Genomic DNA, 57,671 nt, shown 5'->3' on the forward strand with positions numbered 1-57,671 from the left:
ATTGGACGGGTAGAGCGATACGTGATGACAAGAAAGGCTCTGTACCAGAGGAATTAGTACCCATTCTTGAACGATTGGAGTTGAACCCAAATTCCTGGGTAAAAAGTATAAAGCACTATAGTAGGGACTATTTTACAGCAGTTGGAGCAATTGATCGGATAAAGGCTTATGCACAATCCCTGGAGAAATGTTGGTTTCAGGGCCAAAGTGCAGCGAAAAGCAATTATCATTTTGTATAGTTTGAGAGGGTATTGTGCAATTATGGTATCGTTTTTCAGTAGAATTTTAGGATCAAAGTTTGGGTGTCCCAGAATAGAATATGGATTACGACATAATTTTAAATGCACTTTAAATGGATAAAAATATAAGGATTTTCATGATAACAACAACGGTATGTTTTTGGAAAAACTGTTTTAACTTGGCTTTGGTATGCGCACTGGTATTAACCGGCTGTCATGATGACAAGAGTGCTAACAATGAAGATCCTACTACCTTTGATGAAGATGGTTTTCTTGAGGTCAGTATCATTCGCACAGAATTTGGTGTTCCCCATGTTACTGCGGATAATCTCGAGAGCCTGGCATTCGGTTTAGGGTATGCCTTTGCAGAGGATAATCTCTGTCTGTTGGCCGATCAGGTAGTTAAGTACAGTAGCCAGAGATCGAAATATTTTGGACCGGATCAGGAATTGGGTAGCGGCGATTCACTCAACCTTATTAATGATTTCTCTTACAAGGCGCTGGATATCCGTGCACAGGCTGAGGCTGGCTTTCCTCTAATGAGTGAGAGATTGCGTGCCATGTTGTCTGGATATACGCAAGGATACAACCACTATCTTGAGGTCACTCCTGTCAGTCAGCAGGATCCACGTTGTGCCGGTCAACCCTGGCTCCAACCTATCAGTGAAGTTGATATGGTGACCTTTGCAGTGGGGATTGCTCTACTACCCGGTGCCGGTCAGTTTCTGGCACCTCTATTCGTTGCTGCACCTCCTGGCGAGTCTTACCTGCCTGAGTCTGTAGTGGAAGGTGCGGCCGCGCAGGTCTATCAACCAGAGAGATTGGATCTACGACAGGTCAAGTTACCGGAGAGTAAACCAAAAGGATTGGGTTCGAATGGCTGGGCTCTGGGTATGGATAAGAGTGAAAATCAGGGAGGTATGTTGTTGGCCAATCCCCATTTTCCCCATACAGGTAATCTACGGTTCTGGCAATTCCAGGGGACGATTCCCGGAGCTATGGATACGATGGGGGCTAGTCTTGCCGGTATGCCAGGTATTGTAAATATTGGCTTTAATCGTGAGGTAGCGTGGACTCACACAGTATCTACCGCGCAGCACTTTATCGTCTACCGCTTAAGTCTGGACGAGACGGATACCTCTGGCATGACCTATCTGGTCGATGGTCAAAGCAAACAGATAGAGAGTCGTTTATTGACTATAGATGTCAATGTTAATGGTATGAATGTACCGCTTACTAAAGAGGTCTATTATAGTGATTTTGGTCCCATGATAGTGGTACCTGATCAACTTGGGTGGGGTATAGATGCATCAACAGGTCTTTTCTCTGCTTACAGTATCAAAGACGTCAATGAGGATAATCTCGACCTGATGGAGTTCTGGATGGCGCTCAATCTAGCTGGTGATATGAGTCAATTCCAACAGGCGTTCCAGGATTATGATGGTGTCATATTCAATAATACGATGGCAGTTGATCGAAAAGGAAATGCCTTTTATATCGATGATTCCACCGTGCCCAATTTATCCGATGTGGCAGAAGCTGCCTTGACCACAGATCCAACACTTATCGCAATGCGTGAGATGGCGGGATTTGTTATCCTGCCGGGAGATAGCTCAGTGTTTGATTTCGAAGGTCCGGTTCCCTATCAAGAGGCGCCCAAGCTGGCGCGAAGTGATTTTGTGCAGAACTCCAATGACAGCTATTGGCTGACCAATCCACATCAACCATTGAGTGGCTATTCCACACTCTATGGACCTGTCGATTACCAGCAGACACTACGTTCACGGATGGGGCAAAGGTTGTTGCAGGATGCTGCCGGTGAGGATAATCTCTTCTCATTGGACGAACTAGAACAAGTCTTGATTAACAATCGTAACTATCTTGGCGAAGAGGTGCAGGATGACTTACTGGGACTATGTGACTCTCTAGAGAATACACAAGTGACGATTGGTGATGAAGCGGTAGATGTAGCAGCTGGTTGTCAGGCACTCTACCAGTGGGACGGCTTGATGAATCTGGATAGTCGTGGTGCGCATCTTTTCAGAGAGTTCGCACAAGTTTTTGCAACGAATCCACAGTGGCTAAATAGTTTCGATCCAGCTGATCCATTGAGCACCCCGAATACCCTCGCTACCAATCAAACAGTGATGGAGCAATTTGCTACAGCTATAGCAACCGTTCGATCCGCTGGGTTATCACTGGATGCTTCATTGGGTGAAGTGCAGTATGTTGAACGAAGCCTACTGGATGGAACTGCCTCCGGTGAAAAGCTTTCATGGGCTGGCGCGAACGAAATTGAGGGAGGGTTTAATATATTCTCCTCCAATCTAAATAATGACGGGACCCTCTTGCCTCGTCATCTCTATGCCTCATTGCCAGAATCTCAGTTGAGTGCTGAGGCAGCGGGGTATCCGATTTCCTATGGTTCCAGTTGGATGATGGTGGTCGAATTTCTGCCCACTGGCCCAAACGCCAGAGGTCTGTTGAGCTATTCGCAGGCATCGAATCCAGCATCACCTTATTATGATGATCAAACGAAAATTTATTCTGAGCAGCCACGATTACGTCCAATATGGTTTGATGAGCGAGACATTCAGACTCATGCACAGAGCAGTCTGCAGTTAGAGAAGCGTGTACGTTAGATAATGGATGCTAAACTAGAACTTGAATTGGCAAGTGAGTCGTATGAGCTGGCGATAAAATCCACTTACACGTTTTATCTATTACTCGCTATTATTACCTATTTGTTCTGGGGTAAGTTATCCACAACGGTGTTACTTAGTTGGGTAGGTATAAACTACTTTACCGCAACACTTTTTCTGTTGACTGCTCGTTGGTTTAAACGGCACGGTACAGAAGAAAATGCAGCTCAATGGTTACGAATCTATACCATTCTAGTCGTAATCCATGACACCCCATGGGGGTTTCTTGGTCCAATCAGTAACTTGATAAACGATATAGAATACGTTCTACTCAGCATGTTTTATTTGGTTTTTATGGCCTCTGCAGGCTTCATTGCCCGTGCCCCCATATTCAGAAATTACGTTATCTCTCTGCTCTGCGTTATGTTGCCAACCACTATTCTGCTTGTTTACCAGGATACAGCGCTAACATATATAATGTCGGTGATGCTTATGGTCTTTATGCTGTTTATGTTTTGGGCAGCACAAGGTTACAGTCAGACGATTAAGCGCAAGACGCAGCTCTGGCTTGATAATGAGAAGCTCATTAAAGAGCTTAGGGAATACCATGCAGAAGTTGATGAGGCGAACAGGGGTTTGACCCTGGAAATTGACCATAGAAAACTGGTAGAAAGTAAACTTCTTAAAGCAAATAATGCAAAAAGTCAGTTTCTGGCAACGGTCAGTCATGAACTGCGCACCCCTTTGAATGGGATTATCGGCTTTACTGAGTTACTGCAAAGTGAAGTGCAAGAAGTAAAGCATAAGCATTATCTTGATCAGATCAGTAAGGCAGGTAAAACGCTATTAAACATAATCAATGACATTTTAGATATCAACGCCATTGAAGCAGGTAAAATTCGTCTCTATGAAGAGTCCTTTTCTATTCGTTCAGAACTAAATGACCTGGTAATCATGCTTCAACCTATGGTTAGCAAGAAAGGATTATATCTTGAATTACAGATAGATGAAGAGGTAAAGGATGATCTATGTGGTGATATTAAACGTCTTCGTCAGATAGTGGCAAATATTCTCTCTAATGCACTCAAGTATACTAACGTTGGAGGTGTGGTCTTTCATGTTAGTTGTGTCGATAATTCGGGGAGTAAAATTAAGCTGCGTTTTGATATAGAGGATACCGGTATTGGTATTTCAGTAGATAAATTGGATACAATATTTAATAATTTCACCCGTGTCGAAGGTTTTGAAACACGACGAACAGAAGGAACAGGGCTAGGTCTGGCTATAGTAAAAAACCTTGTGCATATGTTAGATGGCAGTTTAGATGTTAAAAGTGAACCTGGTCAGGGTTCTTGCTTTAGTTTCGAACTGGCTTTTGAGCCTGGTAAAGTAGTAGAAGCAGAATTAGAACTTCAAGCCAAACCAGGTCTAACAGCAGAGCAATGGGTTAATCTAAAGGCATTAATCGTAGATGATAATGGAATTAACCGTATGCTGCTCAGTGCATTTCTAGCCAAGCTTGGCATCCAATTTGTTGAAGCTGCCAATGGACAAGAGGCGTTGGAGTATATGAGAGCCGACCATTTTGATGTTGTATTACTTGACATTCAAATGCCGGATTTCAGCGGTTTAGAAGTTGCTGATCAAGCATTAAAGGAGCTTAAATCACCTCCGATACTGATAGCTGTTACAGCCCATGCATTTCCTGAGCAACGAAAAGCTATTCTTGATGCTGGCTTCACAGATTTTTTAATAAAACCAATCTCGTTTAACGTTCTGACTACAATGCTGGCGCAAGTATATAGGGCTTTAAACTGTGAAGAAAAACGAGTAATTAATTAGTCAATATATAAAATTCATTTATCTCTTTACGTAGATTCTGCAAATAAGTGCATAATAGTTATGCGGCTTGTATTGCTGAAAAATAGCTTCAGATAATTTGTGGTTTATTGCAAATTCCATCACATAAGATGACAAAAGGCTGATATTACTCGAAATATGAAAGATATAGATACAGATCAATTAAAGAAAAATCTTGAAAAGACATTTGATGATGTTTCAACAAGATATGATGAGAACAAGTTCTTCGCTATATCGGCAAATCGAATGGCAGAATTAGTGCCCTATTCTGAAAGTATGAATATTCTTGATGTTTCTACTGGAACAGGCTTAGTTGCCATTGAGGTAGCAAGAAAGCACCCTCATGCAAGAATAGAGGCTATTGATCTATCTCAAGGCATGCTAAAGCAGGCAGAGAAGAAGGCACACAAAGAGGGTATTGATAACATCACATTTAGACAGTGCGATGTGGAGAGCATCACTTATGATAAAGAGATGTTCGATGCAGTAACTTGTGGTTACGCCTTGTTCTTCTACCCAGATATGAATGGCTCATATTTATCAATAAGCAAAACAATAAAACCTGGCGGAACCTTTGCCTTTTCCTCGTTTACAGAAGAAGCATTTAATCCATATGCAGAAAGTTTTCTGAAGAGGTTAGAAATAGATTACAAAGTCGTAGCTCCATCACGACTTAGAGAGAGACTTAAGACAGAGCAGCATATCAATGAGTTGATCGCAATTGGTAATTATCAAAACTTCTTTGTAGAACTCTATCCGATTCGTTACTCCTTAACAATAAATGAGTGGTGGTCTTTACTGAATAATGCAGGATACAAATCCTTAATAGATCAATTGAGTCCTGAACAACTTGTCCAGTTTAAACAAGAGCATCTTAAAGAAATTGAAAAGAGCTTAAATAGAGGTGTTATAGAATTAAATGCTGATACACTGTTTGGAATAGTCAACATATAGACATCTTTTCATCAACGTGGACTACTCCACTAGATATCTTGGTCTATATTTAATACAAAGTGCAATAGGATGGAGCATGGCCCAAACCATCCAAGATATTACTTGTTTTAAAGCCATCTTAAGGGCACCTCTATTAATTGCTTGTGCCCTCTGGCTTTACGACCCGTTCACAATCAAGGCGTGCTTTTGAAGCCATGCTTATTGCCTGTCGAAAAAGCGCAACGCAGAGTCTGGAGGGCTCGTAAAGCCCCGTAGAGCGCGACCTGAAGCATGCATCTGCTGCGTTGTGATGCTTGAGAATCGAACAACCATTTTGCTTTGGATCACGCCTTGCAGCCACACGCTTCAGGTCACGCAGAGCGCATAAGCAGTTATTAGAGGTGCCCTTAACTATAGCGCAGTGACTTTTGCCTAATCCGCTTCCGAGCTCTTTTACCCTTTAGTTGCAGTGATAGATTCAGATCAGTCCAAGCTGCAATTTTGTGCCGCTGCTATAGCATAAAACACTGTTTGTACCATCTGTGAGGCATCCTTGTGCCAGCCGTAACCGCTATCACGAAGATGATTAGCTACTGTTGAGCTGTTGAGATTAGTGTTAAATCCTTGTCTTACCTGACTGCAGCGCTCGTTACTCACCAGTCCAGGGTCTAGTGTGTTGCCAAGCATCACTGTTCCAAGTGTATTGAGGTGAGCGTTATCGTAGGTAGGATCAGTGGGGCAACTACCTCCGCTTGGGTCAACCATCCCTGTACAGTTATATTTGATGCACTGTTCAACGATGTCACTTCCGCTACTGAAGTCACACACGTAGCTGTCACCCCAGGCTGTAGGTGAGAAATCTGTAATCTCATCACTACTGTCACGTGGGATGCCGGAATCAATCAGACGTGCCGTCTTGGCCAGAGCATTGATAATTGCTTCGCGCTCACTGTTCCCCGGTGGCAGATCGAGAGCACGGTTGTAAAAGAGTTCCTGCCATAGAGCAACGTAATGGAATACGCCGCTTGGTGCGAAGGCGCAGTCGATCTGGTTTGTATCGGCATCATCACTATAACAAAAGAGACCATTGGGAAGGTTGTCTGTGGTGTACTCTTCTGTCATTGCATTGAACTTGCTACGTAGAGCTGTGTCATTCACTGGTGAATATTCGGCGGCAAAACGTAGAGCATTGAGATGTTGTATCACCTGACGGGTCATCACTCGTGATGAAACTGTCTCCTCGCGGCTGTTAGTTGCATCAACATAACGGTTGATCACTGATTCACCCGCTGCCTGGAATCGCTCTGCCAGTGAGCGATGTGGACGGATCACATAGGCCTTGCCTGAACCCTGGTTATAAAACTTGTCATCGGAACCATAACCTGACCGATAACGGGCACCGTCACCAATACTCCCTGACGCAATTACCAGTCCACTACGGATTCCGACTACACCGCGACTGCCTGTATTGTAGGCATTGCTTTTCCACAGGTTCCACTCGGCAGGTAGAGCATAGTCCCATACCCACTTCGGATCACCAGTGATAAACCACAGTAAAAGTTCGCTATTTGTTGGACTCCAGATATTGCTGCTGGGTGAGTATTCATCGAGGCTGGTGTTGATCACATCCTTGATCCCCTCCTGCATTGAGTCTATCCAGCCGACCAGAGAGTAGCCCTTCATACGATCACGTTGTGCGCCGCCGAGAATACTATCGATGATAGTGTTCTCGTGAGCACCCTCAATCAACGGCACCAGGATATCCATCTCTGCGGCGGATATCTCCGGCAGTTGCGGAAATACTTTGGCTTGGTTCAGATACCATAGCGGTGTGCGCCATAACAGACCTCGTTCCATGGCGGCATTGTTGCGAGCAGCACGGAGAGAGAATTCATCATCACTCAACCTGGCCGTGTCGATGGATAGGCGTCCTTGTCCCCAGATTCCCTGAGCCTCACCGAGGACAAACGGGTCGGATAGATCTGACATGACAGGATAGATATTGACAGATACGCTGTCAGAGCCATAACTGCTTTGTGCTGCAAGCCCTTGTGGTTCGCGGAAACGCATCCAGGGTTGCTGCACCAGTAATGTCAGGTTGCTATCACTCACTCCTGCAACTGGCAGTGAGAAAAATTCAGCGTCGATGATTACAGAGGAGTCAGGTTGTAAGGCTGTTCTGGTCTCCCGTGCCCAACGCCAATCGCTACCTGAAGGGTTACCCACAGCACCTTTGTTCTGTCTCAATACAATCGTTGTGTCACTAAGATTGCTGACAGAACTGATATCGCTGCTTGAACGGGTAGTAACCGTCTCGCCGTCAATGCCGCTGAAATCAAATGTTAGGGTTAGGTTGCTGATGTTGAGGGTGCGACTCCACCAGTCGGAACCATTGATCGCACCGCCCGGTGAAGCGGCGAACATACCATCACCGCACTCGTTGACGAAGTCACTCTCCACGCCCAGGTCTGCGCTTCCACGCACCAACGTCCAACGCAGGGTGTAGCCGGGAGGATTGGTGCAGCCTGGGCCGGTCAAACCGCTAACATGACCTCGGGCTCTTATTACTGTCTTAACAGGGCCGCTCTCCTCCAGCAGAAATTGTGTGCTGTCAGCAGCAGGTGAGCCTGATTGAGATGTGTCACCGTCAATCAGCAAGCTGCTGCTAAAGGTAGTCGTCCCCACCTGACCGCTACTGATGCCTGTCGCTGCTGTTGGGTCGAAGGTTACCTGACTGATGCCGGTGTCCACGATCAATGTACCGTCGGGGTTGGTAGTGACTTGTAGAGCATTTGTGTCGGTGACTGACGGTAGTGTTGCGCAGTACCGAAGAGAGTAGTTAGATAAAGTGGATGGTTCAGTGGCTACTACCGCTGCCACCTCCAGCCATTTGAGCGGTGCATTGCTGTCGGATAGTGCTGCATTCCAGCGTGCAAGCGGGCGAAACTGGGCAGCAACAAGGGTCTCACCTGGGCCTACCAGTACAAGATTTTCAGTGTCAGTGAGTGAGACTTCGCGAGGTATGGCAATTCCGCTCCAAGCCAGTTCTGAGGTTCGATTCACAGTCTGATCATTGGACAGCTCAAGTGTGGTAAGTGCCTCGCACTGGGTGGTTAATCTCCCGAGACTTGAAATAGTTGGGACGCTGGTCCCCATGTTGTAGAAAGGGCTAGTGTCGGATGCGACTGCAGAGATCTCATCGAGATACTCCCAGCGCCAACTGGCAGGACGGCTATCGACTAAACCGTTGACATTGGCCCGTACCTGAAAAAGATGCTCTCCGGCCGTTATATCAGTAACAGCGTGTGGGCTGCTACAGCTGCTCCACCCAGAGTTGTCCTGATTGCACTCAAAAGTAGCGCCAGTGGGACCAGCAAAACTGAATGACGCGGTAGCACTGAGGGTTCCGGGAAAAGGTGCTGAGAATATCCAGGTTCTACCTGCAATACCCGGTGTGGTGTTAGAGGTGTCGCTGTCATCAGAGGGGCTATCATCCCCTGGAGGTCCGCTATCTTCCGAAGGTGAGTCTTCCCCCGATGATCCATCGTCATTCGGTGAGTCATCATCACTTGATGAGCCGCCACCACAGGCGGGCAATAGCAGCAGAATGGTGGTCAGTAGTAGAAGTTTAGGAAACAACTTAGGTGAGATGGGGAAAAACGACAGGAACGGCATAGGGTGGCCCTCAATTATTTGAGTACATTATCCCACTTGATACCTCACATGGGGATCACATGCCGAACCACTAATCCAGTAATCTGCACCGGTAGTCTGAAGTGATAGTGTCATGTTTAGGCCGAAATCTAACATTTAAGGGAGTTTGTAGTCATTTCAGACGGTTGGTAGCAGATGCAATCAGTAAAATTAGTCAAATCGATAGAGTGCATTGAGACCAAATGTAAATATAAGACCATATTTATGAATGCGCCAGGAAAGAACAATCGTGATATTCCTGAAAAGCCATCCTATTCACAACGAGTTACGGTATGAGTGGAAATGAAAAATACCAGTCATCTATAATTATGTTTAACAAATTGTTTTTATGTTGAATCTGACTGAATAAATTGAAAGCCAACAGCTATTCATACGCTTGAGGATTTTAGTCGAACAGCAATTCAAATGATGCTAATAAGTGCTGAAAGGAGTATCTAAGATTAAGTACTTTTGGATAATTATCTATTTAGCCGTTCTGGTGTGGTCTGGTGTGGATCCGAAAGATCACTTCACCTGGTTTCTTGAGGTTGCTCCCGCACTGGTTGGTGGGGTGTTGCTGGCATTAACCTATAATTCCTTCAGGTTAACTCCGATACTATATTATTTTATATTAATACATTGCATCGTGTTGATGATCGGTGGCCATTACACTTATGCTGAAGTACCATTTTTTGATGGACTTTTTGGCGCAGAGAGGAATAACTACGACAAGGTGGGTCATTTTTTTCAGGGTTTTGTACCAGCACTTCTCGCAAGGGAAATACTCATACGAAAAAACATAGTCAATGGTAAAGTCTGGTTGGTTGTAATAATTATCTCAATCTGCTTAGCCTTTAGTGCATTCTACGAGTTAATAGAGTGGTGGGTAGCCCTGGCTACAGGCGAAAATGCTGAAGCATTTCTTGGAACCCAGGGCTATGTTTGGGATACACAATCAGATATGGGCTTGGCTTTACTAGGATCAATATGTTCCATAATAGTGTTGTCTAATATTCATAATAGACAGTTAAAGCATGTAGCTGATCATCCAGTTGGTTGTGCTGATAATTTAAGAGCAGATATGCCGGTTAATGAAAGGAAGCGAAGCGGATGATCCGGCGTCAGCGTCTATTGTAAATGAAGCAGTGCTGAGCCGTTAACTATTGCAGCATGCATTCTGATTAAACAAGTTGGATCATGCATGGTTGATCGCCTGTAGGCCTTACCATAAAATCCCGTTTTTTATAAGATTGAGCTATTATTATCTTAGGGCCTGTTAACAGGCCCTAAGATTTGTTGTGTGCTTTTCTGCAACTGAGAGTGGATTTGGAGAAAGTGAGAAGCAACAATAGGGGTGATTTCGATGCCTGTTTTTAAACCTTATGTGACAAGATTTCTGCTTGTCTTTCCTGTAATTATTCTGGTCACTTCATGCACTGCAGGTGATGCTCAATTTTCAAATGAGACCCCCGCTGGGTTCTTTTGGGGCCTCTGGCACGGTGTGATTTCAGTTATCAGTCTGATTATACATCTGTTTAATGACGCTGTTGCTGTATATGAAGTAGATAATAGCGGCGGTTGGTACGATTTTGGTTTCTTGCTGGGTGTTATTATGGTTTGGGGAGGAGGGTGCCATGCAAGCTGTAAAACTAAAAAAGAGAAGCAGTGTGATAAAGAGTGGGATGAAATTGGTGAAAAAGTAGAAAAGAAAGTTATGCGGAAATTGAAAGCGTGGGCAGAAGAGGATGAGTTGCCTGAAACAGGTGAGGAGTGGGGGGGGATTAGTGACAAAGTGGAGGTGAAGCTTAAGCGTAAGATACGGGAGTGGGCTGAGAAAGATTAGACCAATTTGTTGCTATCTCTTTAACACTCAATCATCCAGAAACAAGCATATAACCACTCTATCTTGATAGGGAAGGGATTGAGGAGAGGTTGGACATCAAGTGTTTGATGCAGTTGATGAATACTCCCCCCCATCTCCCCCGGCCCCTCTCCCACAAGGTGAGAGGGGAGCTACCCTTCCTCATATCAGACACGCTGCTATTTATAATCTTTACCTCCCTAATGCGTTATGCTTTCACATCTCGATTTAGGATTACGCCTTAATAAGCATGTCAGGCAAAGGATGAGGGAGTGAAAAAAGGCACTATTGTCATCAGGATAGCAATTGTTATGAGTGAGTATTACCGCTAACCCCTTAATTTAAGAGGGTACACTTTGCCTAAGTTTAAAACTATTCATGACCTCATGAGCAATCTTCCACAGACAGGCTGTGTCGAATGGATTGGTGTTAGACCTGCACGTGGGAAACCTATGGATAGTCTCAATTCAGTTCAGGTGGATCTTGATAAAGGATTGCTCGGTGATCGATTCAGTGGTCGTCCCGGAGGTGCCAGGCAGGTGACTTTGATTCAATATGAACATCTACAAGTAATAGCTGCATATCTTCATAGAGACTCTGTTTTACCGGAGGAGTTACGTAGAAATATAGTCGTTTCAGGAATCAATCTATTGGCGCTTAAGAATAAGAACTTTCAAATCGGTGAAGCTATTTTGAAATACAGGGGGCAATGTCATCCCTGTAGTAAAATGGAATTAGTTTTAGGTGAAGGTGGCTACAATGCAATGCGTGGGCATGGGGGGATTACTGCAAGCGTTGTCAGACCCGGTATGATCAGCCTAAAAGACAAGGTCATCGCAAGCTATTGATTTCCATCTGAGTGGCACTTAAAGTGATGCAAAGTGGCGTGCCATCCTCTCTCTAGTCTTTGCATCGGGTAGAGATCCATACCCAGCTCCCATGTTATCAACCATATGGTGCGTCTTACTGGTTGCTGGAATGGCACAAGTAACTGCTGGGTGGGATACAGCATACTTCAGAAAAAACTGTCCCCAACTGTGGCAACCGAATGCTTCAGTCCAGTCCGGTAGTGATTTGCCCTTTGTCAATTTAAATAAACTACCCCGTGCAAAAGGTCGGTTGACAATAACTGCAATGCCCTTTTCCTGGGCCAATGGTAGCAGGCGATGTTCCACTTCCGGGTTCGCGATGTTATAACTCAATTGAACAAAGTCGAATGGATGTTTCTCAAGTGCCTGGTATAGCTCATCATGATCCCGACCATGAGAGGTTGTGATGCCGATGTAACGAAGTTGTCCCTCGGCTTTCATTGTTTGCAAGGTCTCTAAATGAACCTGCCAGTCCCTTAAGTTGTGAATCTGCATCAAATCAAAGCGCGTAATACCCCAGAGCTTCTTAGACATAGCCATCTGGTGGATGCCTGATGCCTTACCGTCGGTCCAGACCTTGGTTGCTGAGAACAGCGCTTCCCGTTTTGATATTGACTTCAGTAAGCTGCCGAGCACCTGCTCAGAACTGCCGTACATTGGCGAGGAGTCGATCAGTTTTCCCCCTTGTTCAAAGAATAGCTCCAACACTTTGCCCAGGTTTTGTAACTGTGACTGGTTACCTCCTGAGTCAAATGTGCGGGAGGTACCCATGCCGATCACCGGCAGCTTTTCGCCACTGACGGGTATGGTTTTCTCGATGAGACGACGTGGAGAAGCAAGCAATACGCCTGGAGTAAGGAGTAAACTGCCACCAACACCAGCAATTGTTTTCAGAAGAGTCCGTCTTGCTGTTTGGAAATTATCTTTATTCATCTCACTCATCTCCTTTTGGCGCGTTGAATTGAGTTGCGATTCGATCCTGTCTCTCACCCAGTCTGAAGGCGACCCATGCCCAGATGAGGGATATGGGGGCGGCTATCCAGGCGATTGCGGGCAGGCTTATGCCGATACTTCGGAAACCGGTATAGATCCACGAGCTGACTGTATCGCCTCCTCTATAGACAACTGTATCGATAAAATTCTTCGCTTTATACTTCTCTTCCCGGTTGAGTACCACATAGAGCATCTCCCTCGCAGGGCGCATCACTGCGTAGTTACCAGCACGTCGCATAACCTGTAGACCTATCAGTACCGGTAGTGTAGGGAACAGGGCCAGCACTATAAACCCAATACTGAGTAGCAGGGGAATCAGTGCCAGAACCCAACGAAGCCCCAGTCCCTTGATCAGGCGGGCTGTGATAAGCGTTTGTATAATCAGAGTCAGGCTATTGACAGCGAAATCAATCGTTGCGAAGAGTGCTGTACGCGCCTCAGAATCTGCTACTGCCTCTTTGACTATCTGTGCCTGCTGAAAATAGAGAAAGGTGGAGAGGAGGGTGAATAGCAGCATTAACAGGCAGATTCCCAGTAAGTAGGATGAACGCATTACCAGCAAAACACCATCCCATATATCGCCACCAAGGGGACGTTCTCTCTCTTGGGTTACTGCTACCTCGCTCTCTTCTTCTCTCTGCCATTTTATTAATTTTTGAATACAAAGGATTGAAAGTCCAAGCAATCCAGCAGAGATCAACAGCATCTGACTGGTTCCAAGCCGCTGTACCAGCGTTGCTGTCAGTAGAGGGCCGGTGAGGGCGCCTATAGTACCCCCAGCAGCAATAAAGCTGAATAGTCGTTTCGCCTGGTCGTTTCGATATAGATCTGTCATGAAGCTCCAGAAAACTGAAACAACGAACAGATTGAATACGCTTAGCCAGATAAAGAAGGCACGGGCAGCGTAAGTCAATGAGAAGGCGGTTTCGAAAATCAGATAGAACAGTAGCAGGTTAATGATAAAGAAGAGGTAGACGTATGGTAGAAACTGCTTACGCTGTAGTTTGGAAGTGATCAATCCAAATAGAGGTACAACCAGTAACATAGCAATAAAGGTACCGGTAAATAACCACTGCATCTGTTCAATTCCAGCAATGATACCCATCTCATCCCGGATAGGGCGAAGAATATAGTAGCTGCTGAGAAGCGAGAAGAAGTACAGAAAGGACCAGAACAGAGCGGGGCCCTCTCCAGGCTTAATCGAGACCAGGCGATGCAGTAGTATCTGCCATGTTGGATAGGCTGTTTGGTTCTCTTTACTCATTTGGTTATCGGTATTCAGTCCCCAATATTATTTACGATGAATAGCAAGAGTTGGTTATTGGATATCCAAGGCATTCGATGAACCTTGAACAAAAAGAATTTAGGGCTACTCTGCTGTAACAAATTCAGACGCTATGCAACGGTTTCTTCCTTCTGCCTTGGCTTGGTAGAGTGCCTCATCCGCCTGGCGCAGTAAGCTCTGTGACTTCATTTCATAGCTAGGCATAATGGTTGCAACCCCTATGCTGATTGTTACCCAGTCATTAACGTTTGAATGTTCGTGTTTGATTTGAAGAGTTTCCACTGCTTTTCGGAGACGCTCTGCCACAAGCATTGCACCGTGAGAGTTGGTATTGGTCAGCACCAGTACGAATTCCTCGCCGCCGTAACGGGCCAGGCGATCGTTTCGACGAAATAGGCTTTCGCTCAGGGCTCGTGTTACTTGCTTGATACACTCATCCCCAGCCTGATGTCCGTAAGAATCGTTATAGTATTTAAAATGGTCGATATCCACCATCATTAAGGAGAGCTCTTCCCCGGAACGGGTATGATCGTACCAACTGTTTTCCAGCAGCTCGTCGAAGGAACGTCGGTTGGCGATTCCTGTCAACCCATCTATACGAGCCAGCTCTTGCAGTTTTTTATTGGCCTCCTGCAATGCCCGATCAGATGCCAGGCGACTGGTTATGTCCCGAAATATCACCACTGCACCGGAAGCTTCTCCGTCATCCAGTTGCGGTGCGGCGGTCATTTCCACAGGAAAACTTGAGTTGTCTTCGCGCCAGAATATCTCTTTTTCGCTGTGGATTGTCTTCAGCTCAGTGAATGCTTTGCGAACCGGACACTCTTCTGGTGGATTTGGCTCGCCGTTGGCTTTAGTGTGGTGCACCAGGGCGTGGTGATTACTATCTAGCAATGTCTCCTTTGGCCAACCCATCATGGATATTGCAGCTGGGTTAGCGAAAAGCATGTTGCCATGAAGATCGACACCAAAGATTCCTTCACCTGCCGTGGTCAATATCATCTCATTCTGGCGATTCAATTCTCGCAGTTTCTCCTCTGTTCTTCGTCGCTGCTGAGAAGCGCTACTGGCGCGGAACAGCAACATTATCAATATCCCCAGTAGAATAATGCCACCTGTTATGCTGGAGAGTGTGAGGTAGTTGGTGAGTTTATCGATATAGGTGATTCTCGGAGTGACATCGTAATAGGTCTCGAAGGCACCATCGAATTCCCCTTTTTGAGACATTATCGGTACATAGGTTTCAACTACGTCTGCCTGGTAGATTTGCCCTTCCGCAGACAATTGATTTTTCTCTACCATCTTCGTATATGGCTGCCCTCTTGATACCTGATTATGGAAATAGTTGTGCTCATTGCGTATACCGATATCGCGAGGCTCAGTAGAAAAGAGGGTTGTACCATCGGCTGAGAACAGCTTGAGTTTGACCAGTCCCAGGTAAGTTATTGCGTCCTTGCCATGTTTCTCTAGATCCTTGGGTAGATTCTGCTTAGTTAAACGAGTCTCTATTAAATTCATATGGACTGCCAAGAAACGTCCTGCTCGAACAGCCTCGCGCTCGGTATTTTTTATGAGTGCAAGTTCGAACAGTGGATAGACAAAGAAGTGTCCGGCGGCAGGTAGAATTAAGATTACTATCGTAGATAGCACTAAGATGCGGCGAAGAAACCGGTCGCGAAGTACCAGCTTCAGGTTGCTGTATAAAGCCATTGCCGGTCTCTTTTGTTTTTATTGAGTTGACCTACTGGAAGACTCTGAAAATATCCCTTGAATATCTATTAGCAAATCTCCAATCACTTCTTAAAGAGTATGGTCTTGATTGCTACCTTTGCAACAATGCTTTTTGCCCAATAGCAAAATGCACTTTTGCTGTTTTTTAAATACAACTTATCGAACCGATAAAAAACACTATTCAAGTTATAAATTATTGAAGGTTGAGTACCCCCTTGTATACCTGGAAAACAATTATGAGATCTATTGTGATAAAACTAATTTATAAAGATTTGTCTGTTATTGAGGGGGAGGATCAACACTCTATTCGAAAGTTATCAGATAGGAAATGCAGAAGATTTCATCTGGTAAGTAACACCGATTTTACTATCTCTCTCTATATATATATTTTCTACATAACTTTAAAATCCTAAGAGCTTTACTGGTCACTGAATCGTGAGAATCCCGCTCTAAAAAAATTGTGACCAAATTCCCAAAATCAACATTCACTAGATACTAATACACTAATGGGGTGACCGGCTCACAGATTTTTACTGCGGCTTTAATTAGCATTTTCCTTAACGTTGTTGGGGTTGACCTTTCCCTTCAATTGAGTGCTAAGCAATCATAAAAAAGGCGATATAGTGCTTGGCGCCACAGGACAACAGCTGTTGCCTTGTTTAATACCTAAAGACGATAGGATGTGGAATATGAGCAGATTATCTTACTGGTTTTTGTCTATTGTGATTTTCTTTTTTCTCTTTAATGGGTCAGCAGTTGGTGGTGACTTTAAGATTGAGAGGGCGCTATGGAAGGCGGAAAGATCTGTTCTCATCGTTGAAGCCAGAGCCGAGAAGGGACAAAGGCTCCTTATAGATAATGCTTATGACCCTACCCAGGTGCTTGCAGACAGTAAATTGCGAAAAGAGACCCTGAAAGCCAGGTTACGGTCGCCAGCACAGCTTCCTTGTCGGATTCGGGTGGTCAATAAAGATACCGCTCAAACACTGGAACAGAATGTAATCAGTAGTGAGACTGGAAATATCCCGCAAGGCTGTTCACCAACAAGCTCATCCGAACCACCTCCTATACCTGAAAATCAAGCGCCTGTTGCAGATGCAGGTATCGATCAGCTTCATCAGTTAGCAGTAGGACAAACAAGCCTTACTGTGACTCTGGATGCCAGTGGCTCATCCGATCCTGACGGTTCGATTGTCAATTACATTTGGGAAGGTACACCTAAGCCAGCTGGCAATGCTATCTCAAGCATTAGCCTGGGTGAAGGTACTCACATGTACAGCTTGGTTGTTGTAGATGATCAAGGTAAATTGAGTCAGTCAGACAGTGTAAGGATTACTGTCGAAGCGGCGCCAGTCGAACCACCTCCTCCAGCTGTAAATGAGGCACCTGTAGCAGATGCAGGCATAGATCAGGTTTATACCCTGGAAGCTGGGCAAACAAGCCTGCAGGTGATTTTGGATGGTAGCGGCTCTACAGACGCTGACGGCTCTGTCTTCGACTACATTTGGTCTGGTTCACCTGATCCTGCTGATGAGGTTTCTCCCACTGTGAGCCTTATTGAGGGCACATACGAGTATTCACTGGTGGTGGTTGATGCCGAAGGCGAATCAAGTATCGCCGATAGTGTGCTGATTACTGTTGCTTCAACACTATCAGGACCTTTCACTACAGCGGAAGAGGCGCATGCCAGCATCACATCCTATGAAGGCCCTGCAACCTGCATCAGTTGTCATGAAGATGAAGCGGTTGCAATGCATGGTTCAGTGCACTATCAGCAGTCGGGAGATGCCATAAATCTTATCAATGACGTCACACCGTTCAGCAGTAATGGCTTGCCCCGTGCCGGTGAACGTGGTGATGGTGCCATTGGTATCAATACCTACTGCGGTTCTCATGAAAACTCCCCACGTTTTACCTGTGCGGGTTGTCATGTGGGTAATGGAAGATTCCCCAATTCGGAACTGCCTCTGGCTGAGGCTGAGAGATCGGCGGAACTGAGTAATATAGACTGCCTGATGTGCCATCAGGATAGCTATAAAAGATTCCCAACGGGTGACTTCGAGCCACTTGAAATCGTCTCGATTGGCGCGGATGGAAAACCTGATCCAAGCCTGGATCCAATTGTTAGAACCGGCTCGCAGGGTATACCTGTAGTAGATCAAAATAGCCTTGATTTCCTTTTTGAGCCGGCAGATGCCAACAGTACTCTGGTTGGTCTTGGAGGCACGCCTTTGATGCAAGACAGAGTAAGTGCAGCACAATCTGTACATGCGACTACCAGGAAGGCATGCCTCAACTGCCACGCCAAGGCTGGTGGTGGTGATGGTACCAAGCGAGGTGACATGTCATCAGCTTTAATTGATCCTGATCCACAAATCGACATCCACATGAGTGCTGGTGGTGAGAATCTTACCTGCTCTGATTGTCATGATGCGGGTGGACATCGGTTGCAAGGGCGTGGGCTCGATCTCAGGCCTAATGATGTAGCGGATCATTTTACCTGTGAGAGCTGCCACGATCAGCCTCATGGTGATTACAGTAACCGCGTCGGAAGCAGTCGTGATAAACATGCCACACGGGTTGCATGCCAAACCTGCCACATTCCAACCTATGCCAAGGGTATGCCAACAGAGACCAATCGTGATTGGGAAGATCCTCACTTCTCTGCTGCGGCATGTAATGGTCGAGGTGGTTGGTTGCCAAGAGAGGACAAGGCGTCAGATCTCACTCCGACATATCAATGGTTTGATGGTACCAGCCAAGTCTATGTACTCGGAGAAAACCTGGCTGATTACCCATCAACTACTCTGGACGACGGTAGTGAGGCGATTACACTGGGTCTGCCCAATGGTTGGGTGGATATGCAAAATGCGAAGATCTATCCTATGAAGGAGCATACTTCCAAATCTGCAGTGCATGATGCAACAAACAGCTTGATCGCACATTCGACCTTTGAATTTTTCCGCACAGGCAGTTTCGACGCGGCGGTACAGAGTGCACTCGAACAGACCGGAAGGGTTGGAGATAGCTATACCGTTAAGCAGGTTCACACTTTTCAAACCCTTAACCATGGAGTGGAAGACTCATCTGCAGCGCTTGAGTGTGGATCATGTCATGAAAGTCTCAGCGGTGGTCCGTTACGAATGGATCTGGCGAATGATCTGGGCTATGGCCTGAAAGGGAGTGAGTCTGAGGTCTGCACTCAGTGTCACGAAAACAAGGGTGGTATGAGTTTCTCCAAAGTGCACGAAAAGCATGTCAAGGATAAGGGTGTGGATTGTTCAACATGTCATGACTTCACAAGACCCGAACGTGGTTTGAATGCGAATATATCTCACTTTATTGATGATTAAGAGGGAATGTACATAGAGCAAGGAAGCGGAATTTGTTAAATCATAAAACCCATCCAGTTTTCTGGATGGGTTTATTTTTTTCTCCGAGTATATTAAATTTATAAAATATCCAATAATAAATTGTTTTAGAGTTACTATTGTTACTGATTCGTCTATATTTACGGATGTTCCGCGTTTTATTGTCTGATTTAGTGAGAGCGATGGCTGATAATTAGCTGTGCCAAAATTATTTTATTTATGTTATAAGTATTTGTTATAAAAGAGAGTGAGTTAATTTCGTTTGTTGTTTGATAGAAGTCCATTTATCAACACTAAATGCAAGTTTTACATGCCACATTTATATGGAATGTATCATTGCAGTAATGATCCGGATCAAAAAATTAGGAATTTATTTTAGAGTTAGAATTGTCTATCTCACGCATTTTTAAAAAATAGTACTGCCAAGGAAGTAAATGTATCTTGCAGCTGTTATTCTATTACTCTGTATATCATTGGTATATATAGGATGGAAATTAATAATTCATTAATTTAATTCTGTTAGTTATACCGATAAGGATGACTTGGAAAGAGTTACCAAGGAACAAATAAATGATTAAAGTAAAGAGATCAAATCGCCTTGCTATACTGTTATCATTGCTTTTGTGTTTGCTGGTTATATTGATAGTTACTGATTCCAGTAGAGAGCAGATATATTCTCCGTTAGTAACAAATCAAGTTACAAAAAAGATAATTAAATCTGACTCAACACCTAATGATCACAATAAGGTTATATCAGAAAAACAGATAAATTCAGAAAATGTAGTAGTTCAGAAAGAGTATGACTATAGATCGTCCGTTCTCAAAAAGCTTCTAGAATTTGATGATGTTGCCAAGCTTGATGAAGAGTTTTTTAAATCAGAATTACTGACCTCTAGAAAAGGTCTAAGTGATAAACTATCTGAGTGGGAAGTTGAAGAGAGCAAGAATCATCTCTCTCAACTGGGCGGAAGTCAATATGATGTTATTGTGTTGCCGTTACAGCAAAAATTACCGTATTACGATAGAGTGGGTCGAGTTATGTCGGCTCGGTGGGTTGCAAATGAGATAGAAATGCGGGCGGGGATGAGGGTTATGTCCCCTGAGTTGGCGCTGCGAGCTCTTGGAGAGAGAAGAAGAAGGTTTGATATTGATGCAGTTAATGGTCTGGCACAAAAAATAGATGCTAGTGTCATCTATCTCTATCTTGATAATTCAAGTAGTAGTATGGGTAAAAAAGAGATTGACTTACTCGTTGTTAAGTCGAATAAACAGGGAAAAATAACTAATAAGTTCATTCTTGATTTGCAACAGACATCACTGGAGAATCCTTTAGAAAATGTGGTCAAAAATAGATCGCAAAAGATTGTATCAGAGCTATTTGTAAAAGATTTGAATAAGGTTGTTAACAATAAACCGAATCATCAGTTTGTAGATAATAAACAGTTATTATCTAAATCACTCCCTGAAAGCCTAGATGAATTAGTAGAGAAATTAATATCGCCAATGGATCATGCTGCTTATATGCAGTTGTTTGCGTTGATGACACCCTCAGTATTAAGGTACGAGAGAGATCGGTTATTTGAAAGATCTCTAATGGCGCTTTCAGAAGTAGATCCATCATCAGAGGGATACAACCTACTTAAATCAAGAGCATTATTTCACTTGACTCGTAAACCTGTAGCGTTGGGTGGTCTTAGTGATGCCGTTAAACCTGAAGAAATGGCTCTTAAGGCCTATCTTGATGGTAATTATCTGGACTTGAAGCAGTATACGCAAGATATAGATTCACCATTGCTTCAGTTAATGAGTTATTTTGAGTTAAAAGAAATTCAATATGCCTATTCAATCGAAGAAGATCAAGATGTAGTAGTCAAAAATAGCCCTAAGCCTTGGAGTGGTCTAATTTCAGGTGTGGCGAGAGACAATGATGTTTGGTATGCGCCGGATAACACCCTGTTTCTCTCTGATTTGAAAGGGCTCTATCGGAAATTCGATATCTATTATGAGCGACAGTTGAACGCTCAGGTCATGAGTGGTGAATTAAATATTGACCAAATAAGTAACGATGTTGTTGGTAAGATTCTCCATAAACGACTTGAGAATACAGTAAAAGATGAATGTTGTTTGAACTATAATGAAAAGCTACAAAATAGTGATCTTTGGAATTTTTACAGAAATCATTTGCTGGCAAATATATTGCGAAGGTTGAATAGATCTGTAAATGTACACGGTAATTTTGATACTGCACATGATTATGCTCTTAATCTTGAATCAAAATTAGAAGGACATCCAACTTATACGAGACTCTATGCTGAAGCTTCTGCTGGTTTGGCATCCAAAAAGTCTGAGAATGAAAAAAGTTTCTACTATAAAAAGGCACTTGAGCTTAGTGATAAGGTTTTGACTTACTCTGGGGCAAATGATTTGGACCTGTTATATTCAGAGTTGGTCCGAAATAATGTTTTGAAATCCTCTAGAGATTTAATTAAAAATAACCCGCCACGTTTTTATAGTATGAGGAAAAGAGATATTCCTAGGAGTTATGTGGTTGTTGCATCAAGAGTGCTATCTGAAGATTCTCAAGAAGCGCTCCCTTACGATAATAAAAATTTTAATATACTTAAATTCACTGCTAATAGTCAAAAATGGAGTGACGAAAAGCTCATCAAGTATCTTGAGAGTCGATATATAGGGCATCCGGAAAGAGAAGTCTATCTTGCAAACAGAATGATTGCTGATAATCAGGATGAAAAAGCAATAGATATACTACAAAAAGCCATTAAAAACGATCGATCTAATTGGAAAGCTTACATTCAACTTGGGGACCTCTTGATTGGTCAAAGTAAATATACCGAAGCGGATGAGATGTATTCTACTTATGAAGGATTTTCCGGTAAGATTGATGCTAATAGAGTTCACCTGGCTAATAGGGCTTATCATGCGGGTAATGAATTTTATTGGCATGGGAGGCATGAAGAGACAAAAAAATATTATAAATTGGCTGGGAATCTTAATACTGGGTCTGCAAGTGGATATGCATCACTGCAGCGTATTGCGATGATGGATCAGGATTACGATAGTGCAATGGAGTATGCCTTAAGAAGAGGTAAAAGATATAACGATAAATACGGCTACCGTGATTATTTGGTGATGATGCATCTCTTAGGCGCTCACTCTGAAGCTTACTCAGGTTTTTCAAATCTTGTTGAAAGATATAAATCCCCTCAATTATGGACTTCTTTATTTGTCGGTCAGCGGATACAGGCAAAAGAGAAAGTTAACAATGAGCAGTTTGTAAATAAATATTTTACAAGTTCAACAACAGATATACTCAAGACTCAAGCTGCTCGTTTTGTTTTTTTAAATAAATCTATTGATCGAGTTCCATTAAAAAAAGATCTGTCTAATTTTCCCGCAGTAGACAATATACCAGATATACCTTATATGCCTCTCGCGTATATAGATAATATGTTAAAAAAGATAGCTGTTGAGTCAGGTGTTGCTAGCTATGGTGATTGTAAAAATAATACGAATAATTGCATAGAGTACAAAAATACTGAATTTAAAAAGAGTGTTTCGCAACACACATATAATAAATATGAAAACTACCTTGATTCATATATTAAATTCAGATCGGGCTTGTATAAGGAGGCATTTGTTAGCTATTTAGAAAATGATTTACAAGACTTAGTGTTAAAGGATGAGGTTAGCTACGATAGTAATGGTGCATTAAAGAAACGACTATCTGCAAATTCTACACTGCCGTATATTGCGATGTCAGCGTTAAAAAATAATTACGCAAAGTTTCTGCAAAAATTAGATAAGACAATTGCTGAGTATGAAATTAGCGATGATAGCAAGTTCGATATTTTACTCACTCAATCAATTATATTCGCTCAATCAGGAGATATAGATAAAAGTCTTGAGTTGTTGATGAGTGCCTTTAGTAGAAGGCCACATACAAAATGGAGGCCGCTATTTAGTTGGTATCAAATAACTGAGATCTCTGAATCGTTATACCACTATACCAATGATAAGCGTTTTCTTGACTTGGCTCTTAACTGGGCAAAACGTTACCAGGTTATACAACCTCAATTTTCATGGGCTTATGCATTTGAAGCACTATATAGCGAAAATCAGCAGGATAGAATTCGTGCTTCTGGATTTGCTCTATATTTGGATCGTGACTCATATTGGCTGTCAATGGTGCCAGACGAAATAAAAAAGCTAGGTAAAGAATGGTGGAAAAAGAATAACCCGTTTGTCATAAATGAACAAAAAGATAACGTAACAATCTAGTGATGTTTATAGGGAAGCTATGAATAATCCTGTGCCGTGATTTTGCGGGCAAATGACAATAAAATTTACAATTCACAATTGGTTTGGCATTGGTATGTGTATGGGGTATAAAATATTAATACATTATTAAATTCTAGGAATTATAAATACAAGTATTAGGCCCCAATGATTCCTTTAAAGTGTATGGTGTTGGTTTCTAAAGTTCCTTTTCTGCAACGTAACCCATGTGAAAGAAGTTATCATCCCGGTACAAGAGTATGCACTATTAAGGATCTGGACTTTAGTATCAGGCCATGGTTGGTCGTTCGGCCTTTTTAGGAACTGGTGGTAGAGACAATCCCACCCCAAGTTGACGGGGGTCCATGTTTCTGTCTACTTTTCCTTTGTGCTGGAGGCCGATGAAAACAGCTTGTGCTCTGGACCATATTCCCAGTTTAAGTTTGAAATCTTTCCACATCTCAGCAGGACTGATCTTGAAGATATCATCATAGGTATGGTCTGTAGCTGTCGCAAGTGTTCCGTTAGGCCAGATAGCTGCATAGAGTACTGCATTAACAAAGTGGGAACAGATAACCGTTTGCTGTAAGACATTACTCATGCCTCCGCCTCGATATGAGTCATCCAAACGTTTGAGTAGGAATTGATTGGCGACCAGAAGACGTGCCCCTGGATGTGGCTTAAAACTTAAAGTGGCCAGATCCCAAACCGGATATTTCGGCCTGCCTATATAGGCCAGTCCGCAACGGGCAGACTTTGCAACGGCATTAATCATATGACCAAACAGTCTGCTACGTACGACCAGGTCGAAGTTAACTCGTTCTGATACGGGATTCTTCTTTAATCCAGTTTCACCAATTTCGATAACTTCACCGTCAGAGTAAATGCCAACATGTTGTATGACCAGTACTGAAACACCCAGATTAATGCTGTCTCCATAAGCCTTGTACTGTGTCTGATCTTGACGATCCTGACCTGCAGCGATAATACCCTGCAGAGGTTTACGTTGATCAATTCCTCGAGGGACCCAACGAAAAAGAATATCGCCATTTACCAGATTGAGATGCTCCGCACTACTCGAAGTAAGCTCAACCATTACCTCATGAGCTAAATTAGGACCCAGGCGGGCAGCGAACTCTTTTGGCTGTTTTTGTGACCACTTTGTGATGGAATCTTTCAGGTCGGTCAGAATGTGATTATGCAGATAACCATTCACTGCCGCATTATTGTGATAGAGGCGAAGTTTCTTGATGACATCCTTTAATTCAGGACTTTTAACATGCCCGATTCCCCTCTGGGCTTCCCTTTCAAATTGTTCCGCACGCCTAATGTGACTTGGCATATCAGCATCTCCTGTGCTTGAAACACCATTTACTCTCCCTCTACTACCTATCAGTTAAGTATAGGCAATCTTAATTATCAATACATTTCTTTGTGCGTCCCGGGGTTTTAGCTACAATCTTCCAGCGAATATGCATGACATACGTCATTATTAACCCGGCACCTTCTCTGCGCGCGCAGCTGATTTTTTAATAGTCATCACTATGATCGCGAATGCAAACCATATTAACCGCATCCCAATCGCCTCAGATAAGATATCCGGGCTAGGTTAGCCCATCATAACGTGGTAATCTTGCCTGCTTTTATCCATTTTTCTTGAGTCCAATGGCAAAGCAGATCCAAGCCATCCGCGGGATGAAGGACATCCTGCCCCAACAGACCCCTGTCTGGCAGTTTTTTGAAGACCGGGTACGTTCGGTTTTGAGTCGATACGGCTATGCGGAAATCCGTATGCCGATTGTCGAGATGACCGACCTTTTCAAGCGCTCTATCGGCGAGGTTACCGATATTGTTGAGAAGGAGATGTACACCTTCGAGGATCGCAATGGGGATAGCCTTACCCTGCGTCCTGAGGGTACTGCGGGTTGTGTCCGCGCCGGGCTTGAGCATGGTCTGCTCTTCAATCAGACCCAGCGGCTCTGGTATCAGGGGCCGATGTTCCGCCATGAGCGTCCTCAGAAAGGGCGCTATCGGCAATTTCATCAGATTGGTGTCGAGAGCTTTGGCATGAGCGGGCCGGATATCGATCTTGAGCTGATTTTAATCACTGCCAGAATCTGGCGGGAACTGGGCCTGAATGATCTGGAGCTGCAGATCAACACCCTTGGAACAACCGAGGAACGGGCGAGTTATCGCGATCAGTTGGTCGACTACTTCAAACAGCATATTGACCTGCTGGATGAGGACAGTAAAAGAAGACTTGAGAGTAACCCGCTGCGGATTCTAGACAGCAAGAATCCTGAGATGGCCGAATTGATTGCTGAGGCGCCAACTCTGATGGCACATCTTGGTGACACCTCACGTGCCCACTATGAGGCGATCTGTCAGGGTCTCGATCTGGCTGGGGTGGCCTATGTGCAAAATCCCCGACTGGTGCGCGGTCTCGACTACTACAGTCGTACCGTGTTCGAATGGGTCACTGACAGCCTGGGTGCCCAGGGTACTGTCTGTGCTGGTGGTCGCTACGATGGCCTGGTGAAACAGCTGGGTGGCAGAGAGACCTCTGCGGTTGGCTTCGCCATGGGGATTGAGCGACTGATCTCTCTGCTGGAAGAGATTGATTTGACGGAACGTCTGCCGGTTCCTGACGTCTATCTGGTGACTTTGGGTGAAGAACCGGAAAGGGTCGGTCTGAAACTGGCTGAGCAGCTTAGGGATGCACTGCCTGAACTGCGTCTCATCAACCATTGTGGTGGTGGTGGATTCAAGAGCCAATTGAAGAAGGCAGATAAAAGCCAGGCCCGATTTGCACTGATCCTGGGTGAGGATGAACTTAATAATGGGGAGATCGCCCTTAAGCCTTTGCGGGGCGGTGAACAACGACAAATCAAATTGTCAGAACTCGAAGTAAAATTGGCAGAAATGCTGGTTGAGCAGGGGTGACTTCGGGTTGAAATCAAATAATCAACTGAGTTGAATGGGTTAGAGACTTATGAGCACATATCAGACCGAAGAAGAACAGGTCGAAGCCATCAAGCGCTGGTGGAAAGAGAACGGTACCTCAGTGATCGCCGGATTGGTGATCGGGTTGGGTGGCGTTTTTGGCTGGCAGACTTGGGGTAACTATCAGGATCGTGTTGGCGGTGAGGCCTCGGTAGCCTTCAGCCAGTTGGTCAGTGCGGTGCAGCGTGGTGATAACGAATCTGCCGCTAAACAGGCCGAGTTGTTGAAACAAAACTTTGATGGTAGCAGCTATGCACTGTTCGCCGGATTGTCAGAAGCCCGTCTGCTGATGGAGGCGGGTGACAGCGCTGCAGCCAAATCGAAACTGGAGTTGGTCATCAAGGAGAGTAAAGTTCCTGCACTGACCCAGATGGCACAACTCAACCTCGCCAGAATCCTGCTTGATGAAGGTGATCTTGACGCTGCTGAGCAGCAGACTGCTATCGAAACTGGCGGTTTTGCAGGTGAATTTGCGGTGCTTCGTGGAGATATTGCCCATGCGAAGGGCGATCTTGTGGCGGCTGCTGCAGCTTATACCGAGGCTATGACAAAAGATATCAGTGACCGGGCTCTGCTGCAGATGAAGCTCGATGATCTGGCCGTTGCCACACCCTGAGGCCAAGATGATTCGTCACCTGATCTGGTTACCCATGCTGCTAGTGACTGGCTGCAGTATATTCACAGGTAAAGATAATGCTGATCCGCCATCTGAACTGGTGGAGTTACAGCAAGAGCTTCGAATTGAATCCATTTGGGATGAGGATTTTGAAGGGGGTGATGGGGCGCAATTGAAATTGCCCCCTGCCCATGAATATGATCAGCTTTATCTGGCCGAGCCTTCTGGTGAAATCTATGCTATCGACATGAAAACCGGGGATACACTCTGGTCAGTGGATATAGATAGCCCATTGAGTGGCGGGCCTGGGATTGGAGAAGGTTTTCTAGCCGTTGGCACAATGGAGGCAGAGCTGATTGTGCTCAACAGTGCTGACGGTACGGAACGTTGGCGTAAGCGGGTAGGCAGTGAAGTTTTGTCTGTCCCTGCAATCGGTGGCGGCTATATTGTCTGCCGGACTGGCGATGGCGGTGTGGCTGCCTATGCAGCGGATAGCGGAGAGCGCCGTTGGCTCTATGACCGTAGTGTCCCGGTATTGTCGCTTCGTGGTGACAGTTCACCTGCAATCAGTAACTCATTGGTGGTATCCGGATTTGCAGGGGGCAAGCTGATTGGCTTGACTCTTGACGCGGGTGTGGTGGCCTGGGAGGCTTCGATTTCCACACCTAAAGGTCGTACTGAACTGGAACGTGTGGTCGATATCGATGCTGATCCCAAACTGGTGGAGGGCACGGTATATGTCACTGCCTTCCAGGGTGAAGTTGCTGCTGTATCGGAGTCCAGCGGGGTTGTGCTGTGGCGACGGAGCATCTCCTCACATGCCGGTCTTGATGCTTCCTGGCGGCAGCTATTCGTCACAGATGAAGAAGACCATGTCTGGTCACTTGATGCCACCAATGGTGCTACTTTGTGGCAGCAGAAAGCACTGCATGCCCGACGTCTGACGGCACCTGCCATGATTGATCAATATCTGGTTGTGGGTGATCTCGATGGTTATGTTCATTGGCTCTCTCAGGAAGATGGCCATCAAATGGCGCGGGTGAAAGTTGGCAGTGATGCGATACGTTATCAACCTCTGGTGATCGACGACCAGGTCTATGTCCTGGATGAGGGTGGAACCCTGACAGCTCTGAAGGCTCACCCAATCGAAGCTGAGAACCCCTGATGCTACCTGTTATTGCGCTGGTTGGACGCCCAAATGTGGGTAAATCCACCCTCTTCAATCGTTTGACCCGCAGTCGTGATGCCCTGGTTGCAGATCAACCAGGGCTGACCCGCGATCGAAAATATGGCACTGGCAAGCTTGGTAAGCACCCCTATGTGGTGGTTGATACCGGTGGCATCAGTGGTGATCAGGTGGGAATTGACGTGCTGATGGAGCAACAGGTTCGTCAGGCGATTGGTGAGGCTGATCATATTCTGTTTCTCCTCGATGGTCGGGAGGGGTGTACCGGAGGTGATGAAACCATCGCCCAGGAGTTGCGCCGTACCGGAAAGCCGGTAACTCTCGCAGTCAACAAGAGTGAAGGGTTGGATGAAGATCTGGTGGCCAGTGATTTCTATCGCTTGGGATTGGGTGATCCACAAGCCATTGCAGCTGTTCATGGCCGGGGCGTGCGTTCACTTATCGACAGCGTTCTGGAGCAGATGCCGTCGCCTGAAGAGAAGATTGCTGACGAGGAAAAAGGCATCCAGATTGCCGTGGTTGGTCGTCCCAATGTAGGAAAATCTACTTTGGTTAATCGACTGCTGGGGGAGGATCGGGTGGTGGCTTATGATCAACCCGGTACTACCAGAGACAGTATCTACATCCCCTTCACCCGTAACGACAAACACTACACCTTGATCGATACCGCAGGGGTCAGACGTCGGGCACGAATCAAAGAAGCCATAGAGAAGTTCAGCATCATTAAGACACTGCAATCGATGCAAGAGGCGAATGTAGTGCTGCTGGTGCTTGACGCACAACAGGAGATCGGTGAGCAGGATGCTACCTTGGCTGGTCATGTACTGGAGAGCGGCAGGGCGTTGATCCTGGTGATCAACAAGTGGGATGGTCTCTCCCAGGATCAGCGGGAGTGGATCAAAACTGAAATTGAACGAAAACTCCCTTTCCTCAGTTTTGCTCGCCACCACTATATCTCTGCACTGCATGGTTCTGGGGTAGGGGATCTGTTCAGACTTGTAGATAATGTCTACGCCAGTGCCATGAGTGATCTGGCTACTCCTGAATTGACTCGATTGCTCGAGGCCCTGGTGCAGGAGCACCAACCACCACTGGTTCATGGGCGCCGTATTAAATTGCGTTATGCGCATCAGGGAGGAAAGAATCCACCCCTGATCGTTATCCACGGTAATCAGACGGATAAAGTGCCCGACGGCTATAAACGCTATCTGATCTCACGCTTTCGTACTGCGCTGAAACTCAAAGGCACACCGGTTCGTCTTGAGTTCCGTTCCGGCGACAACCCTTATGAAGGGAAGAAAAACAAGCTAACCAAGCACCAGATTCAAAAACGGCAGCGTCTGAAAAAGTTTGTATCGCGCAAGCGCTGAGGCCTTCCAGTATGTCCCAGTCGTTATCCCATGACGAAAGAGTTACCGGTCTGCTTCAACAGGCAGGTGTAGATCGGCTGCAACCTGAACAGCAGCGATTCATCCAGCAACAGGCAGTCACACACCGTTTTACTCAGCAGGAGTTGAGACAACTCTGCGACATGGCCGCAGACCTGGCGATGTGGGGTGAAGGATCTCTGCAGCGCTATTGGGCGAATGACTATCCAGCTGGCATGGCACCCAAGCAACATCGAAAATGGTTACTTGATCATCTGCGGGGGCAATGGCAGCAGTTACGGGAAGCGCCGAATCACTATCCAGACATCCCTGTAGTTCCCGCCAGAGCAGAACAGAGAATCCGCCGAGTAAATACAGAAAAAGAGAGGCTGGGATTGGGGCCTTGTCCTGTCGCCTCTCCTCGCACCCGCTGCTGCAATCTGCTGACACTGGATGCTGTGGAAAACTGCGGTTTTGATTGCAGCTATTGCAGTATCCAATCCTTCTATCATGGTGATGAAGTAAAGTTTGACAGTCGTTTTCCGGAAAAACTTGCCCAGCTGGAGATCGATCCACAGCGTTTCTACCATATCGGTACAGGTCAATCCTCTGACTCCCTGATGTGGGGTAACCAGGCTGGTATTTTAGATGCGTTACTCGAGTTTGCAGATAGACATCCCAATGTCATTCTTGAGTTGAAAACCAAGTCTAAGAATATCCAATATCTGCTAAAGAGGGATCTACCGAGTAATATTCTCTGTACCTGGTCACTGAATACACCGACCCTGATCGCCCATGAGGAGCATTTGACCGCCTCACTTGATGAACGTCTGAATGCAGCGCGACGTATGGCCGACAAAGGGGTGTTAGTCGGCTTTCATCTTCATCCGATGATTCACTACGATGCCTGGCAACAGGATTATGGTGAACTCTTCCAGCGTCTTGAAGAGACTTTTACTGCGGATGAAGTGGTGTTGGTGTCGCTTGGTACTCTGACCTACATTAAGCCGGTAATAAAGCAGCTCCGCGCTCGCAAAGGTTTTCAGAGTAAGATTCTGCAAATGCCCTGGGTAGAGAGTGATGGTAAGCTCTCATATCCAAAAGAGATCAAACAGCAGATGTTCAGTTTCGCTTACCAGGCGTTGCGCTCCTGGCATGAGCGGGTTTTTTTCTATCTCTGCATGGAGAACCACGATCTCTGGCAGCCGGTGTTTGGTTTTGAATACCCGACCAATCAGGATTTTGAAGCGGCCATGAAATCTGCCTATCTGAATAAAATAGAAAAACTGAGCTAGGGCCTGTTAACACTAATCGAATTGACCCTGCTGAAGCTATTTTTCCGCCCAGCGGCGTTATCATTCGCTCATGTAGATTGACTACATCACATTAGAAGGGGAAATAATGAATCAACAGCTTCTGGTCGGCTTAAGCTTCTTTCTCTACATGGTGGTGGTTTTAGGGATTGGTGTTATCGCCTGGCGACGTACCCGCAATCTATCTGACTTTGTGCTGGGTGGCAGGCGGCTTGGCAGTTGGGTAGCAGCACTAAGCGCCAGTGCCTCAGACATGAGTGGATGGTTACTGTTGGGTTTGCCTGGATACGCCTATCTGGCCGGAGTTGAAGTGATCTGGATAGCCTTGGGTCTGATGTTGGGAACCTGGCTCAACTGGCGACTGGTTGCTGCGAGATTGAGGACGGCTTCTGAAGAGGTGGGAAATGCCCTGACCCTGCCTGAGTACCTTGCCAATAAATTTCAAGACAACAGTGGCATCATCAGAGTGGTCTCCTCTGCTTTTGTATTGCTGTTTTTTCTCTTCTATACCAGTTCTGGTCTGGTGGCTGGGGGTAAGCTTTTTGAAGCTGTGTTTGGTCTGCCCTATCTCTGGGCGGTAGCTACAGGTGCATTGGTGATCATTCTATACACTGCATTTGGTGGATTTCTTGCGGTCTCATGGACCGACCTCTTTCAAGGTCTTTTGATGTTGATTGCCCTGGTTGCGATACCTCTGTTTGCTTTGGGGGATATAGGCACTGTTAGCCAAATAGCTGCAATGATAGGTGAACAGAATAGTGAACTACTCAACCCCTTCACCGACAGCAAAGGTGAACCCCTGGGTTTGATTGCCATTGTTTCATTGATGGCCTGGGGACTGGGTTACTTTGGCCAACCGCACATCCTTGCCAGGTTCAAGGCCATTCAAGAGGTCGGGTTTGTGCCCAAGGCCAGACGCATTGCTGTAAGCTGGGTGTTTGTCGCGCTTATAGCCTCCTGCCTGACAGGCATGATCGGTATCACTTTTTTTGAAGCTCCACTGGATGATGCGGAAAAAGTATTTATCCGTCTGGTGGAAGTGATGTTTCATCCGCTGGTGGCTGGCATCTGTCTTGCTGCAATACTGGCAGCCATCATGAGTACCGCAGATTCCCAACTTCTGGTCTCGTCGAGCACCTTTACCCAAGACCTGTATCGACTGGTTCGTAGAGAGGCCTCAGAATCAGAGTTGGTGATCGTTGGTCGTCTGGCTGTAGTCACCATAGCTGGGATTGCATTTTTACTGGCCATGGACCGTGATAACAAAGTACTTGATCTGGTCTCCTACGCATGGGCCGGTTTCGGTGCGGCTTTCGGGCCTGCGGTAGTGCTCTCTCTCTATTGGCGTGGTATGAACCGCTGGGGTGCATTGGGCGGTATTCTTACCGGTGGCTTTACCGTTATTGTGTGGAAGCAGTTAGAAGGTGGTTTGTTCGATCTCTATGAGATTGTTCCCGGTTTTCTGTTGTCACTGGTAATGATTGTCATCATCAGCAGTCTGACTGCTGATAAACAGTCGAACCCAGGATAACTTAAAAACCGGAAGGTACTCGCCGACTTGATCAGTTAAACCGTTGGGTGGAATAGACCCCAGCTCTCATGACTGCTTTTGAATAAAATCCAAACAGGTTTGCAGAACCGCTTTATCTCTTAGTATCTTCTTATGTCCCAGGCCTGATGTGGTGACAAGCTGAGCATCTGCACTCACTGCTATTAAATTTTCAGCATGTTGATAGGGCACTTCCTGATCCTGTTGGTCATGCAACATGAGTATCTCTGTCTTGATACGCTGAATAGTATTGATAGGAGAGAGTTGGTGCCACTCCCAGGGTTTATCGAATCGATTCAGGTATTGGCGGTGCGCCTCATCTCGCATCGCAGCTGTAACTTTCTCGTTCATAGCAAATGCTTCTCCGAATTGATTGGTTATCCAGTAGATATCTTCAAAGCAACTAAATAGTATGAGTTTTTCTACTTTGATTTCGAATCTGTCGATGGCCAACAACGCAGTGCCGCAACCGAATGAATGACCAATCAGCACTTTGATAGAGTCAAGTGATCCAGCAACCGCAACCAGCGCACTGGTTACGTCAAGTGCGTTAGTTCTCTTGCCTGAAGATTCTCCATGTGCAGGTGCGTCGAAGGCCACTACCTGATAGCCCGCGCTTACAAGTAGTTCGATGAGTGCATAGAAATGGGTGCTACGTCCTCCCCAGCCATGACTTAGAAGTACTGCCGGACCCTCACCCCAGGTGTAGATGGCAATACGGTTTCCATCGATGGTTTTGTAATGCTGCTTGCCCTTCTCCTTTATTGCCATCTCTCTACGGGGAGAAGGAAATCTAGGTGGGGTCATGAATAGCGGTAGTGCGAGTTTGCCGGCGAGGGTAGGTGCAATGCTACCCAAGGCGCTGAAAAAAAATCGGGTTACAGCAAAAAACAGGCGTACTTTGAGTGGGAATTTATGACTACTAAAGGGGTTACCGGTGGGCTGTTTTTGTTGATTACTTTTCATTGTGGCGCCTGGATCATCTGTCTATAACCCATGAGATGAACAATACCGATTACTGAACTGATTATCGAAGTCACGACCAGGAAGGTATCAACTAAATCAGGAGAAAAAAACAGTAGTGGTAATATGCCAAGACCTCTTACAAGGTAGATCAAAGTTATGACTACCAAGGCAGGCTTAACCCAAGGAAGGTCTCTAACTAGGCCTGCTCCTGAAAAGGCATAGATTGCCCAAGTAAAAAAGATAATTGTAATAGCCATTGTGATTGCTGCTGGTAAGAGTGAGCCCTGTTCTGAAAGTAGAGCCAACTCCTCTCCTGCACCAAAGAATCGATACCAATCAGCACCACCGATAATAATTGTAATATGCAGGAGTGCAGCAAGCAGACTGAAAATTCCAGCAAAGATAAGCGATTTATTTAAATTAGCCATTTATGCTCCATGTTGACCTGGGCCTCCATACGTTCAAAGATCTGATAGAGGCCAAATAATGTACGATCAAAGTAGATAAACTCATTGGCAATATCATCAACTTTACTGACCCGGCTCAGTTGTTTGAAAATATTCATACCCTCTTTCGTGTAAGGTGAAGATCGTGAACCAAAGTCAAATCTCCCAGCTCTGAATGGTTCGCTTAACCAGGCTCCAAATGGTTCCAGGGTTTCACTGTAGAAAGTCTCTAATTCAGAGGCTCTCAAATCACTCACTTCCAGTCCTAGCTTCTGGTAGGTATGAAGGATTACTTCTGCATCATTCTGCATATAGGCATTGATCAGGATTGGTATCAGTGCGACAAAGTTTTTTGAGAAATGTCTTACACAGCCGAAGTCGATCAAGCCCAACGAACCGTCACCAGCAAACAGATAGTTACCTGGGTTCGGGTCTGCATGCAGAGCATTAAGCCCATAAAATGAGTTAACGAAGAGATCGTATAGGCGTTGTGCGAAATGGTTACGTTGATCTTGATCAGGGGTGTTAGAGAGCCACTGATCAAGGTGTTCACCAGGTAACAGGGTTGTTGTTAATATTCGCTTTGTTGAAAAGTCTGAGTGAACGGCAGGAATAACAATATCCTCGAGTTGTAACCTTTCACGAAACCAGTTTGTATTGTCTGCCTCCTGTCTATAATCGATCTCTTCATGTAAACGATGGCCTATCTCATCCAAAGAGGAGAGTAGAAGTTTTGCATGTGGGGTACGTTTAATCAGCATCCTCATTATTTGTAGATCGTTATTAATGGTGATGTCGATGCCTGGGTATTGAAGCTTTACGGCAAGCACGTGGTGGTTATCGGCTGTTGCCTTATGCACCTGACCGAGACTGGCGGCAGCAAAAGCCTGCTGCTCAAAAGTAGAAAAGATGTTCTCTGCTGGTGTGCCAAATTCCTGTAGGAAAATTTTCCGTATCAGGGGGCGACCCAAAGGGGTCACTTGATGATATGACTTCTCAAGTTGCTTGCGTATCGATTCAGGTAATAGATGGCTATCCATGCTCAACATTTGGGCCAGCTTTAGGGCGGTACCTTTGAGTTGTGAGAGGGCGTTAAACAGTATCTGAGCCGTCTTCTCATCTAAACTCTCTTTCTCTATGCTACGTGCCTCAGAATTGAGGAACGGGCGTCGGGCAATATGCGTTAGGTGATGTCCTCCCGTCTTCAGTATCGCGCCACCTGCCATGCGGGTGCGCCTGAACTTCCCTGTTGGCACCGACTTAGTCATCGTGGTTGGCCATGAATTGTCGTTTGGCTTTTATCCAGGGGCGAGTGTAGTCTCCAAAGGCATCCAAGGTTCGACTGAGGTGCGTGCGAAACAGGAATGAGACCAGATCCAGGGCTTTTCCAACCATTCCGGTTTGTAGAACAAGCGCAAATATCTCAACACTTTGGTCCACTAAGCGGGTGGTATTGGCGAACCCCTCAGTATCATCACGTAACCAGTAAGCGAGGATGCCGGTTGTATAATCCCAATAGAGTGGTGCCATGAGTTCCTGGTAAGGCTGTTCAGGGATCTCTCCTGCCTCGACGGAATTGCTTATTATCTCATCCACCATACGATTGAAACGACGGCGTGTTTCCGCCAGGTTTACCAGGCTGGCTGCAGGAGAGTAGAAGGTCAATTCAAATACTTCTGCGAGGAATTCCCGGTCAGGTTTCCACAGTGCCAGTTCTGTCTCGATCAGCTGCTGCAGCTGTTCCTGCAGTGTGTACTCATTGAAAGTCTCAATCTGTCGCAGTTCCTGAGCCACCTCATCCTGACGATTCTCGCAGTAGCCATACAAAAGCTTTTCTTTGCTTGGAAAGTAGTTGTAAATCGTTGCGTCGGCAACTTCCGCCCTGCGTGCAATTTCCCGCATTGATGCCGACTTAAATCCCTTTTCAGTTATCACTTCTGATGCAGCCATAAGGATTCTTTTACGTGTGCTTCTCTTCTCCTGCTCACTAATTCTCATAGCCGTTTCCTGAAAATGAAAATACAATACAATAATTAGATAATATAGCGCATTATAGTATAGTAAATATATTTATCAAATGGTGACAAATTGATATTTACTGCTATTCTCAATACTTGAATAAAAATCTTCATTCAGTCGTTCATCGTGTGCGACAGATCACTGTGTGAAGATAAAAAATGGTGTGATATTGCCATTGCCCTTGTTTGATAGGGAAGGTCGAAGTTCTAAAAATCTGTAAAACACATTGATAGTGTTAAATTAGGAGATAACATGGGAAGACGGGGAGAACACAGCAAGTCTGAAATCGAAGATATGGCACTGGTGGCGGCTGAGGAGTTGATTGAAACTCAGGGCTATGAAGGGCTTTCAGCCCGCAAGGTAGCTTCAGCCATTGGATATACAGTCGGTAGCCTCTATTTCGTTTTTAAAAATCTCGATGAGTTGGTGCAACGGGTAAATGGGAGAACCCTGGATCAGCTCTACATGAAACTCAGTGAGTCATTGACCGAATGCCGGCACCCTCAGGATTGTTTGTACACCCTGGGGTTGACCTATCTCGACTATGCCTCAAAACATGCCCATCGCTGGCGTATGGTTTTTGAACACCAGCCGCAAACTGAAGGTTTGCTGATGGAGATCCATGAAGACAAAGTGGATCGCGTCTACGAGCTGGTTGAGCGACAGATCGCCGCATTGACCATGAATAATCTGCCTCAAGGAGAGATAGCACTGGCTGCCCGAGCTATCTGGAGTGGTATTCACGGCATTGCCATATTGCGTACTACATATCAGCTGCAGTCAGATGTTCAAGATTCAGTAGCACCTCTGATCAAACACTTGATTGAGCGCTATCTGGCTGGTCTCGATGTAATGCAGACAATGGATAGCGTGGCTCAACATAAGGAAGTTGTCTGATCTGGATCACCTAGAACTGATCAATCTTAATTTGTTGATAAAACGTCGTAAAACACACCTTTGGGAGACTGAAGGTGTGTTTTCTGCTGCCTGTAAAAACAAAACCCAGGAAAGAGCTTGGTATATTTACCTGGTTTTCGTGTAGAATCCCCCGCCATGTAGTTTTCAGTAATATTGACGGGCCCACGTGTAGGCCTGCTTGCAGGAGTAACTGACGATGTCTGAACTGACACAAGATTCCGTAAAAGAAGCGATCAAAGCTTATATCGAACCTAATCTGGAGAAAGACCTGGTTACAGCCAAGGCTGTCAAAGGTGTAGAACTGGATGGTGGCAAGGTGAAAGTTGCGATTGAACTTGGCTTTCCTGCCAAAGGCTGTTTCGATGCTATCGAATCAGCGGTCACTGATCAGGTCAAGACACTCTCTGGTGTTGAGTCAGTTGAGGTCACTGTGAGCAGCAAGGTCGTGGCTCATTCGGTGCAAAAGGCTTTGAAACCGATTGATAACATAAAAAACATTATCGCTGTCGCCTCAGGTAAGGGCGGTGTCGGTAAATCCACAACGGCAGTCAATATCGCGCTGGCTTTGGCGGAAGAGGGTGCAAAAGTGGGTGTTCTGGATGCGGACATCTATGGCCCATCTCAACCGCGTATGCTTGGGATTACTGGCAAGCCAGACTCTAAGGATGGAAAAACACTCGAGCCGATGGAAGGTTATGGTCTTCAGGCGATGTCGATCGGCTTCCTGATTGACGAAGAGACACCGATGATCTGGCGTGGCCCTATGGTTACCCAGGCCCTGGAACAGTTGCTGAACGATACCAATTGGGACAGCCTCGATTACCTGGTTGTGGATCTACCCCCGGGTACGGGTGATACCCAGTTGACCCTGGCGCAAAAAGTTCCTGTTTCCGGTGCTGTGATCGTAACCACGCCACAGGACATTGCCCTGTTGGATGCTCGAAAAGGCTTGAAAATGTTCGAGAAGGTTGAAGTGCCGGTTTTGGGTATCGTGGAGAATATGAGTACCCATATCTGTTCGAGCTGTGGACATGAAGAGCACATTTTTGGTGAAGGCGGTGGTTCGTCCATGGCAAATCAGTACCATGTTGACCTGTTGGGTGCCCTGCCACTGGATATTCGTATTCGTGAAGAGACCGACGGTGGTAAGCCTACTGTGGTTGCTGAGCCAGAGGCGAGAATTTCTCAGATCTATCGTGAAATCGCCCGTAAGACTGCTGCCAAACTCTCTCTACAGGCAAAAGACTATGCCGCAAAATTCCCCAATATTGTTATCCAGAATAACTGATCAGTACCCATCTATATAGATCATAAGCCCGCATTATTGCGGGCTTTTTTATTTGTTTTGGATTTAGCCTGTCACGCATATTTCACCAGCTACACACCACCTATCAGCTATGTCTCAGTGATCAGCAGGACTACAAGTTCGGTTGGACCATGCACCCCATAGGCCAATGTCTGCTCAATATCTGCGCTTTTGGATGGGCCGGATATGAGCAACAGGTTGGTCGGCATCAGTTTATGCCAGCCACCCGCTTCCATGGCCTCGGAAAAAGTAGCATAGAGATTTTCGGCATCCAATATTGCAATATGTACAGGTGGAACCAAAGACCAGGTGCGTGGTTCTTCTGCTGTCGGCCAGACAATAAGGCTTCCGGTTTCTGCAATACCGGCTTTAGTCGAGGTGATAGCGGCATCAACGTCGAAAAACAGCTCCTCTTTCCATTCTGCGACACTATTTGTACGGGATACCAGTCTGCTGAGTTCATCGTCGCTGCAACTATTGTGCAGGGTTTTACCGAGTTCGGTCTCGGGAGCATAGAGAACTTTTGTCAGACCTTTCTCTTTGAGTAAGGCCGAGGCTTTGGTTGGCCACTGGTCTCTGCTTACTAAGTGAACCTCTGCTCGAACCGACGCCATCCGGGATCGAAAATGTTCGATGAGGTTCGATGCGGGTGGGAGTTCAGTTTTAAGCGCGGTATAACGCTCTGTTTCGTTTATTACAGGTTGCTGCCCCCGGAGTCGAGACAATATCTTGTTGCGGGCGTCACTCATTGTCGAATCCATTGGTTTTAGCAAGTTCATGCAGTGACCGACTGGCGGGTCGGGGCGCTTTGCGCGCCTCGGTCCAGGCACCGAGCCTATTGGGCGTCAATGCACGGAGACGGGTTACTAGAAGGCTGGCGATGCGATATATGGTTGGTTGCCGATGTGCCAGGCTCCATGCTTTCCAGATGTTACTTTCCCGGCTGCTGCGTTGGCTGCCCTGGCCTCTGGTCAGAGCAGTACCGTCGTTGCGAACCCTTTCGTAGCGCAGTCGGTTCAATAGTTGAGGTATTGGAATGCGAACGGGGCAGACCTCCGCACAGGCGCCACATAAAGTGGATGCTGTGGGCAGTTCACCTATATTGTCGAGTCCAAGTTTCTGCGGTTCAAGTATGGAACCGATGGGGCCAGGAATGGTGGTGCCGTAGGCGTGGCCACCGATACGGGCATAGACCGGGCAATGGTTCATGCAGGCACCGCAACGGATGCAGCGTAGGGTATTGATCAGTTGATCGTCTTCGTAAATGTGTGAGCGACCATTGTCGAGCAGCACCAGATGGACTTCTTCGGGACCATCTTTTTCACCAGGTTTGCGGGGTGAACTGATCATATTGAAGTAGGTGGTGATAGCTTGTCCGGTTGCAGAGCGGGTCAATAGGCTGAGCAGGGGAGGCACATCGGAAAGTTTCTCGACGACTTTTTCGATACCCGTAACAGCGATATGTACCTGAGGTGCGGTGGTGCACATGCGGCCGTTGCCTTCATTTTCTACCAGGCATAACGTGCCGGTTTCCGCTACTGCGAAATTGACCCCGGAGAGTCCGACTTTTGCTTCGTAGAAACGGCGACGCAGTATTCGGCGAGCACTTCTGGTCAGGGTGTCGACGTCTTCACTGTAGGGGATGTCTGGAAACTTCTCCTTGAACAGCCTGGCGATATCCTTCCCGGTCTTGTGTATGGCTGGCATCACGATATGAGATGGTGGCTCGCCGGCAAGTTGCAGAATAAATTCGCCCAGATCAGACTCCAGACATTCGATGCCCTGTTGTTCGAGGAAATGGTTCAGTGCCATCTCTTCAGAGACCATGGATTTGCCCTTAATCAACAGCCTGGCATCGTGTTGTCGCATTATATCGAGAATGATGTTGTTACCGTCTTCAACGGTTTCGGCCCAATGAACTTGTATGCCGTTAGCCTGGCATTGCCGCTCCAAGCGTTCCAGCAGCTCCGGTAGTTTGCTTAATGCATTAACTCTGATTTCTGCGCCACGTAAGCGTAATCTTTCCAAGGCCTCTGCATCAGGGAAGGCATCGAGACGCTTACTCATAAAGCCATCCATGGCTTTGCGGAAGCTGACGCGTAAATTACTGTCTGCTACTGCAGTCCGCACACGAGCATGGAAATCGCCACTACTCTGCATGATGTGTGCGCTCCCAGATGAAATTCGCAATATGCTGGCTCTGCAGCTCTTGCTCTTGATGGGCCAGGTGTCCTGATATATTCATAAGACAGCCGCAATCGCCGCTGACTAAAGTTGTGGCGCCGGTAGCAGTAATCGCTGCTGCTTTTTCGCGCACCATGGCGGTGGAAATTTCGCCATGTTTTATAGCAAAGGTGCCGCCGAAGCCACAGCACTCCTTTTTGTGCGATTGTTGCAGAACCTGCACATTGTCGAGTTGTTCCAGTAAGGCTTCGTGCTCTCCTGCGACCCCCATTTCACGGCGGGCGGAGCAGGAGGTGTGCAGTGCAACTTGGGTCGGTTCGCCCAGATCAACGAGTTTTATATCGAGAACACGCACTAGAAACTCGGTAAGTTCGTAGACACGTTTTGAGAGTTCAACCGCAGCTTCGTAGTCTGCAGTATCCTTGAACAAGGCAGGGTAGTGATGCTTGATCATAGCGGCGCATGAGCCGGAGGGTACTACCACTGGATAGGGTTTGGCGAAACAACGCAATTGAGCGGCAGCAACCTTCCTCGCTTCATCCCGGTATCCGGAATTCCAGGCCGGCTGTCCGCAGCAGGTTTGATCATTCGGGAAGATAACGCGAACACCCTCTCTGCGAATCAGCTCCATGCCAGCCAGTCCGGCTTCCGGGTAGAGCAGGTCGATCAAACAGGTACCGTAGAAATAGATCTCTTCGGGTTTATTTTTTTGTGGGAGATTTGACATCTTGGTTTGCTCTGGAGAAGAGGGGTTATGAAGCCAGTCCACGTAGAGATCGTTGTTTACTGGCTGTGGCCCGGTCAATTTGCTGCAGGGATTCCTCTACGAAAACCATATGTGCCTGGGCTGCTTGCCTGGCTCTTTCCGGATCACTGTCAAGGATCGCCTGTAACAGACGTTGATGCTGGGTGCTTAAGGGTTCAAAGACCTTGGGAAGAGTATATAGCTTGTCCAGGTTGTGGCTGATGCTGTTTTGCAACAAGGTGAATAATCCACGCATGACATGTAGCAGAACAAGATTGTGTGAGGCTTCGACAATGGCTAGATGGAATTCAGCATCAGCTCGGGCTTCATCCATCGGATCGGTATATCTGCCGTGCTGTTCGATCATCTCTCTGAATCTGGCCTTGATGTTCTCTTTATCTTCCTGGGTGCCACGTAAAGCCGCGTAGTATGCGGCCGTACCTTCCAGAGCATGACGAATTTCGAGTACATCATATCGAGACTCAGGTAGATCCCTTAGCAGAGCGAGCAATGGATCGACAAAAGAGGGTTCCAATCCCTCGCAGACATAGGTACCTCCACCTCGCCGGGTAGAGAGCAATCCCTTGCTGTTGAGTTTCTGGATGGCTTCCCTCAGAGAGGGGCGGGATACCTCTAACTGCGCTGCGAGATCGCGTTCAGCAGGTAATCTTTCACCAGCTTTAAGGTCTCTTTCTGCAATCATTGTTTCCAGGGTTTCCGCTATTTGATCGGATAGCCGTTGCTGTTTCATAGGCCTCTATTTCTTATTTGGCATGACCAATTAAAGAGGAGTCTAGTTGTTTTTTAGAAAAACGGAAGAGATATTGTATCTATATGAATAAACATAAAAAAATAGGAATATGACTATTAAAACAGAGTTTAATAGGTAAATAATGTTTTTCGGCATTGTGATATTTTCAAAAATATTAGCCGATTTATTAATTGGTAAGACCAATTAAATCGACTCTGCTGCGCTTTTTATCCACACAATTGATCGAGAATCAAAAGGGGGAGATCGGCTGGGTCACTTACTGGCTGTAAAACAGCCATCCCTGACATATTGAGGCAAGGTGGTCGCTGCAGGGCCTGATGCTCCCCCTTAGCTGGGACGAGCCTCTAAGTCTGATCAGTTGGTACTGTGTTAGCAGGCAGGCCGTTGTTGCCGGATATCTGCTGCCAATGATTGATGATGGTGCAGAAGAGTTTTGCTGTCTGTTCCGTATCATAGATCGCTGAATGGGCCTGAGCACCATCCCACTCGATGCCAGCAGCCTTGGCCGCCTTAGCCAACACTGTCTGGCCATAAACCATGCCAGCAAGGGAGACAGTGTCGAAAGTGCTGAACGGGTGGAAAGGATTGCGTTTGACTGCAGCGCGTTGCACCGCGGCATTCAGGAAACTGAGGTCAAAAAAGGCGTTATGCCCAACAAGAATGGCCCTTTTGCAACCACTTGCTTTGATCGCTTTGCGGATTGGTGTAAAAAGTTGTTTCAGGCCTTGCGCTTCAGAGAGTGCCTCACGGAATGGATGGTCAGGATCAATACCATTGAACTCCAGCGCTTTAGGATCAATATTCGCGCCTTCAAATGGTTCAATATGGCAGGAATATGTCTCTACAGAATAGAGTAGACCTTGTTCATCCATAGCCAGGATGGTTGCTGCGATCTCAAGCAGGGCGTCTTTGGTGGGGTCAAAACCACCCGTCTCTACATCGACTACGACTGGCAGATAGCCTCGGAAACGTTGTGCGATGGCAATATTATAGGTAGTTTCATTCATCGGCCAAGGATAATGAAAACCCACCACTATTTCGAGAATATTTAGTTTTTTTTCCCAACTGAGGAACGAAGGTTTACAATCGCCCTGTCAGCGCGGCTTCTTCTTGCTTAAGATGGGCTGTATGTTTCCAATATATTCTTACCATTAGTCACTGAGTCTGTATGTCGTGTTAAAAAGGATTCTAGCTCTCTTTATCCCTCTGCTTTTTCTATCTGGATGCGCCAGCTTCCAGAGTCAGCATCCTGCCGATCCTATTGAGTCGTTCAATCGGAAATCAGATCAGTTCAACCAGGACCTCGATCGTGCTGTCGCTAAACCTATTGCTCAGGGTTACCGATATGTCACGCCAACAGTTATCGATTTAGGCGTCACCAATTTTTTCAGAAATCTCGCCGATATTCCTTCAGCAGCCAACAATCTGCTGCAATTAAAACCCGGTCGTGCCCTTTCAGACCTTGGGCGGGTGTGCATCAACTCAACCCTTGGTATTTTTGGGTTATTCGATGTGGCCAGTGATATGGGGATGCCGAGCTACAAAGAGGATATGGGGCAGACATTAGGCTACTGGGGTATGGGGGATGCACCCTATTTGGTTGTTCCTTTTCTTGGTCCAACAACCTTACGCGATCTCCTGGGTAGAGTGGGTGACACATTAATCAATCCGATCAGCTATCCCTCACAATCAGCTTATCTTGCCTTGAGTACACTGCAGCTCGTTGATATTCGCGCTGATCTGTTGGAAGCGGGTAATGTCTTGGATGAAGCGGCCGTGGACAGATATGCCTTTCTCCGGGAATTCTATCTGCAGCAACGACGGTCGATGATCATGGATGGGCCTAATCATATGGACGATGACGAGTTGTTCGATGAGTCTCTCTTCGAAGATGAGCAGATGTTCGATGATTCCCAGTAATTGATGTCAGGAGTAGCTTGCTGAGCTGTATGAGACCATCAGTCTCAGCTCGTACTATTCTGAGACTATTTGCCAGTGAATCGGTTGACCTGCTCTCAATGGAACTACCCGATCTTCACCAAAACGGTAACTTTCTGGTGCTTCCCAGTCAGCTTTTTCTAATGTGACCTGTTGCTGATTACGTGGTAGACCATAAAAGTCGGGGCCATGCAGACTGGCGAATCCTTCCAATTTATCGAGCGCGTTCTCTGCGTCAAATATCTCAGCGTAAAGTTCAATTGCTGCATGGGCTGTATAGCAGCCGGCGCATCCACAGCCACACTCTTTGGCATGCTGGGGATGGGGGGCGCTGTCAGTGCCAAGAAAGAAGCGGGGATCTCCACTGGTTGCGGCTTTGATGAGTGATTCCTGGTGTATTTCCCGCTTCAGTATGGGTAGACAGTAGTAGTGGGGTCTGATACCCCCTGCCAGCATGTGGTTTCTGTTGAACATCAAATGCTGCACAGTGATCGTGGCACCAATCGATCCGCCGCTTGCCATAACAAAATCGACAGCATCACGGGTGGTGACATGTTCAAACACCATCGACAGCTCCGGGAAGTCCTTTCTGAGTGGGGTCATGTGACGGTCGATGAAGACCTTTTCACGATCAAAGATATCGACCTGTTGATCCGTTACCTCAGCGTGAACCAATAGTGGAATGCCTTCCTTTTGCATGGTCTCCAACACAGGATAGAGTGCACGAATGTTGGTGACACCTGCATCAGAGTTTGTTGTTGCTCCAGCCGGGTAGAGCTTGATTCCATGAATATATCCACTCTGCTTTGCCTTTATCACCTCTGCGGATGTCAGTCGGTCAGTCAGATAGAGCGTCATCAGCGGTGTGAACCCGGTATCGTCAGGCAGTGCATCAAGAATACGTTGACGATACTCGATAGCCATTTTGGTATTGGTAACCGGGGGTTTTAAGTTTGGCATTACAATCGCTCTGGCAAACCGCTCTGCGGAGTGTGCTACGACTGAGGCCATGCCCCCATCATCGCGTAAATGAAGGTGCCAATCGTCAGGTTTCGTCAGTGTTATGCGCATTTCTCGATATCAGTTCTGTTGAGTGGTGCTATTTGCTTCAGGTCGGAGTCAAGGGAGTGTGTTGGACTATTGTCTCACATAATAAGGTGTGGGTTGGTGCTGATCCATACCCTATAGAAGGATAGAAGGTGTCTATTTCATTCCTGGAAACGGGTAGGGGCTTTTGATCGTCGTTTACTTAGATATTGACTATTTAAAACAAATTCACAATTGAAAATTGTTATTTGTTAATTTTAGTATTTTCTAATATTCTATGTCTTGAAAGCTACGCGGTATCTGCTTTCTCAGAAAATTCTAAGATGACATTCTATCTCGAGGAGAGTGAAAAATGAAAAAGACCGTTCAAGTTGCCGCTGCTGCTGCTCTTATCGTTGCTTCTGCTACTGCTTCTGCATGGTGGGGTGGTCCTGGCTACAACCGTGGTTACGGTAATGATGGTTGGGGTGACGGCTGGGGCGATGGCTCTGGTGACTTCAGCTTTGGTATGAGTGGTAGTGCCCGTGGTTCTGGTTATGGTCGTGGTTACAACAACTACCGCGATTACTATGGCTATGGCCCATATGGTTATGGTGCACCTTATGGCTACGGATATGCGCCTTACGGCTATCCTGCTGCTCCTGCAGCGCCAGCTGCACCTGCTGCACCTGCTAAATAAAGCGGTTTACTAAAGGATATCTCGCACAAGGATGTGCCTAGATGACACGCGTAGTTTTTAAAAACACAGATTTTTGGGTATAAAAAAATGAAAAAGATTTCTATCATTGCTGCAGCAATCACTATGGCAGCCAGTTCCGCAACCGTTAATGCCTGGTGGGGCGATAACTGGAGTGACGATTTTTTTGGTGATGGTTTCGGTGCCGGAGATTTTGACTTCTCATTCAACATGCGCGCCCGTGGTAACGGTTCTGCCCGTGGCTATGGTAATGGTTATGGCTATGATGCACCTTACTATGGCTATGCACCATACTATCAGGCACCTGCCCTGACTGAAGAGCAGAAGAGTGCTATGGCCGATCAGCAGAAAGCATTTGCAGAACAGCAAAAGGCTTTCGCTGAACAGCAGCAGAAAGCTTTCGAACAGGCTGTTGCTGCACAACGTCAGTATGCTGAGCAGTTCAACAACGATCCTTTTGCCTCCAGAGAAGCTGAAATGAAAGCTATCAAGGAGCGTCAGGAAGCCCAGCGCCAGCAGATGATGGCTCATTTCGATAACATGCCTAACCGTCCTGAAATGCCTGAAGCAATCGCTAAACGCATGGAAGAGTCTAAAGTCCGTCACGACGAAATGATTAAAGAGATGGAGACTCGTCGTGCAGAATCCATGAAGCAGATGGAAGAGCGTCGTAAGGTTGCTATGGAGCGTAAGCCTTTCGAAATGCCTTCATTTGGCGCACGTAAAGAGATCTGATCTAGATATCACTTCTATCAAAGAGCGCATCCAGGGGGTTCCTGGATGCGCTTTTTTTTTGTCTGCAGGAAACAGATGACGGTCATCTATGTCGCACTCTGTTGCAAACCTGATATTTTGTAATTCAATTGTAAAAACAATGTATTAGGTCATTAAAAATAATCATCACATAACGCTGAAATCGTCTTCGTCTTGCTGTATATTACGCGGATCAATCCAAATTATTGGTTATCTAAATAGTTTTCTTTCGTACTCCGTTTGCTGATTTTGGAGATACATAGGATATTGCGGTGGGGTACCCGATTCCCTGACGCCAAACTGAACAGCTAGAGAATAACAATGCCGAGTAGACCAGATATCGACCCTATTGAGACACAAGAGTGGTTGGACGCCCTTGAAGCCGTCCTTGAAAACGAGGGCGTGGAACGCGCGCACTTTTTGATCGAACGTTTGGTCGATAAGGCCCGTCGATCTGGGGCTCATCTCCCCTTCAGTGCCAATACCGCTTATGTCAATACTATTCCAGTAACCAAGCAGCAGCGATTTCCCGGTGATCGAGCCATGGAGCGCCGTATTCGTTCCTTTATACGCTGGAATGCAATGGCGATGGTGGTTCAGGCGAACCGAATCTCGACAGAGCTTGGAGGACATATCTCAAGCTTCGCCTCAAGTGCGACTCTGTTTGATGTTGGCTTTAACCATTTTTTCCATGCCCCTACCAAAGAGCGGGATGGAGATCTGATCTTTTTTCAAGGCCACTCTGCTCCGGGGGTCTATGCCAGAGCATACCTCGAAGGCAGGATTAGTGAAGAGCAGCTCTATAGTTTTCGTCAAGAGGTGGATGGCCACGGGCTCTCCTCCTATCCACACCCCTGGTTGATGCCTAATTTCTGGCAGTTTCCTACAGTTTCCATGGGACTTGGGCCATTAATGGCCATCTATCAGGCGCGATTTATGCGTTACCTTCATGACCGGGGAATGGTCAATAGCAAGGAGCGTAAGGTGTGGGCCTTCTGTGGAGATGGAGAGATGGATGAGCCTGAAGCGTTGGGTGCAATTTCTCTTGCTGGCAGAGAGCGTCTTGATAATCTTGTATTCGTCATTAACTGCAACCTGCAACGTCTTGATGGTCCGGTTAGAGGTAACGGTAAGATTATTCAGGAGCTGGAAGCTGTATTCCGTGGAGCGGGCTGGAATGTGCTGAAGGTTATTTGGGGTGGATATTGGGATCCTCTCTTTGCCCGGGATAAAAACGGCATACTACTAAAGCGTATGGAAGAGTGTGTCGACGGTGATTATCAAGCCTACAAAGCGAAGGGCGGCGCTTATACCCGAGAGCATTTTTTCGGTAAATATCCCGAGCTTGAAGAGATGGTTGCCAATATGACTGAGGAGGACATCTGGCGTCTCAACAGAGGAGGACATGATCCTCACAAGGTGTTTGCTGCTTATGCAGAGGCGACTGCACACACAGGCCAGCCGACAGTAATTCTTGCAAAAACCGTCAAAGGCTACGGTATGGGAGTGGCAGGAGAGGGTCAGAACATAACCCATTCACAGAAGAAGATGGGGGAGGCTGCTCTAAAAGCGTTTCGAGACAGATTTAATATCCCGATTTCAGATGATCAGATTGGTGCGGCGCCATTCTATAAGCCTCCGGCAGATAGCCCGGAGATGAAATATATGCATGAGCAGCGTAGCAAACTGGGTGGTTTTCTACCTCAACGACGTACCAAAGTAGAACCTTTGACCGTTCCGCCTATGGAGAATTTCAAGGCGCTGTTGGAAGGTAGTGGTGATCGTGAGCAATCAACCACAATGGCATTTGTACGTCTGCTGAATATGCTCGTCAGAGATAAAAAACTGGGTAAGCAGATAGTACCTATAGTGCCGGATGAAGCGCGAACATTCGGAATGGAGGGTATGTTCCGGCAACTGGGTATCTACTCCTCGGTTGGCCAGCTCTATGAACCGGTGGACGCCGACCAGGTGATGTTCTATCGAGAGGATAAGAAAGGTCAAATACTACAGGAGGGTATCAATGAAGCCGGTGCCATGTCCTCCTGGATAGCGGCTGCTACCTCCTATAGTAATCATGGGGTCACTATGATCCCCTTCTATATTTACTACTCCATGTTTGGTTTTCAGCGTATCGGAGATCTGGCCTGGGCAGCGGGCGATATGCAAGCGCGCGGGTTTTTAATTGGGGGCACAGCAGGTAGGACGACACTGGCAGGTGAGGGTTTGCAGCATCAGGATGGGCATAGCCATCTTATGGCAGCAACCATTCCCAATTGTGTCTCCTATGACCCTGCGTTTGCCTATGAAATGACGGTGATCGTTCTGGATGGTATGCGCAGGATGTATCAGGATCAGGAGAATGTTTTCTACTACATCACTGTGATGAATGAGAATTACATTCAACCTGAGATGCCTGATGGTGTGGAAGAGGGTATTGTCAAAGGGCTATATCTCTTGCAAAAAGGGGGCAAGCAGAAGAAACGTGTTCAGCTGCTGGGCAGTGGCACAATATTACGAGAGGTGCTTGCAGCGGCTGAGCTGCTTGAAAAAGACTTCAAAGTCACCGCAGATGTCTGGAGTGTAACCAGTTTTACTGAATTGCGACGGGATGGACTGAAAGCTGAACGTTGGAATACCCTGCATCCAGAAGATACACAGAGAGTCAGCTATGTCACTCAGCAGCTCTCTGGGCAGAAGGGGCCTGTTGTAGCAGCTACAGATTATATTCGTAGTTATGCTGATCAAATTCGCCCCTTCGTCCCCGGCTCCTACAGTGTTCTCGGTACCGATGGGTATGGACGAAGCGACATGCGGAGTCAGTTGCGAAAATTCTTTGAAGTCAATCGTTACTATGTGGCGATTGCTGCCTTGAAATCACTTGCTGACCAGGGTGAGCTAGAGATGGAAGTGGTCAGTCAGGCGATCAAGAAATATAAAATAGATCCGGACAAGCCCAACCCCTGTAGCGTGTAACGCGTGTTATGAAAAAGGCGTGAGTTGGTCAGTGCGGCCAATTAGAAAAACAGATAGAGCCTGAATGGCAATAAAGAGGACGAGACGTGGGTAAAACGACAGATGTACTGTTACCTGATATTGGTGATTTCGAATCGGTAGAGGTCATAGAGATCCTGGTTTCCGAAGGTGACGAAGTCTCCGTTGAAGAGTCCCTACTGACCCTGGAGAGCGATAAAGCAACCATGGAGATTCCCTCTCCTCATGGGGGTAAGGTCAAGCAGCTACAAGTTAAGGTGGGTGACCGGATCAGTGAGGGTGATGTCATTCTTACCATTGAATCGAGCGATAGCGATGCGACTGTCACTGATGAGGTAGATGCAGGTTCAGGGCCGGCTGCTGAAGAGCTGGAAACCGTTCAGGCTCCTGCACCATCACCTAGTGATCATGGAGCTGAGACAGATATGTCGAACCGTCGTCCTGGTGATAAGGAGAGACTCGTTCCGCCTGTGCCTGAAGCTATGGCTATCTCCAGTGGGGAAGGGGTTCCTCATGCCAGTCCATCGGTAAGACGTCTTGCCCGGGAATTGGGGGTAGATCTCTCCCTGGTCAAAGGTAAGGGGCCGAAACAGAGGGTTTTAAAGGATGATGTACACAACTTCGTAAAGCAGTCGTTACGTCGGGGAGAGACAGGTAGAACGGGTCGCGGCGCTTTTGAAATGCCAGCTGGCCCAGAAGTGGATTACAGCCGTTTTGGTGAAGTAGATATTCAACCAATGGGGCGCATAAAGAAGATCAGCGCTGCGCATCTGCACCGCTGTTGGTTAACCGTTCCTCATGTAACTCAATTTGATGATGCGGATATTACCGAATTGGAGGCTTTTCGTAAGTCACAGAAATCGATAGCTGAACAGCAGCAGATCCGTCTTACTCTGATGCCTTTCCTGATGAAGGCTGTTGCTGCCGCGCTGGTTGAGATGCCAGCATTCAATGCAGCACTGGATAGTGAGGGAGAGTCTCTGGTCTATCGAAAATATGTCAATATCGGTGTCGCTGTCGATACTCCGAATGGATTGGTGGTACCGGTTATTCGAGATGTGGACAAAAAAGGTATTTTCGAACTGGCTTCTGAATTGATGACAATCAGTGCTAAGGCAAGAGATGGCAAATTGGCTCCCGGTGATATGCAAGGGGGGTGCTTTTCCATCTCAAGTTTAGGTGGCATAGGGGGAACAGCATTTACCCCAATTGTGAATGCCCCTGAGGTCGCTATACTCGGCGTATCCAGGAGTGCGATGCAGCCTGTGTGGGATGGTAGTGGGTTTCAGCCACGACTCATGCTGCCGTTGTCGCTTTCATATGATCATCGCGTAATCGATGGCGCAGAGGGTGCCCGTTTTACCCGCTTGTTGTCATCCTTGTTGGGTGATATACGCAAGTTATTATTATAATAATCAGTGAGGAATGTTTTTTTAAGGCCCTGGTAACACTTGCAGCTATCGAGTGGGATTCCTGTTTTGTTGATAAAGTTATAGATGAGTTGTCCGCTAAAGAGTGTAGCTGGCTTAAATTTATACTTTTATTACTTAGGGCGCAGTTAACCCAGTAGAAAGGATTTCGGATTGGCACATCAGGTGTCAAGAGGGTTGCTGCGATTGAAAATATGCGTAACCTTTTGTTTTTGATGATTATATTGATCCTGCACTCTTTGGGTGTTTGGGCTGATGATCGCAAAAATGAACCGATTCTCCCCCTTTCTGTGACTGCAGCGTTAAACTCAAGGCTGGTCGCACTTGGGGATCAGCTATTTCACGACAAACGTCTTTCCCAGGATAACAGTATAAGCTGCGCCAGCTGCCATGTGCTCTCCTCCGGTGGTACCGACAAATTGGCCCGTTCAGTCGGGGTTGGTGGGGCTGTTGGTCCAATCAAAGCACCGACGGTCTACAACAGTAGCTACAATCTATCCCAGTTTTGGGATGGTCGATCTGAGACCCTTGAGGCTCAGGCTGCAGGTCCGGTACATAACCCCCTTGAAATGAACTCCTCCTGGCTGGAGGTGATATCAAAACTCAGCAGAGATTCTGCCATGGTAGAGCGATTCAATGAGTTGTTTGAAGATGGCATCACTGGAAAAAATATCACAATTGCGATTGCTGCATTTGAGCGCTCTTTGGTGACGATAAATTCCCGCTTTGATCTTTGGTTGAAAGGAGAAGGGACGCTAAGCGAGCAAGAGATTCGGGGCTATCGTCTGTTTAAGAGCTATGGTTGCATCAGTTGTCACCAGGGGGCAAATGTTGGCGGCAATATGTATGCATATATGGGGGCCATGGGGGATTATTTCAAAGATAGAAATGGTGGAATTACAGAGGCAGACTATGGCCGTTTCAATGTCACCGGCAAGAAGGAGGATAAACACTATTTCAAGGTACCCAGTTTAAGGCTGGCGTTTATAAATGCACCCTATTTTCATGATGGTTCTGCTAAAAGCCTGGATGATGCTGTACGTATCATGGGGCGATACCAGCTAGGACGAGAGATTCCCAACCACCATATTGCAGATATTGTTGCATTTTTACATACACTGGCTGGTGAGCATGCCAGATTCAAACCATGATTAAGTTGTTCAAGTCAATCGGTGCTAAACGCGGCTTCCTGCTGATCGGGTTAAGCTTGGCTTTTGCAATGCTCCTTGCGCTATTCTGGAATGATGAATCCAAGGGTTACACTGAAATTTCTCAACACTTACTCCATCTAAAGAAACTGGATGCCAGTCTCGATCGAGACATGTTGAGTATCGCTTCATTTCTGATGGTCCAATATGATCCGCTTGTGGAGACCTCCTACCGTATCAAGGCGCTGAAAAAAGAGATAGATCGAGTTATAGACGAATATGAAGATGAACATGAACAGGTCAATGAGCGATCTATCACGGATCTATTTAATATCTATTGGCAGGGGATAGATGAAAAGCTTCTCCTATTGGAGAAAATAAAATTCCAGGCTGCTGTGGTGCGCAATGGTATTCACTATCTGCCAATCATAGCTAAAGAGTTACAACAAGCAGATCCAGAAACATACGAATCTATTCTTGCGCTCATAAACAAGCTCTATGCCTTTCACCTGTTTGCCACCAATACTCAATTCACAGAAATTAAGCACGCATTGCAAGAGATGAAGAGAGTTGTTTTACCGGATTCAGAGAATCAGGCTTTACTGGAGCAAATTCTATTTCATGTTGACTCCAATCTCCTTGGTGTGACTGAATTAGGCTCTTTAAAAAATCGCTACTTAGCCGTGCCAAGTAATAGCAATTTTGAGGATATTCACACCGAGCACGAAGATAACAGGATTGCTGAGACAGCGAGAAAGCGGCAGTTAATAATGCTCTTGGCGGTAGCTGTATTTATCCTGATTATAGGATTATGGCAACTGGTAAAGAGTCTGTATATCGCCCATCAAGAGTCGAACCGCTCATGGTATCGGTTACATGATGCGGTGAATAATCTATCCGAAGCCTTTGCGCTTTTCGATTCAGATGGAAACCTGGTGTTATTCAACCACCGCTTTGAAGATTTCTACCCTTGGCTCAAAGAGCGGGTTGAAAATATCAGCTTGAATGAGTTACAAGCTACGGCAGGCGGGCGTGTAAAAAACCGAAATCTGGAGGGAGAGCCGGTTATCGATTCGCTGCCCAGAGGACAATATCTTGAAGAGCTGGAAAATGGCACTTGGTATCTTGCGAGTAACAACAGAACCACAGAGGGTGGGCTCGTCTGCGTAAGAAGTGATATTACAGAGTCAAAACGGGCTGAAGCTGATTTGCGTAAATTGGGCAGGGTTCTTGAGCAGAGTCCTGCTTCAGTAGTGATAACCAATACGGACGGTATTATCGAGTATGTAAATCCCAGATTTGAAAAAGTATCAGGTTACTCCGCTAAGGAAGCAGTTGGGAAAAATCCAAGATTTTTGCAGGGTGGAGATAAGACAAAGCTCGATTACCAGGAGATGTGGGTGAGCCTGCTGGCTGGTAAAGAGTGGCGTGGAATGTTTCATAACAGGCGAAAAGATGGTTCGATCTATTGGGAATCCGCATCAATATCACCATTGAGAGATGAGCGAGGTACGATAACTCATTTCATTGCTGTCAAAGAGGATATCACGGCACAGAAACGGGCAGAGGATCAGTTGAGAATGAATGCCACGGTATTTGATACAACTGCCGAAGGTATTATGGTGACCGATGAAGAGAACAGGATAAAAACAGTCAATCCAGCATTCACAAGAATTACTGGCTATAGCCAGGAAGAGGTGCTGGGGCGTATGCCGAACATCCTCAGTTCAGGAAGACATAGCAAATCATTTTACGAGAAATTATGGGAATCGGTATTACAGAAAGGTTATTGGTCGGGAGAGGTTTGGAATCGTCGTAAGGATGGGAGTGTTTTTCCTGAGTGGTTATCAATTTCATCGATCAAGGGTGAGAATGGCGTCGCCAAGGAGTTTGTTGCAGTCTTCTCTGACATAACCAAACATAAAGAGGATGAGGAGCAGATTCGCTATCAGGCAAACTATGATGCACTCACTGGATTACCAAATCGCTCATTACTCTCTGATCGACTGAACCAGGCAATAGTTTCCGCTCACCGTGAAAACTGGATGCTCGCAGTTCTGTTTCTCGACCTTGATCATTTTAAAGTGGTCAATGATACCTTCGGACATGTCGTAGGTGATGAGTTGTTACAACTCGTATCTGCACGAATAAAGGCCTGTCTGCGAGAGTCAGATACAGTAGCCCGCTTTGGTGGTGATGAATTCGTTATTCTTTTACAGGATGTGACAGAAATGGATTCCGTGGCTCATGTGGCGGCAAATATCATCGAACAAATTACCAGAGTCTTTTCACTCTACGGGCGAGAGATATATATAGGGGCGAGCATAGGTATCACAGTCTATCCTGACGATGCGGTCAATGCAGACTCACTGTTGCGAAATGCCGATATGGCGATGTACCAAGCCAAAGAGCAAGGTAGAAATACTTATCAGTTCTTTACCGCTTCCATGCAGCAACATACCTTGGAGCGCAGGCAGTTGGAATTGGATCTGCGACAGGCAATCAAGCGTGATGAGTTGGAAGTCTACTATCAGCCCGTTATCAATCCGAAGTTGAATAAAGTTGTCAGTGTAGAAGCTCTATTGCGCTGGCATCATCCGCATCGTGGTATGGTTTCTCCGGCACTATTTATTCCAGTCGCTGAAGACAGTGGTCAGATAGGTCCGATTGGTGATTGGGTCTTGAATAAATCGTGTCAGCAGTTGAAAAAATGGCATGATGCCGGGTTAAGTGATTTGAAGATGGCAGTAAATCTTTCCAGTCGCCAAAGAGAGCTGGGGCTAGAGGCGGATCATCTTAAGAAGGTTTTGGATGAGACGGGAATCTCTTCTGACTTCCTTACACTTGAGATAACAGAGAGCCTGTTGATGAGAGATACAGATGAGGCAATGGCCTGGTTATCTGGTTTCAAGGAACTTGGGGTGTCACTCTCCGTTGATGATTTTGGTACTGGATACTCCTCATTGAGTTATCTTAAACGATTCCCAGTGGATGCGCTTAAAATTGACCGCTCCTTTGTTTGCGACCTGCCGAATGATCTTGAAGATGTAATACTGGTTAAGACGATTGTGGCGATGGCGGATAGTCTCAATCTGGCACTGGTTGCAGAAGGCGTTGAGACTAAAGAGCAGGCAGAATTTTTAGTCGATGTTGGCTGTGAAAATCTGCAAGGCTACTACTATTCACGGCCCCTTACAGCTGAGGGTCTGGATGATTTGCTTAAAGGGGAGTTGCTGGAGACTGGTACAACTTGAGACGCCGGATCAGCCAGCTGAGTCTACCTTAAATCTGCTCCGTCTGAAGGTATTCAGATCTTTCAAAAGCGATTCGACTACGCCTTGTCTGAAGGTTTGGACGTCTCGTCTGCCATTACCCAGAGCTTCTTGTTGGTTAGAGCAAATATGCAAGAGACCAGCAGTATCAATACACCTGCAAATATTACAGTGCTCGAAATCATTTCGGTTGTTTCTATTGCCATACTCTCTAACCCCTGTCTGCTGGATGAAAAGGCTGCAAAACTGATTGCACAAAAAACAGTTTAGACTGGGTGAGGTTATTGATCTACCGAATGGTATTAATAGAAAGTATTGATTTTTGAAGGGGTATGGTTATAAATTAATCTAAAGATATTTGCACGCTGATTAATCAATATCGGTGCCTAAGTCACATCCTCAATCTCCAATTGATTATATAAAAACCTGCCTGGAAGATTTAGGCTAAACCCAAGAATATGGAAATTGAGGAATGAAATCATGAATAGACTGACCATTGCAGTTGCCGCATCCATTGCCCTTACATCAGTTGCTTGTGGAAAATCGGCTGAGACAGAGAGCAGCAGTTCTGCAGCACCGACTTCCATGACAGAGCAATCCCAACAATCTGTTGCTGAATCTGCTACAGATCAGGGAACGGTACAATCCGAACAGGCCGCTTTTGAAGCTGTTGGCTCGGCAGGGAGTAACGAGAGCGCGGGTTCTGAGGTGTCTGGAGATAAGTAGTTAATAACTAACAGAACTCTACACTGAGTCAACTCTTGGCTCTATCAAATCCGCGGCTAAAAGTCTCAAATGCTTAGGGACTTCAAGTTAGGGCTTACTGGCAACTGATGCTTGACCATGAGCGCTGTTGAAGTCCCGATAGCTAAGCCCTCTCCCTCAGATTTCTGAATGACGTTTTTTGCAATTACCGGAAGAGATACCCTCTCTGGATCAATTTGCATCACTCCAGTGCAATGCATGGTTCGCTCTCAGCGGCAGAAATGCTATAAAGGGCTAATAGAACCCCATATTTACAGCGTTCTGAGCAGAGGCATCGAATAGATTTGCCCTTAAATAGCGCAAACTTAGACAACAAAAAACTGAGAGGAGCCTACATGAGTGGCATTGTCGACGTGACCCTTCCCGATATTGGTGATTTCGAGCAGGTTGATATCATCGAAATTCTGGTATCCCCTGGTGACCGGGTAGATGCAGAGGATTCTATTATCACTCTGGAGAGTGACAAAGCGACAATGGATATCCCTTCCCCTCATAGTGGCACGATCAAGGAGGTAGTGGTCAAGGTTGGGGAGAAGATCTCCATGGGTGCCACTATTCTTAAGCTGGAGCTGGAATCAGGAGCGAATGTAAACGAGAAACCAGAACCAACTAAAGCGCCGGTTTCAGATGTAGTGAAAGGTGCAGCAGACAAACAGGTTGATGTGGTGGTTCTTGGTGCTGGGCCAGGTGGCTATACTGCAGCATTTCGAGCTGCAGACCTGGGCAAGCGGGTGATTTTGATAGAACGATATGATGCCCTTGGGGGGGTATGTCTGAATGTAGGTTGTATACCGTCAAAGGCGCTACTTCATGCAGCAGCTGTGATCAATGAAGCCGCTGAAATGGCCGAGCTGGGGGTCAGCTTTGGTAAGCCAAAAGTGGATCTGGAGAAGTTACGGGCTGGCAAGGATAAGGTAGTACAAAAGCTTACCGGCGGATTAAAAGCTCTGGCTAAACAGCGAAAAGTAGAGGTTGTTCATGGGATTGCCCGCTTTGAGTCTCCAAAAAGGATTGCGGTGAATGGTGCTGAGGGTACGACCTCCATCGATTTTACCGATGCCATCATTGCCTGTGGCTCCAGTCCGGTGAAGATTCCGGGTTTTCCAAACGATGATCCCAGGCTGATCGACTCTACTGGCGCACTGGAGCTTGCAGATATCCCTAAGCGCATGTTGGTTGTGGGGGGAGGCATTATCGGGCTTGAGATGGCGACGGTGTATAGCACTCTGGGTAGCCAGATCGATGTGGTTGAATTACAGGAGAATCTGATTCCAGGTTGTGACCCGGATCTGGTTCGTCCTCTACAGAAACGCATTAAAAGTCGTTATAAAAATATCATGTTGGGCACCAAAGTAACCGATATACAGGCGCAGAAGAGTGGCCTCAAGGTTACTTTTGAAGGTAAACAGGCCCCTGAAAAGCCACAAAGCTACGACCGGGTACTGGTTTCAGTGGGGCGTGTTC

General features: G+C 46.3%; 41 protein-coding genes and 1 pseudogene (1 of these 42 running past the window's edge). 27 read left to right on the forward strand and 15 right to left on the reverse strand.

The window, feature by feature from the left end:
- From AC4IE7_RS09350 to AC4IE7_RS09365, 4 genes and pseudogenes are all read left to right on the forward strand, one after another.
- Window positions 1–239: pseudogene (locus AC4IE7_RS09350) on the forward strand (alpha-amylase family glycosyl hydrolase); the annotation flags it as partial.
- A gap of 179 nt (window positions 240–418) precedes the next feature.
- Window positions 419–2,881, forward strand: a complete 2,463-nt coding sequence (locus AC4IE7_RS09355; protein ID WP_490776564.1) for an acylase — start codon at window positions 419–421, stop codon at window positions 2,879–2,881.
- Window positions 2,882–2,884: 3 nt separating this feature from the next.
- Window positions 2,885–4,723 (forward strand): ATP-binding protein, encoded by a 1,839-nt coding sequence (locus AC4IE7_RS09360; protein ID WP_490776565.1) that lies wholly within the window; start codon window positions 2,885–2,887, stop codon window positions 4,721–4,723.
- Window positions 4,724–4,879: 156 nt separating this feature from the next.
- A complete protein-coding gene (locus tag AC4IE7_RS09365) occupies window positions 4,880–5,695 on the forward strand; it encodes a class I SAM-dependent methyltransferase (RefSeq protein WP_490776566.1) in 816 nt (271 codons plus the stop codon).
- 462 nt (window positions 5,696–6,157) lie between these two features.
- Here AC4IE7_RS09365 and AC4IE7_RS09370 read toward each other — a convergent pair whose 3' ends face one another.
- Window positions 6,158–9,349 (reverse strand): hypothetical protein, encoded by a 3,192-nt coding sequence (locus AC4IE7_RS09370; protein WP_490776567.1) that lies wholly within the window; start codon window positions 9,347–9,349, stop codon window positions 6,158–6,160.
- A 457-nt stretch (window positions 9,350–9,806) separates the two neighbouring features.
- Here AC4IE7_RS09370 and AC4IE7_RS09375 point away from each other — a divergent pair, with 457 nt between their 5' ends.
- From AC4IE7_RS09375 to AC4IE7_RS09385, 3 genes are all read left to right on the forward strand, one after another.
- Entirely contained in the window at window positions 9,807–10,481 is a 675-nt protein-coding gene (locus AC4IE7_RS09375) for a DUF2238 domain-containing protein (protein WP_490776568.1), read from the forward strand.
- Between the two features lie 249 nt (window positions 10,482–10,730).
- Window positions 10,731–11,210, forward strand: coding sequence for a hypothetical protein (locus tag AC4IE7_RS09380; protein ID WP_490776569.1), 480 nt, complete (start codon window positions 10,731–10,733; stop codon window positions 11,208–11,210).
- A 374-nt stretch (window positions 11,211–11,584) separates the two neighbouring features.
- Complete coding sequence (locus AC4IE7_RS09385) at window positions 11,585–12,076, forward strand: MOSC domain-containing protein (protein WP_490776570.1); 492 nt, start codon at window positions 11,585–11,587, stop codon at window positions 12,074–12,076.
- Window positions 12,077–12,094: 18 nt separating this feature from the next.
- Here AC4IE7_RS09385 and AC4IE7_RS09390 read toward each other — a convergent pair whose 3' ends face one another.
- The 3 genes from AC4IE7_RS09390 to AC4IE7_RS09400 form a co-directional block, all read right to left on the reverse strand.
- Window positions 12,095–13,030, reverse strand: a complete 936-nt coding sequence (locus AC4IE7_RS09390) for an aldo/keto reductase (protein WP_490776571.1) — start codon at window positions 13,028–13,030, stop codon at window positions 12,095–12,097.
- A gap of 1 nt (window position 13,031) precedes the next feature.
- Window positions 13,032–14,354: an NTP/NDP exchange transporter gene (locus AC4IE7_RS09395; protein WP_490776572.1), complete on the reverse strand. Its 1,323-nt coding sequence runs from the start codon at window positions 14,352–14,354 to the stop codon at window positions 13,032–13,034.
- Window positions 14,355–14,459: 105 nt separating this feature from the next.
- On the reverse strand, window positions 14,460–16,085 hold the full coding sequence (locus AC4IE7_RS09400) for a sensor domain-containing diguanylate cyclase (protein ID WP_490776573.1): 1,626 nt from the start codon (window positions 16,083–16,085) through the stop codon (window positions 14,460–14,462).
- Between the two features lie 710 nt (window positions 16,086–16,795).
- Here AC4IE7_RS09400 and AC4IE7_RS09405 point away from each other — a divergent pair.
- Both AC4IE7_RS09405 and AC4IE7_RS09410 read left to right on the forward strand, forming a co-directional pair.
- Complete coding sequence (locus tag AC4IE7_RS09405) at window positions 16,796–19,459, forward strand: cytochrome c3 family protein (RefSeq protein WP_490776574.1); 2,664 nt, start codon at window positions 16,796–16,798, stop codon at window positions 19,457–19,459.
- Between the two features lie 588 nt (window positions 19,460–20,047).
- Window positions 20,048–23,776 (forward strand): tetratricopeptide repeat protein, encoded by a 3,729-nt coding sequence (locus AC4IE7_RS09410; RefSeq protein ID WP_490776575.1) that lies wholly within the window; start codon window positions 20,048–20,050, stop codon window positions 23,774–23,776.
- 286 nt (window positions 23,777–24,062) lie between these two features.
- Here AC4IE7_RS09410 and AC4IE7_RS09415 read toward each other — a convergent pair whose 3' ends face one another.
- Window positions 24,063–25,115 (reverse strand): hypothetical protein, encoded by a 1,053-nt coding sequence (locus AC4IE7_RS09415; protein ID WP_490776576.1) that lies wholly within the window; start codon window positions 25,113–25,115, stop codon window positions 24,063–24,065.
- Window positions 25,116–25,438: 323 nt separating this feature from the next.
- Between AC4IE7_RS09415 and hisS the strand changes: the two genes are divergently transcribed.
- The 6 genes from hisS (at window position 25,439) to putP (ending at window position 32,789) form a co-directional block, all read left to right on the forward strand.
- Complete coding sequence (gene hisS / locus AC4IE7_RS09420; protein ID WP_490776577.1) at window positions 25,439–26,716, forward strand: histidine--tRNA ligase; 1,278 nt, start codon at window positions 25,439–25,441, stop codon at window positions 26,714–26,716.
- A 49-nt stretch (window positions 26,717–26,765) separates the two neighbouring features.
- A complete protein-coding gene (locus tag AC4IE7_RS09425; RefSeq protein WP_490776578.1) occupies window positions 26,766–27,392 on the forward strand; it encodes a YfgM family protein in 627 nt (208 codons plus the stop codon).
- A complete protein-coding gene (bamB, locus tag AC4IE7_RS09430) occupies window positions 27,367–28,557 on the forward strand; it encodes an outer membrane protein assembly factor BamB (RefSeq protein ID WP_490776579.1) in 1,191 nt (396 codons plus the stop codon). The genes AC4IE7_RS09425 and bamB overlap by 26 nt, the downstream gene beginning before the upstream one ends.
- On the forward strand, window positions 28,557–29,948 hold the full coding sequence (gene der / locus AC4IE7_RS09435; protein WP_490776580.1) for a ribosome biogenesis GTPase Der: 1,392 nt from the start codon (window positions 28,557–28,559) through the stop codon (window positions 29,946–29,948). Before bamB ends, der begins: the two co-directional genes overlap by 1 nt.
- Before the next feature lie 11 nt (window positions 29,949–29,959).
- Window positions 29,960–31,240: an SPL family radical SAM protein gene (locus AC4IE7_RS09440; RefSeq protein ID WP_490776581.1), complete on the forward strand. Its 1,281-nt coding sequence runs from the start codon at window positions 29,960–29,962 to the stop codon at window positions 31,238–31,240.
- Window positions 31,241–31,346: 106 nt separating this feature from the next.
- Window positions 31,347–32,789 carry a sodium/proline symporter PutP gene (gene putP, locus AC4IE7_RS09445; protein WP_490776582.1) on the forward strand — a complete coding sequence of 481 codons (1,443 nt, stop codon included), beginning with the start codon at window positions 31,347–31,349 and terminating at the stop codon, window positions 32,787–32,789.
- Window positions 32,790–32,855: 66 nt separating this feature from the next.
- Here putP and AC4IE7_RS09450 read toward each other — a convergent pair whose 3' ends face one another.
- From AC4IE7_RS09450 to AC4IE7_RS09465, 4 genes are read right to left on the reverse strand one after another with little or no spacing between them, the layout of a single operon-like run.
- Complete coding sequence (locus AC4IE7_RS09450; protein WP_490776583.1) at window positions 32,856–33,773, reverse strand: alpha/beta hydrolase; 918 nt, start codon at window positions 33,771–33,773, stop codon at window positions 32,856–32,858.
- Complete coding sequence (locus AC4IE7_RS09455; RefSeq protein ID WP_490776584.1) at window positions 33,770–34,201, reverse strand: hypothetical protein; 432 nt, start codon at window positions 34,199–34,201, stop codon at window positions 33,770–33,772. Before AC4IE7_RS09455 ends, AC4IE7_RS09450 begins: the two co-directional genes overlap by 4 nt.
- Window positions 34,189–35,487: an ABC1 kinase family protein gene (locus tag AC4IE7_RS09460; RefSeq protein WP_490776585.1), complete on the reverse strand. Its 1,299-nt coding sequence runs from the start codon at window positions 35,485–35,487 to the stop codon at window positions 34,189–34,191. Before AC4IE7_RS09460 ends, AC4IE7_RS09455 begins: the two co-directional genes overlap by 13 nt.
- A complete protein-coding gene (locus tag AC4IE7_RS09465; protein ID WP_490776586.1) occupies window positions 35,480–36,217 on the reverse strand; it encodes a TetR/AcrR family transcriptional regulator in 738 nt (245 codons plus the stop codon). Before AC4IE7_RS09465 ends, AC4IE7_RS09460 begins: the two co-directional genes overlap by 8 nt.
- Window positions 36,218–36,490: 273 nt before the next feature.
- Between AC4IE7_RS09465 and AC4IE7_RS09470 the strand changes: the two genes are divergently transcribed.
- Together AC4IE7_RS09470 and apbC are read left to right on the forward strand one after the other, a co-directional pair.
- Entirely contained in the window at window positions 36,491–37,135 is a 645-nt protein-coding gene (locus AC4IE7_RS09470) for a TetR/AcrR family transcriptional regulator (protein WP_490776587.1), read from the forward strand.
- A 217-nt stretch (window positions 37,136–37,352) separates the two neighbouring features.
- The gene (gene apbC / locus AC4IE7_RS09475; RefSeq protein ID WP_490776588.1) at window positions 37,353–38,444 is read left to right on the forward strand and encodes an iron-sulfur cluster carrier protein ApbC; all 1,092 of its coding nucleotides are present in this window, start codon (window positions 37,353–37,355) and stop codon (window positions 38,442–38,444) included.
- Between the two features lie 107 nt (window positions 38,445–38,551).
- On the opposite strand, the gene AC4IE7_RS09480 is transcribed toward apbC, so the two are convergent.
- The 5 genes from AC4IE7_RS09480 to rnt all read right to left on the reverse strand — a co-directional run bounded on the left by AC4IE7_RS09480 (window position 38,552) and on the right by rnt (window position 43,170).
- Window positions 38,552–39,211: a LutC/YkgG family protein gene (locus AC4IE7_RS09480; protein WP_490776589.1), complete on the reverse strand. Its 660-nt coding sequence runs from the start codon at window positions 39,209–39,211 to the stop codon at window positions 38,552–38,554.
- A complete protein-coding gene (locus AC4IE7_RS09485) occupies window positions 39,204–40,622 on the reverse strand; it encodes a LutB/LldF family L-lactate oxidation iron-sulfur protein (protein WP_490776590.1) in 1,419 nt (472 codons plus the stop codon). Before AC4IE7_RS09485 ends, AC4IE7_RS09480 begins: the two co-directional genes overlap by 8 nt.
- Window positions 40,612–41,373 carry a (Fe-S)-binding protein gene (locus AC4IE7_RS09490; RefSeq protein WP_490776591.1) on the reverse strand — a complete coding sequence of 254 codons (762 nt, stop codon included), beginning with the start codon at window positions 41,371–41,373 and terminating at the stop codon, window positions 40,612–40,614. Before AC4IE7_RS09490 ends, AC4IE7_RS09485 begins: the two co-directional genes overlap by 11 nt.
- A 25-nt stretch (window positions 41,374–41,398) precedes the next feature.
- Window positions 41,399–42,142: an FCD domain-containing protein gene (locus AC4IE7_RS09495; RefSeq protein ID WP_490776592.1), complete on the reverse strand. Its 744-nt coding sequence runs from the start codon at window positions 42,140–42,142 to the stop codon at window positions 41,399–41,401.
- A 365-nt stretch (window positions 42,143–42,507) separates the two neighbouring features.
- Window positions 42,508–43,170 carry a ribonuclease T gene (rnt, locus tag AC4IE7_RS09500; RefSeq protein ID WP_490776593.1) on the reverse strand — a complete coding sequence of 221 codons (663 nt, stop codon included), beginning with the start codon at window positions 43,168–43,170 and terminating at the stop codon, window positions 42,508–42,510.
- A 166-nt stretch (window positions 43,171–43,336) separates the two neighbouring features.
- On the opposite strand from rnt, the gene AC4IE7_RS09505 reads away from it, so the two are divergent.
- Window positions 43,337–44,083 (forward strand): MlaA family lipoprotein, encoded by a 747-nt coding sequence (locus AC4IE7_RS09505; RefSeq protein ID WP_490776594.1) that lies wholly within the window; start codon window positions 43,337–43,339, stop codon window positions 44,081–44,083.
- Window positions 44,084–44,137: 54 nt separating this feature from the next.
- Here the strand turns inward: AC4IE7_RS09505 and pyrC are convergent, their stop codons facing one another.
- Entirely contained in the window at window positions 44,138–45,172 is a 1,035-nt protein-coding gene (gene pyrC, locus AC4IE7_RS09510; RefSeq protein WP_490776595.1) for a dihydroorotase, read from the reverse strand.
- A 328-nt stretch (window positions 45,173–45,500) separates the two neighbouring features.
- On the opposite strand from pyrC, the gene AC4IE7_RS09515 reads away from it, so the two are divergent.
- The 9 genes from AC4IE7_RS09515 to lpdA form a co-directional block, all read left to right on the forward strand.
- On the forward strand, window positions 45,501–45,827 hold the full coding sequence (locus AC4IE7_RS09515; RefSeq protein ID WP_490776596.1) for a sulfur globule family protein: 327 nt from the start codon (window positions 45,501–45,503) through the stop codon (window positions 45,825–45,827).
- Window positions 45,828–45,914: 87 nt separating this feature from the next.
- Window positions 45,915–46,580, forward strand: a complete 666-nt coding sequence (locus AC4IE7_RS09520) for a sulfur globule family protein (RefSeq protein WP_490776597.1) — start codon at window positions 45,915–45,917, stop codon at window positions 46,578–46,580.
- A 339-nt stretch (window positions 46,581–46,919) separates the two neighbouring features.
- Window positions 46,920–49,574 (forward strand): pyruvate dehydrogenase (acetyl-transferring), homodimeric type, encoded by a 2,655-nt coding sequence (aceE, locus tag AC4IE7_RS09525; protein WP_490776598.1) that lies wholly within the window; start codon window positions 46,920–46,922, stop codon window positions 49,572–49,574.
- A gap of 86 nt (window positions 49,575–49,660) precedes the next feature.
- The gene (gene aceF, locus AC4IE7_RS09530) at window positions 49,661–51,004 is read left to right on the forward strand and encodes a dihydrolipoyllysine-residue acetyltransferase (RefSeq protein ID WP_490776599.1); all 1,344 of its coding nucleotides are present in this window, start codon (window positions 49,661–49,663) and stop codon (window positions 51,002–51,004) included.
- A gap of 212 nt (window positions 51,005–51,216) precedes the next feature.
- Window positions 51,217–52,173, forward strand: coding sequence for a cytochrome-c peroxidase (locus AC4IE7_RS09535; protein ID WP_490776600.1), 957 nt, complete (start codon window positions 51,217–51,219; stop codon window positions 52,171–52,173).
- On the forward strand, window positions 52,170–55,424 hold the full coding sequence (locus AC4IE7_RS09540; RefSeq protein ID WP_490776601.1) for an EAL domain-containing protein: 3,255 nt from the start codon (window positions 52,170–52,172) through the stop codon (window positions 55,422–55,424). The genes AC4IE7_RS09535 and AC4IE7_RS09540 overlap by 4 nt, the downstream gene beginning before the upstream one ends.
- Before the next feature lie 147 nt (window positions 55,425–55,571).
- Window positions 55,572–55,712 carry a hypothetical protein gene (locus AC4IE7_RS09545; RefSeq protein ID WP_490776602.1) on the forward strand — a complete coding sequence of 47 codons (141 nt, stop codon included), beginning with the start codon at window positions 55,572–55,574 and terminating at the stop codon, window positions 55,710–55,712.
- A gap of 210 nt (window positions 55,713–55,922) precedes the next feature.
- Window positions 55,923–56,168 carry a hypothetical protein gene (locus AC4IE7_RS09550; RefSeq protein WP_490776603.1) on the forward strand — a complete coding sequence of 82 codons (246 nt, stop codon included), beginning with the start codon at window positions 55,923–55,925 and terminating at the stop codon, window positions 56,166–56,168.
- Window positions 56,169–56,542: 374 nt separating this feature from the next.
- Window positions 56,543–57,671 carry the 5' portion of a dihydrolipoyl dehydrogenase gene (gene lpdA, locus AC4IE7_RS09555; RefSeq protein WP_490776604.1) on the forward strand. 596 nt of this gene lie beyond the right edge of the window, so 1,129 of the gene's 1,725 nt are visible here — the first part of the coding sequence; its start codon is at window positions 56,543–56,545; its stop codon lies beyond the right edge, outside the window.

The sequence above is a fragment of the Candidatus Thiodiazotropha sp. AKAK3 genome, from assembly GCF_058244645.1.

Bases quoted from the DNA above. Each gene is read 5' to 3' on its own strand.
- AC4IE7_RS09535 (WP_490776600.1), top strand. From the start codon at position 51,217: ATGCGTAACCTTTTGTTTTTGATGATTATATTGATCCTGCACTCTTTG.
- AC4IE7_RS09380 (WP_490776569.1), top strand. From the start codon at position 10,731: ATGCCTGTTTTTAAACCTTATGTGACAAGATTTCTGCTTGTCTTTCCT.
- AC4IE7_RS09360 (WP_490776565.1), top strand. From the start codon at position 2,885: ATGGATGCTAAACTAGAACTTGAATTGGCAAGTGAGTCGTATGAGCTG.
- AC4IE7_RS09515 (WP_490776596.1), top strand. From the start codon at position 45,501: ATGAAAAAGACCGTTCAAGTTGCCGCTGCTGCTGCTCTTATCGTTGCT.
- apbC (WP_490776588.1), top strand. From the start codon at position 37,353: ATGTCTGAACTGACACAAGATTCCGTAAAAGAAGCGATCAAAGCTTAT.
- putP (WP_490776582.1), top strand. From the start codon at position 31,347: ATGAATCAACAGCTTCTGGTCGGCTTAAGCTTCTTTCTCTACATGGTG.
- AC4IE7_RS09520 (WP_490776597.1), top strand. From the start codon at position 45,915: ATGAAAAAGATTTCTATCATTGCTGCAGCAATCACTATGGCAGCCAGT.
- aceE (WP_490776598.1), top strand. From the start codon at position 46,920: ATGCCGAGTAGACCAGATATCGACCCTATTGAGACACAAGAGTGGTTG.
- pyrC (WP_490776595.1), bottom strand. From the start codon at position 45,172: ATGCGCATAACACTGACGAAACCTGACGATTGGCACCTTCATTTACGC.
- AC4IE7_RS09400 (WP_490776573.1), bottom strand. From the start codon at position 16,085: ATGGCTTTATACAGCAACCTGAAGCTGGTACTTCGCGACCGGTTTCTT.
- hisS (WP_490776577.1), top strand. From the start codon at position 25,439: ATGGCAAAGCAGATCCAAGCCATCCGCGGGATGAAGGACATCCTGCCC.
- bamB (WP_490776579.1), top strand. From the start codon at position 27,367: ATGATCTGGCCGTTGCCACACCCTGAGGCCAAGATGATTCGTCACCTG.
- AC4IE7_RS09455 (WP_490776584.1), bottom strand. From the start codon at position 34,201: ATGGCTAATTTAAATAAATCGCTTATCTTTGCTGGAATTTTCAGTCTG.
- rnt (WP_490776593.1), bottom strand. From the start codon at position 43,170: ATGAATGAAACTACCTATAATATTGCCATCGCACAACGTTTCCGAGGC.
- AC4IE7_RS09485 (WP_490776590.1), bottom strand. From the start codon at position 40,622: ATGCAGAGTAGTGGCGATTTCCATGCTCGTGTGCGGACTGCAGTAGCA.
- AC4IE7_RS09390 (WP_490776571.1), bottom strand. From the start codon at position 13,030: ATGAATAAAGATAATTTCCAAACAGCAAGACGGACTCTTCTGAAAACA.
- AC4IE7_RS09415 (WP_490776576.1), bottom strand. From the start codon at position 25,115: ATGCCAAGTCACATTAGGCGTGCGGAACAATTTGAAAGGGAAGCCCAG.
- AC4IE7_RS09450 (WP_490776583.1), bottom strand. From the start codon at position 33,773: ATGAAAAGTAATCAACAAAAACAGCCCACCGGTAACCCCTTTAGTAGT.
- AC4IE7_RS09480 (WP_490776589.1), bottom strand. From the start codon at position 39,211: ATGAGTGACGCCCGCAACAAGATATTGTCTCGACTCCGGGGGCAGCAA.
- AC4IE7_RS09545 (WP_490776602.1), top strand. From the start codon at position 55,572: ATGCAAGAGACCAGCAGTATCAATACACCTGCAAATATTACAGTGCTC.
- AC4IE7_RS09460 (WP_490776585.1), bottom strand. From the start codon at position 35,487: ATGACTAAGTCGGTGCCAACAGGGAAGTTCAGGCGCACCCGCATGGCA.
- AC4IE7_RS09425 (WP_490776578.1), top strand. From the start codon at position 26,766: ATGAGCACATATCAGACCGAAGAAGAACAGGTCGAAGCCATCAAGCGC.
- AC4IE7_RS09405 (WP_490776574.1), top strand. From the start codon at position 16,796: ATGAGCAGATTATCTTACTGGTTTTTGTCTATTGTGATTTTCTTTTTT.
- AC4IE7_RS09495 (WP_490776592.1), bottom strand. From the start codon at position 42,142: ATGAAACAGCAACGGCTATCCGATCAAATAGCGGAAACCCTGGAAACA.
- AC4IE7_RS09365 (WP_490776566.1), top strand. From the start codon at position 4,880: ATGAAAGATATAGATACAGATCAATTAAAGAAAAATCTTGAAAAGACA.
- AC4IE7_RS09440 (WP_490776581.1), top strand. From the start codon at position 29,960: ATGTCCCAGTCGTTATCCCATGACGAAAGAGTTACCGGTCTGCTTCAA.
- AC4IE7_RS09395 (WP_490776572.1), bottom strand. From the start codon at position 14,354: ATGAGTAAAGAGAACCAAACAGCCTATCCAACATGGCAGATACTACTG.
- AC4IE7_RS09540 (WP_490776601.1), top strand. From the start codon at position 52,170: ATGATTAAGTTGTTCAAGTCAATCGGTGCTAAACGCGGCTTCCTGCTG.
- AC4IE7_RS09550 (WP_490776603.1), top strand. From the start codon at position 55,923: ATGAATAGACTGACCATTGCAGTTGCCGCATCCATTGCCCTTACATCA.
- AC4IE7_RS09470 (WP_490776587.1), top strand. From the start codon at position 36,491: ATGGGAAGACGGGGAGAACACAGCAAGTCTGAAATCGAAGATATGGCA.
- AC4IE7_RS09370 (WP_490776567.1), bottom strand. From the start codon at position 9,349: ATGCCGTTCCTGTCGTTTTTCCCCATCTCACCTAAGTTGTTTCCTAAA.
- AC4IE7_RS09465 (WP_490776586.1), bottom strand. From the start codon at position 36,217: ATGAGAATTAGTGAGCAGGAGAAGAGAAGCACACGTAAAAGAATCCTT.
- AC4IE7_RS09490 (WP_490776591.1), bottom strand. From the start codon at position 41,373: ATGTCAAATCTCCCACAAAAAAATAAACCCGAAGAGATCTATTTCTAC.
- AC4IE7_RS09410 (WP_490776575.1), top strand. From the start codon at position 20,048: ATGATTAAAGTAAAGAGATCAAATCGCCTTGCTATACTGTTATCATTG.
- der (WP_490776580.1), top strand. From the start codon at position 28,557: ATGCTACCTGTTATTGCGCTGGTTGGACGCCCAAATGTGGGTAAATCC.